Raw genomic sequence first — 57,671 nt, 5'->3', positions numbered from 1 at the left:
ATTTCGTATTATTTTCCGCTCACAGATCCGTCCGGCAAATTCTTAACTACAATGTTCATCGGAAAGCCAATTTCTGCGATGCAAGTGATTTCTTCTGCAATTTTTAAGCCATTGCTCTTTATGATTGTAATTTCGATTGTGCTTTTTGCGGTTTTTGTTCTTGTTCTTTTCTTCTATCTTCTTGTAAGAAAATTGCAGATGATTAACAGTGCCGTTGATAATTTGAACTCTGGTAATGCTGATTTGACGTATGTTCTTCCTGTAAAAGGCAATGATGAGTTTGCAAGAATTGCGTCTGGATTCAATAGTTTTATAACGCTTCTTCGAAATACGATTATTGAAGTTAAGACGAATGCTTCGCAAGTTCTTGCTGGCAGTGAGCAGATTAGTGCGTCGAGCCAGTCAATTTCTACGGGGGCTGCGGAGCAAGCTGCCTCTAGCGAGGAAATGTCTGCGACCATGGAAGAAATGGCGTCTAACATTCGGCAGAATGCTTCTAATGCACAGCGTACTGGAGAAATTGCAGTTCAGACTGCTCTTGAAGGTGAGGCTGGCGGTTCTGCTGTAAATGATGCCGTTGAGGCTGTAAAAGTTATTGTTGAAAAAATCAATGTGATTGGTGATATTGCAAAGCAGACCAATATGCTTGCGCTGAATGCCGCGATTGAGGCTGCGAGAGCTGGTGAGGCTGGAAAAGGTTTCGCTGTTGTTGCTAGTGAAGTTCGGAAGCTTGCGGAGCGAAGTCAGGAGGCTTCGGGCGAGATTATTGAACTTTCCGAAAAAACATTGGTTTCTACCGAGGAGGCAGGAAATAAAATTGGCACGGTTGTTCCTGACATTAAGCACACGGCGGAATTAATCGAAGAAATTACTTCTGCATGTGCTGAGCAAGATAAGGGGGCCCAGCAAGTTAGTATGGCTATCGTTCAGCTTGATTCTGTCGTTCAGCAAAATGCGAGTGCTTCAGAAGAGCTTGCTGCAATGAGCGAGGAGCTTTCCGCAAATGCGAAAAACCTCGTAAAGGCAATAAGTATGTTTAAGACTGAATAGGTGTGCAAGGATTTGTTTTGAAACTTGAGTTGTGCTTGTGCGCACCCCTCAAATTTTAAGAAAATTCGCGCTGCACTTTGAGAGCGGATGAAAAAAAGGACTTTCCATCGTTGGAAAGTCCTTTTTGTTTGCGTAAAGTACTGTCTAATTTTTACAAATTACTTACTTATCTGCCGTGGCAGTTTTTGTATTTTTTACCTGAGCCACATGGACAAGGATCGTTGCGACCGATTTTTGGGGCTATCCTTGTTACAGTAACGTTATGTCCTGTGGAAGCTCCCGCCATCGTTCTTGACGCCTGCTGCTGCGCTTGCTGAGCCATTCGGTTTGAAGCGGCTTGCTGGCTCATTGACTGTGCTTCTTCGTGCTGCGCCGTTCCTTGAACCTGACGCTGTGGCATTGGAGCAGGTGCAATCTGAATTCTTACTTTGAAGATTCTTCCTGCAGTATCAATACGAATTTGCTCAATCATTTCGTCGAAGCGGTTAAAACCGTCGATTTTGTATTCGGTGAGAGGGTTCTTGCTTCCGTATGAGCGGAGGTGAACTGCTTCTCGGAGACCGTCAAGGTACTCAAGCTGGTCGAGCCACTTTCGGTCGATTTGCTGAATGTACTGATAACGGATGAACATATTGAACTGTTCTTTTCCGATGAGAGTAAGCTTTTCGGTCAAATCGTTCTGCAGGATTGAGATTACCTTGTCTTTTTCAAGATAATCTGGGCTGAGCTGCAACCCAAAAGTGTTCCTGATGTTGTCAATGAGTGTTTTCTGACCGCCAGCATTCTTTTTACCGTGCTCGTACTGATAGAACCAATCATTAAGATATTCTTTTGCAGTATCCATTACGCGGTCTGTAAGATTCTCATCAACGAGAATATCATCGCGCTGTTGGTAGATGTACTCGCGCTGCTCGTTAAGAACGTCGTCATAGTCGATGAGGTTCTTTCGGATTTCAAAGTTGCGTTCCTCAACCTTTTTCTGAGCCTTTTCAATACCCTTGTTGAGCCACGGGTGGTCAATTGGCTCTCCTGGCTGCATACCGATTCTCTTCATTATGTTCTTCATTCGGTCACCGCCGAAGAGACGCATAAGGTCATCGTCCATAGAAATGAAGAATTTTGAACGTCCTGGATCTCCCTGTCGTCCTGAACGACCGCGGAGCTGATTGTCGATACGTCGGCTTTCGTGGCGTTCAGAACCGATAACGTAAAGTCCGCCAAGGGATTTTACTTCTTCATAATCCTTGAGCCATTTTTCTTTTTCGATTTTGTAAGCTGCCTCGTACTGCTCTGGCGTGGCCTCTGTTCCGCAGCGTTTTAAAGCTCTCGACTCTGGGTTTCCGCCAAGCTTAATATCTGTACCACGACCAGCCATGTTTGTTGCGACCGTTACTGCGCCCTTTGCGCCAGCTTCTGCAATAATCATAGCTTCGCGAGCATGGTTCTTTGCGTTAAGAACTTCGTGCGGAATTCCGAGACGTGTAAGAAGGTTTGAAAGGTGCTCTGATTTTTCTACAGAAACTGTACCGACGAGAACCGGCTGCCCTTTTTTGTGTGCCTCAGAAATCTCTTTGGCGATTGCGTTCCATTTATCTTCTTCATTGAGGTAAACTTCATCGTTTTCGTCTTTTCTGGCAACTGGCCGGTTTGTTGGAATAACGACTACATCGAGTTTGTAAATCTTGTTGAACTCAACTGCTTCTGTGGCTGCCGTACCGGTCATTCCCGAAAGTTTTTCGTACATTCGGAAGAAGTTCTGGAATGTTACCGTTGCCATTGTACGGTTTCGCTGTGCAATCTTTACGTGCTCTTTTGCTTCGATTGCCTGATGCAATCCATCTGAATATCGTCTTCCTTCAAGAATTCGCCCTGTGAATTCGTCTACGATTTCAACTTTGCCGTCACGAACGACGTACTCAACATCTTTTTCGTAGAGAATGTGTGCGCGTAGAGCCTGTGTAAAGTAATGAACGTACTCGAAGTTCTGCTCGTCGAATACTGTTGTGCCTGGCTCAATAAGGTTGTGCTGATGAAGAATATCATCAATTTTGTTCATACCTTTATTCGTGAAAGATACGCGTTTTGATTTTTCATCTATTTTATAATCACCTTTGAGGGCGGCGCGCTGCTCTGGGGTGAGTTCTGTTTCTTCCGGGTAATCGTTGGTTTTCGGGTCTTTTTCCATTTCCTCGAAAAGGTCAACGTATTTGTCAACTTCGTAGAACTTGAACGTGTCATCTTCGCCCGCTCCGGAAATAATAAGAGGAGTTCGTGCTTCATCGATGAGGATTGAGTCAATTTCATCGACAATACAGTAATTGAATCCACGCTGAACTTTGCGGTCAATGTCTACCTGCATGTTGTCGCGGAGGTAGTCAAAACCAAATTCGTTGTTCGTTCCGTAGGTGATGTCGCAATTGTAATTTTCTTTTCGGGTTGCATTATCCATGCTCGAAAGAATTGTTCCGACTGTAACGCCGAGGTACGAGAAAACCGGGCGCATTGTGGAAGCGTCTCGTTCTGCAAGGTAATCGTTTACAGTTACAACGTGAACGCCTTTGCCTGTGAGACTGTTCAAATACGAAGGTGCTACAGCGACAAGCGTTTTACCTTCACCAGTCTTCATTTCTGTGATTCGTCCCGAATGGAGGACTATAGAACCCATGAGCTGAACATCATAAGCTCTTTCACCGCGAACTCGCCGAGCTGCTTCTCTCGCAAGTGCGAAAGCTTCTGGAAGAATGTCATCGAGCGTTTCACCTTTTGCGAGTCTTTCCTTAAAAATCTGAGTTTGTTTAGGAAAATCTTCTGCTGCAAGGGATTGCGCCCAAGATTCTTTTGCATTTATCGCTTCGACGATTGGTTTTAATTTTTTTACATCTCTTTCATTTTGAGAGCCAAAAATAACGGACAGTACTTTATCAACTAACATAACCTAATAAATATAAAGTAAAAGTGGAAACGCTACAAGTGTAACTTTCTGTCCAAAAGATTTGTTTTAGCGTTTCCCACGAGTTTTCTTGCGAAAACTGGCGTTCTGGTGGGTACACTTGCAGGGGTCACAAAACGCGGCGGCAAGCAAGGCCTCGTTTTGCGGGTGCAGTTTTATTTCGAGCGAGTCGCTCGAAATTATTGAGGGAGTCGAGTCAACTTGCACATTCGCAGACCACCTCACGTATTTGGCTTTGCGTCATGCTAGGCAGCTTTCAAACATCTTCGGTGGACGGAAACCCTGCCCGATACGGTGGTTGAGCGGAGTCGAAACCACCTGAAAACGTCATTCTCGTTCTAAAATTGTCACACGGATTTCGAAAAATCTAACGATTTTTCATTTGCAGTGGTTTCGACAAGCTCAACCACCGAAGGTTTTCAGCTTATCTGTGTTCCATCTGTGTTTATCACCGTTCATCTGTGTCAAATCCGAAAAGTCAACTTCCCGTGCATTTGTGGCTTTGATACGCTTCGCTACTCAACCTCCGGGCATCTTTCATCTTTCCCTTTTCCGTTTATCTGTTTGACTAATTCGCCTTATGCTAATATTCTGAGAGAATGAGATTTAAAAGTGGAATATTGCTGATTTTCTGTATTGCATCGTTGGCTCTTGTTGGATGTGCTCGTTCTGGAGTTGTTGCTACACTTAACGAAAATGAGCTTTTTAATTTGAATTACGGAAGTTTTGAAGATGAACTGAATCTTTTTGATTTGTCGAAACATGAGCAAGTTAATACGTATATGACCATGCGCGACGGTTTTTTCTACATTGCGAATGGCGAAGCAAAAAAAATCCTTGAGTTCAATTCTTACGGAGATCTGCTGACCGTAATTTATAACGAAGATTCTAACATAATGCCTCCAGCTTTTAAGCCGGACTCCAACAAAGTCTCAATGAAAAAATCCGTGAGCTATCCTTTTAATACTCTTGGCCCGATTGTCGTTGACTCAAGAAAATACATTTACGTTGTTGACACGTTGACACCTGAGATGCAGGAACGTTTTGTTCAGAGCGAAGGAAAAAATTCTGAAACCGGAAACGACAAAAAAGACCTTCTTTTGAGTTCGGTGGTTCTTCGTTTTGACAGCGACGGAAATTTTATTGATTACGTTGGGCAGGACGGACCTGGCGGAACTCCTTTTCCGTTTATAAAAAACATTTACACGAATTCTAGAAATGAACTTATCGTAATCGGGGCTTCTGGCGGCGACGGATACGCGGTTTATTGGTTCAACACGAGCGGATTCCCGCTTTACAACATTCAGATTTCGAACAGTTCGATTCCGGTTCCAAAAAAAGACGTTGAGCAGAATCTTGTAAAATATCTTTCTATAGAAAATCTTGTGCCGGACTACACGGCAATGAAGCTTTATTTGAAAGTTGACTGTTACGGAACGTCCATTGACCCGAACCTAAAAATTGCGACCGGAGTTGAATTCAAAAAAACGATGCTTTATCCGTTCGTAGTTCGTTCGGGAACGTTTGAAGAGCCTTTGGAAATTCCTGTCTATCAATACACGGTTTCTGAGGACATGGCAAAGTCTGTTTATAATATTCCCTATGATTTTTTTGGCGTTTCAAAAAACGGCTGGCTCTTTTTTATGGTTCCGACCGAAAATGGGTATTTGACGCAAATGGTTCAGCCGGACGGCCAAAAAATCGTAAAACGTTCGCTTGACGTGAATCACGAAAAAAATCTTTATTTTAATTTGTCTCTGAGTGACGAAGGAATTATCAGCGGGCTTTTTGTGCAGAAAGAAAAGGCAAAAATCAGCTGGTGGCGCACTGACGCGCTTCTGGATGCTTATCTTGGAGAGTAAATATGGACTTTAACAATATTACCGAAGGTTATGCAGAGAACGAAGAGGGTCTGGTTTTTCGTTACAATCGAAAAGAGCGTTTGGCTCATGCCCCGCAGATTGTAAAAGATTATTACGACGGAAAAATTGTCGCGTTTAAGCCGGGGCTTTTTAAGGCTCTCGTTGCGACCCGCGGAAATCGTTTTATGCTTTTTGCGCTCGTTATTTGCTTTCTTATCGTTGTTTTTTACGGCTTTTTTGGTGCAAAAGAAAATGAAGATTCGAAATTCGGCGTGCATTTTTCGCTTTCTGCGTTCACGTATGAGCAGCTTGGCGAAAATATTTATGTGAATTTAAAAATCGACCCGCCCACAAAAAAATTCGTTGAAGATTATGATGGCGAAATTCCTGTAAAAATTGAATTCTTTACTGTAAATGCAGAAGGCGAGATTTCTGGAAAAAATACGGTTCTTGCAAAATACAATGGAAAAAAATTGTTTTTGGAAAAGCAGGAGGAAATACAAAAAATCAAAGAATTGAAGAAAAATGGAAAATCTGTGAAGGTTCCAGAGTTTGGGCTTGATGTAAAAACGTCTTTTTCGTCGCTTGAAGTTATTTCCGTAAAGGCGGACGTTGAGTTGCGCGGGGAAAAATTTTCTCTAAACGCACCTGTAAAAAACGTTACGGACTACCTTCGGTAAAATTTGAGGAGTTTTCTAAAAATTAGTTAAAAAATGAATAAGTTAAATTAATTTCAAATCGATAATATAAAAAGTGAACATTTTTAAAAGGTGGGGAAAATGCTTCAAATATATTTTTTGTCAGTTCTGCTGAATGTGATTGCAGGATTGATACTTGTTTATGCTTCTGTTGTTGGCGGTCAGTCTGCTAGTTCTTCAAGCGATGGTCTGGGGGATGATTTTGGCTTGGATGATGATACTTCTTTTGGTGACGGACCGCTTGCTTCTACAAAGAAAAATCTTGCGCTGACTTCTGCGGCGTTTTTGAGCGATTCAACGTTCCGTCTCGTGATTGCGGCCCTTTCTGGTCTTGTAGGTCTTATAAAACTTTTTTACACGACGGTTCCGGACGACATTCCGGTGCTCGGCGATTTCCTTCCTGCGATTGCGAGTCTTATGGCTTGTATCTGTCTTTTTGTGGAGTGGTTTGAATCGCAGGAATCTTACGAAGGAAATCTTCCGGGATTCGTAGACTTGGTTTTTATGGGCGGAAGAAAGATTTTTGGGCTTGCGTGCCTTGTTGCGGGTCTTCTTCATTTTATTTTCCCGCGTCTTTTGTTTTTGTAAGAAAAAACGATTCTGAGCGCGGCAAGAAAAGTTGAGCGCGTTTTTTCTCAGTCTTGCCACCTCACAAATTCTGTTACTGAAATGAATACCAAACGACGGAAATATATCAAAAGGGAAAAATCCAGGCCCAAGAAAAAACTTCCTCTTTATGAACGTTTTTGTGCCGCTCTGGTTTCCGTTTTGGCTGTGCTTGGAATCGGCTTCTATTATCTCTTTCTTGAAATTAAAGCCGGATGGCTTTGGCTTCTTCCGTTCGTGCTGTATTTTGTCTCTTCTGTAGGAAAAGGAAGTTTTGCTTGTTTTGACTCGTCCGTGCTTGCATTCAAAGAGTATGGCATTTTTCCGGTAATTTCAAAAATCACTCTCCTTGTTTTTTTGGCTATTCTTGTTGCCAGACGCTTTATCTCAAAAAAAAGAAAACGCACCAGCAAAAAAAGTCAGAAAGAAAAACTTAGGCTGGAACGATATTTTCTTGTCGCTTTTGCGGGAATCTCCTTTGTTGTGTCGTTGCTGGCATTTTTCCCGCGGCAAGTGCTTTATTCAGACCGCATTGAAAAATTCGGTGTTTTTAATCAGCGCGCGGAATCAATTTCTCTTTCACCGGCTCAGACATTTCACATTGCTTTTGAAAAACACTCTGGAAGGTCTACATATTACACGCTTTTGGTCACCGTAAAAGGCGATGATTTTAGGCGGACTTTTAAAATCAAACCCGACAAACTTCTTGTGTTGTATAATTCCATTTCTCCAAAAGAAAAACCTCGCGTTTTAGGCGCAGAATATTGTAAGCCATACCTGAACAGCCACAAGAACTTAAGCGAGCAGGAAAAAGAATTTCTTTTGCGATTGGCGGGAGAAGAGTAGGGGAGTTTTTGCAACGCATTGGCACTTAGGAAAATCGATTTTTCGTATTTGGCTTGAAGGTTTGCCTTACAAATCGCGTTTGATATGCCGTCAGAACATATAATTTTTCGCAGTCAGAATATATTCGTCTTCAAGAGAGCTAGTTTTGCCCGAAAAGCGTGACGCGAAATAATGGCTCACCGGAAAATCTGAACCGAAGAGGATTTTTGATTTGTCAGTAACTTTTTGGCGAAGCTTCGTTAGGTTTTCTTTTGAGAGGCAAGCCGTGTCGCAAAAGACGTTGGGATATTTGTTCACCATTTCGGCAGTTTCTTTTACAGGATTCGAGTGGGCAAGAATGACTTTTGCATTCGGGTATTCGGCGATTAAGATTTATTCTGAAGTAACCGTTCACAAGCTTCTACTTCAGTGTAGTCGGCATGATTGCACCGAAGCTCTTCAAGCAGCTCTTCTGACTCCTCACGACTGTAGTCTTACCATTTTTCCATATTACGTTTTATTTCTTCTTCCTCTTCGTCCCCTGCTATTTCGTCGTCCTGTACAGCTTCCTTTGAGCGATAATGGTCATCATCAAAAGAAAAGCCATTTTCATCATCATCATAGTCTAAGCAAGGAGCGTCGTATTTATAATACATGGAAATGAGATCATCTGCACTATATTCGTCTTTTGCAAAGCCGAAACCTTCTTGCAGTAACCAAGGTTCTCCAGCGCGAACAAACTCTTCAAATTCATCATTAAAACTCCCAATACATCCTTTAGAAGAGCATGCATCTGCATAGGTAATAGCTGCCTGTTCATCACCATAATGGGCTAGTCCCGCTTGAAAGGCATCCTCAAAAATATTTATGGAGTCAAATGAACTTTTTTCCCAATAAGGGAAATCATTACCTTGTGAAATAAAGAACTCTTTTGTTTGTTCAGAAACTCCCATAGAATCAAGTTGATAACAAAATTCCTCTTTAGCTTCGTCATCAGAAAGTTCGCTGAAAATATCGGTTGAGTCATCAGTTCCTAATTCGAGTGCTTTTTGAATATAAGCCTCGGTATGCCCCTCCAGTTCTAAGTCTTTTTTTAATGCAGACTTACTTTCTTCATCCCACTCATCATCGGCAGATTCGTTGTCTTCGGTATCATCGCAATCATCAAAGTCCTCGTCCTCCTCATCATAGTCATAATCATCAAATTCGTCATTTTCAGTCTCTGATTCAGACTCATCTTCGAGATTTCGCTTTTGAGCTTCCTCTTCTTCTTTTTCTGCGAGTTTCTGTTCTAAACGCTCTTTTTCCACCTCCATGGCTTCAATTTTATGACAGAATCGAGGATGCGTATTAGCAATCTTTTCTTCCAATTCTTCTATCTTTCTTCTGTAGGTTTCTGATTTCATAATTTCATTACCTCCTGTATTAATCAAGCACCTGTAAGTCCACATTGTGTACATGTACCGTTATAAATGGTCCATGTATGGCAAATAGGACACTTTTTACCTTTTCCAGGTTTAGGACCACCCCAATCAGGAATATGTCCTGAATAATTGCATTGGCTGCACCTAAGGATGTTTCCATCTTGATGAAGTGTCTGCCTGTAGAGAAAGACGTTCGATTAACTCGAACAGTTCAAGCGCGTCATAATAGATTTCGTTGAACTGTCCGATATGCACGTGGTGGTCGGTCATGGGAGTTTTCTAAAAATCTCTGATTTCCCACATGTGTAAACCATCGTCAGTCTCTTTGCAACCATGAGGATCAGGCATATCAACCGACATTTTTCTTTCTTTGCCATAAAATAGCCTCCTTGAATGATTTTTTATATTTTTATCTCAAAACCATTTTTGAGCTTTTTATCTATCGAATCTAACGTATTTCTGAATTTTTCTGTCTGTTCACAGTCCGAATCTTTGTTTTCATGTATAACTTTATTTCTAGCATTGACAGCCGCATTTATTTCATTACGCTGTTGCTCAGAAATAACTCCTAAATCAGCGAGGTCGTTTGTCATTTTTTTTATACCCCCATTTTTCGAGTAACCATTGCGCTTTGCCAAGTTAACAGCTTTCTGAACTTCTTTATTTAGGTTCATATTATCAGCCTGTGTAGCTATTTTTTCAAAATCATCACTAGGCAGAACTACGTTTAAATTTCCCATTTCAAACTCCATCAAACTAAAAATTAATTATCATTCCCCCGTCTTCTGTTTCTTCTGTAACCATATTGTTTCCAAAACCAATTGTAACAATGCGTTTCTCATCAACTCTCAATCCAGTACCAGAATCATCAACCAAAGGAATTAAATCAACTTCAGAATTTTTTCTTTTAACAGCGATGAAGTTTGACGTCACAGTAAGAACTTCATCACCTTTACGTAAAATCTCTATACGCATATCCACTCCAAAATACTTTTACCTACGATTATCACCAATTTGTTTGGAATCTCCAGTTTTACCAGATAGTCTTTTTGGCTTAGAAACGACAACTGAGCCAGTAGAACCAGGAACAGTTTTTTTTATCACGTCCACCATGGGCTTTATCTTCTTCAAAGGAACATTTTTCAAAGAAATATTCACATCACGCAAATCCTTGTTTGACATATCTTTCTCCTCAAAATTTTATAGGGGTGCTACAGAATATATGAAACGCACTATAAATTCCGTAGCACCATTTTAGTTTAAATTTTCTTTACTGCAGAACTTCCATCTTTTCTGACAATATCGATTGTTCCACCGCCAGCTTTTCGCAACAAATCCGATGCAATATGTTCTGCAGCAGTCAGTGTCGGTATATGATCAGCTGTTATTCGACATCCATCTCGTACCCTAACTGCGTAATCATCGCTACCAGGTTGATAAAAAACATCATACTTTTTTGCCATAAAGCAAACTCCTTTCAAAAGAAATTTTTATCTCTAACTCATTACGGAATAAGTTCCAACAGGTCCTGGTCACTGTATCCGATTACTTTTAGTATTGGTGCTATGTCAACATCCCAGTTAACGCCAAGCCCACCTTCGATTTGTCCTCGTGCTGTATCGAAGATGACATTTGGGTGAAGTCCGCTTCGGCTGAGTTCATTTACGGCGTTTTTGTACATTCTCATAATTATGTTTGCCAAATCCCTTGTGCTGGGATTGCTTGTTTTAAGAATACCAACCTGAACAAGACTTTTGATAATCTGCTGTTTTCCGTTCATTTAAACATGCCTCCTGTATTTTCTATATCAAATATTAATTCCACTTTCTCAAAACGAGAAATCTGTAGAAAATATTACATTTGCAAGCAATAAGACATAATATTTTCTAATATTTTACATATTAACATAAAATATTACGCTTTGCAAATTTTTGAGCGCCAGATATTACTACAATGTAAATATGGGATTTGGTGAAAACTTACACAATGAACTTGTGTTTCAAGATGTTCAGATTAAGGAACTCTCAGCACGAACAGGTATCAAAAAAAGTACTCTCGACAAATATCTTTCAGGAAACAAATCCCAGCCAAGCGTCGAAAATGCTGTTAAAATCGCTGACTCCCTCGGAGTAACGGTTGAATATCTAGTAAAGGGTGTCGCCCTTTCAGATATTAATTCAAACTTAACTCTATCAGGCGAATACAAACTTCTTATTGAACAATATCATCAACTTTCAGATTTTAACAAACAAACCGTACGGGATTTAACGCAATCATTACTAAAAAGGCAAAAACAATTCTCGCCGTCGTAAATGCCCTGAACGAAAAATATTAGGAAATTCTCGCCTTTGTAACTGCACTGAACGCCAATTTCCCATAATTCACTTTTACAAATTCTCCACGTTGTTTTTAAATCAAGAAATCCTAAATTCAGCAAAAACTGCAGAGTGTATCTGGTGGCTAGAACAAATCACTTTTGATGAATATGAATCAAGAATTAAAGATGCTTTTGATTGAGCTTTTGAAGTGCGAGGGCGAGATTTCAGATGATGAATTTTTTTTCGATGCGGAATACAACTCGCTCATAAAAATGCTCGCCGAAATTCTTGCGAACGATTTATAAAAAAAGCCCTGCCGGCGAAAAATCCGCTTGCAGGGCTTTTTAGTTTTTGGGAAACTCAAAAAACTCTGTTAGTCTTTCGAAGTTCCCTTTTACCAAAGTCGGTGTTCTTAAATCCTGTTTTTTGGAGGATGATTCAGAATCACGCTTTGAGGCAGTCTTTTATCCATTTGATTAAATTTTCAGTGGAGCTTCCAGACCGTTCTGCTTCGGTGTGATAAAGTCCCCAGACTTCTGTAAAATCAACTGATTTTACTTCGTTTCCATAGTTTTGAAGTGCGAGTGCATAATCTAGTTCCGTGCTTATGGCTGTATCCCCCTGGAAGATTCCTGCGTGAATTCTCCAGAATTTTGCGACTTTTGCAGTCTTGTAGCCTGAATAAGCCGGGCTTAGATAATACATTGGGTTGTACATATTGCTTCGCTCTTCCATAGAAGTTCCCAGAGAATCCTTTTTTGAAAGATCTTCTTTGTAGTTTGCTGCAATCTCTGGATTTATCGTTTCAAGAACTTTTGCCATAAACGAATCAAAATGTGCGCCATTTCCGTCTCCAAAACCAAAGAGTGTGTTTTCTGGCTGGCTTTTGCTCATATCATCAAAAGCTCCAACATTTTTTTGAAGCTGCTTCACATTTCGCATGAACGCTTCTACGCTTGTGATTTTTGTCGTATTAGATTTTTCATCATACAAAACCCACTCTTCATTGGCATTCAATGCGCTGATATATTCCTTTGCAGAATTGTAAGTTTTGCTCAAATCCACGTTGCCGCTTTTTGTTGATGAATTTCTGCTCACTCCGTCCAAATCTTCTGCAGAAAACTGTGGTCTTGCCATTCCGGCAGGTCCTCTTGGTTTCCAGTCTGGCGGGAGCATCATGTTTTGGCCAAGAGCTTCCTTCTGTTTGCTTGCGTTGTATGGAAACTTTGTGTCAGAAAGAAAGTTGTTGAGTGAAGTTTCGATTACTCCCTTTAGATAGTTGTAATAAGTTCCTGCGTGGTAAAGACCGTCTTCTGATTGCTCCAAAGTAAGAAGGTTTCCGTTTTCATCTTTTAGGCCGAGTGAATTTATGTAAAGCGCGAATTCTTTTGAAAGCCCTTCAGAAATCGTCTTGTTTTCTTTGCTGAGATTTGTGCGGGCAAGGCCCAGTTCCCATTCGTATGCGGCATCTGCCACGTTCAGGTTTGTAATCGGGCACCAATCCATGCTGCCGAGGATTGCGTCGCTTTCGCTCATTACAGCCCCGATTTCCTGCAAGTACGGCTCGTATTCAGGAGCGTCTCCTGTTGCACCCATGAGCGCACTCTGTGCTCCGCCACCTGACATTCCATAAGTAAAGTAATTTTGTGTGTTTCCAGGAAGATTTTCTTTGTTGTAGCGGACGTATCGGATTGCGGCCTTAAAGTCCGTTACGCCGGCAGGAACACCAGAATCGCGGCCTTTTGCACCTGCGTAAACGAATATAAAACCTTCGTCAGTGTATTGTTTTACATCGTGAGTGTAGCTTACCGGGGCTTCAAGAGCGGCATAACCCGGAGTCTGAATCGGCATTACAAAAGGTGCATTCTTTGAAGAAAAACCCTGCACGGTATTTTTGCTGTTGATTTTTACAGTAAAAGTTCCGTCGCCGTTATCGCTTCCGTCAAAATATGCGCCTGGCACAAACAGACCGAGGGTTTCGTATTTTGTGTCAGCAGGATTTGCTGCATATTCAAGTCCCAGCTGATAATAAACATCGTCATCGGCATTGTAGAGCCATTTTGACATATTGATTTTTGGAAGCGTGTTTTCAGAATTTGTGTTTTTTTGAGAAGAAGCACAGCTTGTAAAAGTTGACACAATGCCAAACGAAAGTGCAAGTGCCAAAGCCGAACTTGTTTTTTTGATAAAAGAATGTAAGTTCATATTGTTACCTCGCTAAAAATGATTTTCATTGCAATGTTCATAATGAAAGTATATTCAGCTCGAAAAAATAAGTACAATGCCAATTTTTAATCGGAGTATAACTTTTTTGCATACTGTGCTATAATAAAAACGCATGATTGCTCAAGGGGAAGTTTATGTTTGAATTACACCAGATAAAACAACTTGTAACCGTTGCTGATTGCGGAACGATTTCAAAAGCCGCTGAAAAACTTAATATAACGCAGCCCGCTTTGAGCCGTTCTTTGCAAAATCTTGAGTATGAATTAAAAACTCCGCTTTTTGCCCGCTCAAAAAATAAAGTTTCCCTTACCGAAACAGGAATCCATGCCGTTGAATTGTCAAAAGAACTTCTGAACCAAGCTGAACTTATGCTAGAAAAAATCCAGCAGTTTTATAAAATTCACACAAAAATGATTATTGCTTCTTGTGCACCCTGCGACATTCTTTTTCAGCTGCGCGATTTGGTTTGTGAATGTTTTTCAGGGATTGAATGTGAAACAATTGTTGATGATGAAAATGAAATTTTGACAAAACTTTCGCAAGGAATTTATCACATGGCGCTTTTTTCAGAATCCCAAAAAAACGATGATATTATTCAGATTCCTGTAATGAGCGAAAAATTGTTCGCTATGATTCCTGAAAAGCATTTTTTGGCGTCAAAAAAAGACGGGATTTTTTTTAGTGACATAAACGGAGACGCGGTTATTCCCTTTCCGTTAAAAGGGCACTGGAACGACCTGCTTGCGCAAAAACTTCCCGATTCTCAGCTTTTGTATCAGTCAAACGTTGAATCTTTTGATAAAGTTGTTCATGCCTCGAATTTGATAAGTTTTGAGTCTGACCTTCTTACAATTGATATTGCAAATCATGTTCGGATTCCGATTTTAGACCCGGAGGCTCAAATTACTTACCATTTTGCAATTCTAAAATCCAACAGAGAGCAATTTGCAAAGTTAATGCGGAAAATAAAAGAAAATGGGTGGAAGGGACAAAATCAAATTTTTAAGATGATAAATGAAAAGAATGATGCCCAAAAAGTCTGAAAATCGTATGCAATGAACTTTCTGGGCATCCGCTTGTTTTTCTTTACTTCAATTTTTTGTAGCCGTATACAGCTGTGTCTCCAAGCTCTTCCTCGATGCGGATAAGCTGGTTGTATTTTGCCATACGGTCTGTGCGGCTCATTGAACCTGTCTTAATCTGGCCTGAGTTTGTCGCAACTGCGATGTCGGCAATTGTTGTGTCCTCGGTTTCGCCTGAACGGTGGCTTGTGACTGTTGTGTAGCCGTGGCGGTGTGCCATTTCGATTGCTTCAAGAGTCTCTGTGAGCGAGCCAATCTGATTTACCTTGATGAGAATTGCGTTTCCGGCTCCCATTTTGATTCCTTTTTCGAGGAATTTAACATTTGTTACAAAAAGATCGTCGCCAACGAGTTGGCATCTTCCGCCGATTCGCTCTGTGAGCTTTTTCCAGCCTTCCCAGTCGTTTTCGTCAAGTCCGTCTTCGATTGAATCGATTGGGTATTTTGTAATCAGCTCTTCAAGGTAAGCAATCTGCTCGTCGTCAGAGAGGCACTTTCCGTTCGGGTCTTTTGGAGTTCCGTTTGAAAGCTCTTTGTAGTTGTAGAAGAATTTTCCGTCTTTTTCGACAGAGAACTCAGAAGCGGCACAGTCCATTGCGATTTTTACGTCTTCGCCAGGTTTGTAGCCTGCGTCTTTGATTGCCTGAACGATTGAATCGAGAGCGTCATTGATTCCGTCGAATTTTGGAGCGAATCCGCCTTCATCGCCAACGGCAGTTGAAAGTCCGCGGCCTTTGAGCAATTTTGCGAGTGCATGGAAAACTTCTGCTCCCATTCTGATTGCTTCTTTTTCTGATTTTGCACCGACCGGGCGAATCATGAATTCCTGGAACGCAATCGGAGCGTCTGAGTGAGCACCGCCGTTGATGATGTTCATCATCGGAACAGGAAGAACATGTGCGTTTGCGCCGCCGATGTAGCGGTAGAGAGGAATGTTCAGTGCTTTTGCGGCTGCCTGAGCTGTTGCCAAAGAAACACCAAGAATTGCGTTTGCGCCCAGTTTTGATTTTGTCGGAGTTCCGTCGAGGGCGAGCATTTTCATATCGATTGCGCGCTGCTCAAAAACGTTCTCGCCTTTGAGGGCTGGTGCGATGATTTTGTTTACATTTTCAACGGCTTTAAGAACGCCCTTTCCGCCGTAGCGGGATTTGTCACCGTCGCGAAGCTCAAGAGCCTCGTTTTCGCCTGTGCTGGCTCCCGAAGGAACTGCGGCACGGCCAAGAACGCCGTTTTCAAGAATTACGTCTACTTCAACAGTAGGATTTCCGCGCGAGTCAATGATTTCGCGACCGATTACATTGCTGATTGCAATTTTATTCAACATTTTGTAAAACCTCCAAAGAAAAATGAAAATTATGGCTAATGATTTTAGTTAGTATTTGCTAACAAAAGTTAGTGTATTACTTATTTGTTCTCGTGTCAATTTTGATTGAAAAATTTCGATAAAAGCTATAATCTTTAGTTATCGAGAATTGGTAAAACGATTTCTAAAAGGAAATGACTAATTATGGCTAATGAGTTCTAGCAGGTTTGCTGGCAGATAATTCTGCAATTTCCCTTCTGACACGTTTTCCATTCACATTACAATTTTTAGGAGAATCCTATGAAGTACACTGCAGAAGTGGAACACATGTGTCCACTAGCAAAGGGCGCTTATCACGGTCCAGCTCCAATTCCAGAAGAAGGTGAGTGGATCCAGGCAAAAAAGATTGAAGATATTTCTGGTTTTACACACGGTATTGGTTGGTGTGCACCACAGCAGGGAGCCTGCAAACTTTCTTTGAACGTAAAGAATGGTGTAATCGAAGAAGCTCTCGTTGAGACAATCGGATGTTCTGGTATGACTCACTCAGCTGCTATGGCATCTGAAATCCTCATCGGAAAAACTCTTATTGAAGCATTGAACACAGACCTTGTTTGTGATGCTATCAACACTGCAATGCGCGAGCTTTTCCTCCAGATTGTTTACGGACGCACACAGTCTGCTTATTCAAAAGACGGTCTTAAAGTTGGTGCTTCTCTCGAAGACCTCGGAAAGAACCTCCGCTCACAGGTTGGAACAATGTTCGCAACACGCAAGACTGGTCCTCGCTACCTCGAAATGACAGAGGGATACGTTGAGCAGATTGCATTGGACAAAGACAATCAGATTGTTGGATACAAGTGTATCAACTTCGGTAAACTTATGGATGCTCTTAAAGCTGGCGTAGATCCTAAAGAGGCAATCGAGAAGGCTAGAACACACTATGGTCGCGTTACAGAGGATCAGGGTGTTGTAAAATTCATTGACCCACGCAAAGAGTAACTTAACAGGAGAATACTATGGCTTTATTTGAAGATTATGAAGGAAGAATCCCTCAGGTTAACAAAGCTCTCAAAGAGTATGGTTTCTCTGAAGGTGAAAAAGGATTGAACGAAGCTCTTGAGCTTTGTAAAGCACGTGGATTTAATCCTTATGAAATTTGTCAGTCTACACAGCAGATTTGTTTTGAGGACGCTAAATGGGCTTATGTTCTCGGTTCTGCAATTGCTATTAAAGAAGCAGAGAAGACTGGAGACAAAACTGGTTCAGCAGCAGCTGCTAACATCGGTAAGGGACTTCAGGCATTCTGTTTGCCAGGTTCTGTAGCTGATGACCGCAAAGTTGGTCTCGGACACGGAAACCTCGGCGCTCGCCTCTTGAGCGAAGAGACACAGTGCTTCGCATTCTTGGCTGGTCACGAGTCATTCGCAGCTGCTGAAGGTGCTATCAAAATCGCAGCTAACGCTAACAAAGTTCGCAAGAACAAGCTCCGCGTTATCTTGAACGGTCTTGGAAAAGACGCTGCTCAGATTATCAGCCGAATCAACGGATTCACATACGTTCAGACTAAATTCGACTACTTCAACGGAAACGGAACAGACAAAGCTCTTACAGTTGTAAAAGAAGTTCCATACGGAAACAACCCAGACCGCCTTATCGTTAAGTGCTACGGTGCTGACGACGTTCGCGAAGGTGTTGCAATCATGTGGCACGAGGATGTTGATGTTTCTATCACTGGAAACTCTACAAACCCAACTCGCTTCCAGCACCCAGTTGCAGGAACTTACAAGAAAGAGCGCTTGCTCGCTGGTAAGAAATACTTCTCTGTAGCTTCAGGTGGCGGTACAGGACGCACTCTTCACCCAGATAACATGGCTGCAGGTCCAGCTTCATACGGCTTCACAGATACTCTCGGACGCATGCACTCAGACGCTCAGTTCGCTGGTAGCTCATCAGTTCCAGCACACGTTGAGATGATGGGCTTCATGGGAATGGGTAACAACCCAATGGTTGGTTGTACTGTTGCTTGCGCTGTTGCAGTTGCTGGCTCATTCTAGTTTTTATGAGGTAAGCCAAAATGAGTTCAAAACGGCTTTATAAGTCACAGAATAAAAAATTATGCGGTGTTTGTGCTGGATTTGCAGAGTATTTTGATGTGGATCCCACAGTCGTGCGTATAATTTGGCTTGTGTTTACATTGTGCGGTGGCTCAGGTGTAGTGGCTTATCTTATAGCGGCACTTCTAATGCCGGAACGATAATAAAAACAAAAAGGCACTTCAATTTGAGGTGCCTTTTTTTATGGATAATTTTAATCGTCGCACTACTCACCGTGCTTCGACTCCGCTCAACCACCGTGCATTTTTAATTTATCTGTGTCACATCCGTGTCCATCTCTGTTTATCTGTGTCAGTGGAAACGCCAGAAATTCAATTTGCAAATACAAGTCAATTTGTGCGTTTCCCGCAAGTTTTGACAAGCAAAACTCGCGCTTTGGTGTATGGGCTTTCAGTAGTTCACAAAACGCGGCGGCAAGGAGAGCCGTGTTTTGTGAGTATGGTCTTGTTGCTCGCGCACCGCTCGCAACTTTTGGCGGGATGATTTGTTCTCAATTTTCATCTTTCGCTCATCTGTGTCAAAACCAGCAAGTTTTCCGTTTCTGTGCTCGTGCGTTGACAATTAGGTAATAGTGGACTAGGATATAAGAAGAAAGGCAACCAAAGTTACGGTTGGTCTTCATACTAATTAGGATTTACCCTTACGGGTACAACCGCTTAGTGGATCAGACTAGGCGGTTTTTTATGCTCTTTCGCTTTTTTGAGTGCGAAGAGGCGGGGTTACCAAGCAGGATAACCGAGCACTAAAAGCACTGCGATTATCACTGAAATCATAAAGATTCGTTTCACCGCACGCCCTCCCAGCCTGTAGGATATGGCAATCTCCATACGGAAACGCCACTGGAGCCAGAAAGACCAACCGCCAACTTTGTCGGAACTCGAAAAAGTTCCTATGGTTGCGTAATTTTTATATCGGCACGGTATAGGCGATTCTTGAAATGCCGGTGTTTTAGCCGTGTCGAAACCGTGGAGCGACAGCAGTTACTTTGTGCTTCGTTAAAGCAGTTTTTGTTGCTCGCGCAACGCCCGCAACTTTTAGTGGGGAATTTGTTCTCAATTTTCATCTTTCAGTTTTCCATGAGATTACGTGGTTGTGGTTTCGATACGCTTCGCTACTCAACCACCGTGCTTCGACTACGCTCAACCACCGGACGTTTCAATTTATCTGTGTCCCATCTGTGTTTATCATCGTTCATCTGTGTCAAAAAATAACAGCCCACTTTTCAATTTTCCGCTTTCCATTAAAACGGCACGATTATTGTTACTTGCGTTCCTTCGTCTTTTTCGGAATTAAAAGAGATTTCGCCTTGGATGTTTTCAACACGGGTTATAATGTTTTTTAATCCAAAATGATTTTTCTTTTTTAGGGCGGATTTTAAATCAAATCCTTTTCCGTCATCAGAAACAATAATTTTAAAGTTTTTTTCATCAAAAGTTCTTATTAGCACCGTTATGCTTTCTGCCTCGGCGTGCTTTATTGCATTCGTAAGAATTTCCTGCACAATGCGGTAGAGATTCAGATTCTTGTCCTTTGCGAAAGTTTTAAAAGTTCTGTCATTTTTAAGTTCTTCCTGAATACTCAGGATAATTTTTATGCCGCTTTGCTTTTTTAAAAGTGCGCACAGAGAAATCAACGCTTCAAAAATTCCCTCGTTCAAATCGGAAGGGGTGAGGGCGTAACAAGTATTTCGCACGTCGCTCGCAATTTTTTTGCAAATCGTAATTGATTCTTCATCTTCTAGACGAAATTGCAGCACTCGTAAATCCTGGCAAACCGTATCGTGAAGCTCATTTGAAATTCGTTCGCGTTCCGATTCCTGAGTTTTTATCATCTGCGTGGCGAATGCCCTGCTTTCTTTGCGGCTTTTTGACGTAAAAAGATACAGAATAAAAAACACGAGAGACGTGCTGACTGTAAAAATGATTACAAACAGCAAGAGTCTGTAGGAATAATAAAACTGTTCGAGCTGAAATTTTACAAGATTCTTTTGCAAGATTTCCCAGCGGTGAACGTTTTCTGAAATTTTTTGACGGTCTCGTTCATCAATTCCAGAACGAATATTTTGATAAATTTCTTTTGCCTCTGGAAAATAATAAACTACAGTATCGGTTGGCTCAGCCTTTTTTACTTCCTCGTAAAAGTCTTCAAAACGTGACTCAAAATCACTCTCTGCTGCCGATTCGCATTCCTGCCATTTCTGAGTGAGTTCTTCTGGCAGAATTTTTTCTGTCTGTTTTTGAGCCGTATGGCAGAATCCGGAAAAAGTGAGTGCTGCAAATAAAAGAAATGTCGAAAATTTTTTCATCTCTAAAAAGATAACACATTATTCTATAAATGTGGTATATTCACAGAATGAGTTTCCAATTTGATTTAGCAAATCGGAAGAGTGCTATTTTTTTTGTTTTAAGCATCCTGTGCGGGTTTTTAGATTACATTATTTGTGACTTTGTGGCATGGGTGAATCATCTGCCTCTTTTTTGTGACACGATTTTTATAATGGCTTTGAGTTTTTTTGCGGGACCGTGGTGGGGAGTTCTTGCGGGTTTTTTCTATCATCTGATTGATTTTTTATTGAACTGGACGCTGGAACTTGGGCATTTGTTCATGCTTTGTCATTTTCTTGCGGCTCTTACGGCCGGTTATTATTACCGCTACTTCATAAAAAAAACTGATACGAGCCTTGCGATTTTTGTAAAGCTGATAGTTTTGAGCCTCGTACTCTGTTTTGTAATGAGCATTTCCGGCGGAATTATAAGCTACATTTTGAGTTTTATAGAAGCGTACAATGAAGCGAGCAGCCAGACTGACTTTCTTGCATTCTTGTGGCAGAACAGCATTCATTCAAGGTTGATTCTTTTGATGGCAGTTCGCATTCCTGTGAACATTGCAGACCGATTCATCTGCACGTTTGCCGCCTGGGGCGTGTTTTTGGTTGCGCACCGGATTCCGTTTTACAAAAGCTGGCTGAGTTCATAGCGGTTTTTTACATTGAATTTGTCAAAAATGCGCGAAACGTAGTTTTCAACGCTGCGTTTTGAAAGATTCATACGTTCGGCGATTACCTCGTTTGGAAGATGTTCGGCAATCAAATCCAGAAGTTCCCGTTCCTTTTTGGTGAGCGTTACAAGAATGCCGCTTACAGACATCATGTCGGGAATCAAATCTTTTTGAATGTAGGTTTCGCCGCGGGAAACGGCACGAATCGCGTCCAAGATTTCTGATTTGTCGGCATTTTTAGAAAGAAAGCCTTTGATTTTGTGTTCCATTGTTTTTACGATAAAGCCCGCGTTTGAATACGAAGAATACATGAGGCACTTTACGCCACGCGCCACAAGAAAATCTGCCGCGTCAAAGCCGCTGTCGCTTTCAAGTTTTATATCAATCATGCAGACAAGGTTTTCTGCTTCAAAACTGCCCGGATTTTCAAAAACTTTTTCAAGTTCAGCCTTGCTCTTGCAGGAAGTCGCAATTCGAATATCGTCAGTTTCAGAAAAAACTTTCTCCAGTCCAAAACTAATCATTTCATGGTCGTCAACACTGATTACGTCAATCATAGTTTTATTGTATTTAATCGCCTGGTAGAAATCTATAGAGAAAACTCACAAGTTTAAAGTGAGTTTTTACTGACTACAGAAAAAATCCTGAATGATAGAATCTTTCAAAAAAAAGTCGGCGGACGAAAAACGCGGAGGACATTTTAAATGAAAAAGATTATTTTGACAGTCGGCGCGATGCTGGCTATGGCTTTTACTTGTTTTGCGGCAACGCCTGAAAAGTATTTTAAATACGATTTGGCCGGCAAAGCAATTTTGAACACGACCGGACTTAAAGGTGATTATATCTGCATTACTGATGTTTATGATGATAAACTTGCGGAAGACGGCATTACAGAAATTGAATTTCCAAAGGAAATTGAAGGTTTGAAAGTTATTGCAATCTGCGGAAAAGTAGATGATTTTGGAAATGTTTATGATCTGTCTATTGGTGGCAGTATCAAAGCTGTAATAATTCCTGAAACATACGAAATTGTAAATTGCAACTTAGATGAGAGTACGACAACTCAGTTTACAGGAACAACAACAAGGCCTCTTTATTTTGGTGTAAGGCCTTATTCTGATCCAAAATATACTGATGTAAAAGGACATGCTGTAATAAACGGCGGTCTTCCGCAGGCGGGCAGAAAAGTTTATTTCCCTCAAAGCACGACTTTTTATGACGCAAACATAAAAATCAACGGAATTGAAACATTGACAGTAAGAAAAAACTGGATTTTTGACTGTAGGGTTCAGCAATCAAACGGTTATTCTTATGTAAAATCTGACAGCATTACGGAGCTGAAATTTGAAGAGGGCTGCGTGAATGTATGCAGATGGAAATCGCCAAAACTTGCAAAAGTGACTCTTGCAAAATCCATAAAAGAAATTGTTGCAGATGCTTTCAGCGGAAACAGTAATCTTTCAGAAGTAGTGGTTCCTGCAGGTGCAAAATATAGCTATCCTAATGCATTGATGATGGGCATTATTGAAAGCAAAGCGTTTTCTGGATGCTCGCTCGGCATCAAAGCAAAATCTGCAATCAAAGCAACTGGTTATACTGGCGAATTTTAATCATTTATCGTTTTTGTTAAAAAATAGTGGTGATTTTTAAAATTCTGTTGTAGTATAATCAGAGAAGTCATTTGGTTAATGGAATTCCATGAACTCGATTGATTGTGTTTGAGACTGTCGAAGTGCAAGTTGTGTTTCGTCAGTCTCTTTTTTGCGTTAGGCTTGTTGGGAAAATAAAACTGTAATGGTTTCCTAAAAACTTTGGCGGACTTTATGGCAATAGATATTGATGCAATACAGGAAGTTTTTGATAAGCAGGTAAAGAAATCGGCTAGCTCTCATGCGGAAATTATGACACAGGAAAAGCCGAAAAATGGAGTGGCTTCGTTTAAAATCAACGGATGGACTCTCTATTCTTATGAAAAACTTCCCGCAGAACTTGACTCGTATGCAAAAACAGCCCGGTCAAACGGAATTGACGCTCTCGGTGAAAAAACTGACGCTGAACTAATAAAAGAAAAAAATCCGCTTCTTCGGGTGATTGCAGAAAAGCAGATGGAAAATCACATCTACCGAATTTATCTTGATTACAGGTTCGGTTCAATCAATCGGCAGATTCTTATGTGCGATGAAAAATGGATTTGTGTTTCAGAAGGCAACGTAGGCGAGCTTATGGCCTATGCAGAATACCTAAACACCAACGAAAAATTCGGCGCTTTTGAAAAACTTGAAAAAATCGGGCCTCTTGGAATTAATTTTGTGTCGGAGAAATGCATTATCTGTCCGCTGGTGTAAATATCTGAAATAAATTCAGCATGACCGTCTTTCTTGTACTTGAAAGTTTGTCATTCCGAACGCGTTTCGGAATCTTTTTAATAGTACAAAAGCAGATGCTGAAACTCGTTCAGCATGACGCAAGTTTTTTAGATAATCTTTCCTGCAAGTTTTCCCGCCAAAGCACGAGTTTTTCCGTGAAAATTCTTGGAAGAGCAAAAACTAACCCGTATACAAAGATTTTTTGCGGGAGCAAAAAATAAGGTTGACTTACAAAATGAGGCTCTCCTTGCCGCCGCATTTTGTGAACCCTTGCAAGTTTTCCCGCCAAAGCACGAGTTTTTCTCTGAAAAACTCGTGGGAACCGCAAAAACTAACTAAAACTCCAAAAGTAAACTTCTGCGGTTCCTTCTTTCCTTTTTTTAAATTTATGTTAAAAATCCATGCAGTTGGATTTCAAAACTTATCAATTTTTTAAATTGATTATTTCATAAAAAATTGCCGAAGATTATCAGAGAAATATTTATGGAAACAAAATTTTTATCTAGATCCTATTTAGAGACCCTTTCTTCTGCCGATTTAATTTCGCTTGCAGATGATTATGGAATTGATATACCGGATGACTTGAACCGCCGTTTTATTATTGGTGAGCTTCTTGAAGTTGCTGAGGAACTTAAAATGGACGAAGAAGGTTCTTCTGCAGAAAACGAGATGATTGAAGCTGATTCTTCTGTGACGGAAGAAAATATAGAACTGCCAAAGTCGTATAACGAAAGCCGAATCTCCGTCGTTCTCAGAAATCCTGCGTGGGCATTTGTTTATTGGGATATAAAAGAGACCGACAGACATGATATTTTAGGTTCTGAAAAATTCAAGCATCTTCTTTTGAGGGTTTCATATTTTGAATCGGAAGAAGCTTTGATGCCTGTTGAATCGTTTGACATAAAAATTGATAACGAAGACAGAGAGCAGTACGTTCTTCTTTCAACGTCAATGCTTTCTGATAAAAAAAATAGCTCTCTTAAAAAGTTTGTTCGAATGGATATTGTTGCGGTTTTTTCTGACAAAACTACGGACAACCTTGCAGTTTCTCGAAAAGTCGAACTCCCAGAAATCCCGGAAATGCTTTCGATGGCATTGCCGGGACGCGACCTTGACGTCCCTCCTATTTTGGAGCTTTCTGGAATTAAGGAACTACCTAAAAAAACACTATGAAACTTACAGACTCTCTTTTTAACCTGAAAGTTAGTGTTTAAGGTGATGCGCTAAAGTTGGATTCAACTTTAAAAATTGCAATCAATTTGATTTTTATTTTTAGGGCTGCCCTAAAATCATTTAAATATAAATTATAAAAAAACGGCAGTAAAACGGAGATGAAACATGGCTGATAAAAATTTGGCTTTTTTGGTTATTGGACATCAGGGATATATCAGACACATAGAGGATGAGAATGCCTATGGTCTTGAAAATGACATTCTTTTTAGTTCAATTTCACAGACCTATCTTCCTCTTCTTGATATGCTTCATCGGCTTGAATCAGAAAAACTTTCTTTTAGAATATCGCTTGTTCTTTCTCCGACATTGTGCGAGCTACTTGCGGATCCAATCGTGCAGCAGCAGTATATCGAATGGCTTGATAGAAAAATTTCTCTTGGCGAAAAAGAGCTTGTTCGTTGTGCAGACAATCCTGAACTTTTAAAAAACGTAAAAAATTGCCTTTTAAAAGCTAAAAAAAACAAGGAAGATTTTACAGAAAAATACAATCAGAATCTTTTAAAAGAATTTTCAGATTTTGCCCAAAAAGGATTCCTTGAACTTTTGGCGACTTGCGGAACTTATACGTTCTTGCCTCATTACTGTGATATGCGGGAAGTTCTTAACGCTCAGGTTGAGGCCGGACTTTATTCCCACCGAAGATTTTTTGGCACGGCGCCGGACGGATTTTGGCTTCCGTTTATGGGATACGCAAAGGGAATTGAGGAAGTTCTTGCGGCATACGGATTAGGCTACACGATTATTGATTCAAACGGATTTTTCCTTGGAAAGCCAGTTCCTAAAAAGGGAATTTTTGCGCCGGTTCGCTTTGAGGGCACTTCTTCGTTGGTTCTTTTTACGCAGGACGCAGAGACTCCGGAAGATATTATTGGCGAAAACGGATTTATGAGAAATCCGGTTTATCTTGACGGAAAAAAAGATATTGGTTTTGAACTTTCTGCCAACGAGTTGACCGATTTTATTGCCGAGGGTGCCGCTCGTATTCCTACCGGATTCTGTTATTGGGCAAAAAAAGATGATTCTTGTGCGATTTATGATGCTGACGCGGCTATGGCGCAGGTAAAAGCAGACGCTGAAAAATTCGTAAAGTCAAAGAAAGAAAAACTTGCAAAAGCGCATGAGATTCTAAACGAGAATGTTTCGCTTGTTTGCACTGTTGACGCTGAGGTTCTTGGCCGCGAATGGGTGGAAGGAATCGATTGGCTTGAAAACGTAATCAGAGGGGCGATTTCTGGTGATGACAAAATCGAATTGACCGGTTGTGGCTCACTTTTGGGCGACCGCTATTCCCTTGAAAAGGTGTCTCCGTATCCTTCTGCGGCATTCGGCGGTGCTTACGGTGAAGATTTGCTCGACAGCACGAACAACTGGATGCTCCGATACACAAGAAAGATGAGCGAGCGAATGATAGATTTGTCTGACAGGTTCCCTACGGATACAGGGCTTAAAATCAGGCTTTTGAATCTTGGTGCAAAGGAACTCATGCTCGCTCAGAGCTGTGAGTGGGCAATGATGATTCACAGGGGCGTTTTCCCTGAGTATGCGGCTGAGCGCTTTAAGGAAAGCATAAAGTCGTTCATGATTGTTTTTGATGCTCTTGGTTCAAATACAGTAAGCACAGAGTGGCTTACCAAGCTTGAAAAGAAGCATGTGCTTTTCCCATGGATGAATTTTAGGATTTTCTCTAAGAAACGCTAAGTTTTTAGAGGCTCTCTTTTAGTTACTTTGATATAGATTCCCGCGTTAAGCGCGGGAATTTTCAATAATCTTGATTTGCTATCAATCCGAACTTATTTTGGAATCCCCGTACTAGTCAACGAATAATAATTAACCGTCATTCTGAACCCCACGCAGCATAGTTGATACGGAATCTTTGTTCTGTTTAGAGTTTTATTTGTAAACCGCACCGTAGTTCTGAATTTCGTCTAGGGCATTCCTTGCGTCCAAAAAGTTTTGCGCAGCTTCAAGGGCTTTCTTTGCCGGGTCAAATCTTTTGTCTATGGAAAGGGCTTTGTTAAAATATTCAATAGATTCTTCCAATTTTCCCTCAGAATACAAAAATAAGCCTTGTGTGTAGTAGCTATCAACTTCGTCTTGAAGTTTTTTTCTTCCCTTGTCGCCGAATTTTATTTTTGCGGAAAAGCTTATGTGATTCACTGGATTTACGGATGAAGTTAAGTCAAAAGTGTAATTTACGTTCATCTGGATTTTTTTGACTTCAAATTCACTTCCAAGGCTGATTCTCGGATTTCCTCCCTGCAGCAAGAATCCGCTTTCGAAGGCAAAGAATTTTGTTATGCTGATTTCGAGGCCTGTGCAAGCGGACCATTTTCCGCTGGAAGAGAAGTCTTGAAGGTTTACAGGCTGCCTGAATTCCGCGCTGAGCAAAATCGGGCTTGCTGGCTTGTATGAAAATCCCACGCTGACTCTTGTGGGCAAGGCATCGTCCAAGGTGAGTGAATTTCCGAATCCTGTGATTCCCGCTCCGATATTGTTGAGCGAGATTCCGAACTTTAAGTTGGGTTCTCTGTCGCTGTAGAATTTTCCTAGGTTGAATCTTAAAAGAAGACCTGCATCAATCATAAAGGCTAGGGCAGATTGTTCAAGGCCTGAGCCTGAGATTATTTCGTCGGTCTGGTCATTTGCGTAGTCCGGCATATTTCGGAATGAAAGTCGTTCGTTCACGCCGATTGCGATTCCCTTAAAATCGTATCCTGCAAGAAAGTTGTAGGATTGGTTCAGTGTTAGCGAGGTTTCGCTGTAGTAGCTTCCGGCGACTTTTTCGCCAAAAAGGTTGTATTCCGTGAATGGCACGTAAAAGCATTTTAGTTGCGCTCCGTAGCCAAAGTGTCCGTTTCGTGACGTTATGGCGAGCGTTTCCATTGCGGAATCGGCTATCCATGAGTTATGGAAGGCTGCGGCTTCGGATTCTAAAAGCACGGAACTTGCGGCTGCGTTGTAGTCAAAAAAAGTGATGTCGTCCGCGAGGGCTGTGCATGCGCTTCCTAGGCTTTCAGCCCTGCCTCCTGCTGGAATGTTGAGCGAGCGGAAGGTGGTTAAGCCTTCGTTGTCGTCGGTAAAGGACGAAAAAACGTCGCTAAGCTCGTCCTCAAGGCTTGTAAGGTCAAGCGAAAAAAGTTGAGCGGCGCTGAATGAGAAAAAAATGATTGCGGAAAATAAAATCGATTTTTTCATTCTAATTAGAATTTAAATTATCGGTCTGAATTTGTTAAGTGGTAAACAATATTTTTTTTGCATTACGAATTCTTTATCAACTTGCACCAAAAAGATTCATCATTCATCATTCACAATTCATAATTAGTCATTCTTTATTCTTCCTTAACGCGAGTGCATAAAACGCCGATAATCGAGGGGAAGGACTCTGTTGGAAAATTTTTATGGTATGAAGGTTTGCTGTAATTTTATAATGCAGTTGTCCTAAAGTCCTTTGTTTGATGTATTCTATTTGTGACTTCCAGAATGAGATTTAAGAAAATTCTGTTGGCTTTGTTGATTCTCTTTTTTTGCGCTTTGAAAATTTCTTCTCAAAGCGACGGGCGAGTCATGTCCTTGCGGGAAATTGACGCTCTAATCGAGGCTAAAGAATACAATCAGGCTTTGCGTGAACTTTCTGGATATATGGCTGTGCATCCCGGAGATTTTGACAGGGCGCAGAAACGGGTCGAGATTATTTTAAAAGCCAGACGTGAATTTAACAAAAAGGCTAAGAATCTTGTTGATACGATGGTCGTTGACAGCGAAGACGAAATGCAGACTGACATTGAAAAAATGGAAATCATTGCGGAGCTTGAGAAATCTGAAAAGCATCAGAGTGAAGAAGCTGTTGAATTTACGAACAAAGCTCGCCGAACTGTTGCGGACGCGTATTACATCAATATTTACAACATAATTATGAACGATGGTAAAAAACTCGTTGACGATGAAAAGTACGTTGAGGCTGTTGAACGATTCGCAGAGGGAACGAGAAAAAAACGAAACGACACGGACAAATTCTTTGCGGGTGACCAAGAAATTCCGGTCACCTATGCCGATGACATTACGATTCCGGTGGACGAAACTCTTGATGAAATGGACGGGCTTCTTGAATCTTACGAAAGGCTTTTAAGAAATGCTCGTGCGGACTACGAACGTTTTATGGAAGCCCTTGAAACGAGTGATTTTGATGAAGTCAGTCTTGCACTGCAGAATGTAAAGGAATCGTTTTTGGATTACGCGACTCTCAGAAATTCCTTAATTGATGATGTTAGAAAACTCCGCTCCCTTGGCGAAAAGGCAAACGAACGGAATCCGGAGCTGCACGGTTCGAACTATATTACGTTTGCGCTGGGATTTGTAGTCGGAAGCAAAAACTCTCCTGAACTTGGAATCATTGGTGCAATGGACACTGGTTTTTGCAAAATGGTCGAATCCATGAAAGACGGAATATATGAGGTGGTGCGCAATAATTTATCATCATATCCTCAGAAGAATTCTATTGATAATATTTTTGACAGCGATGACAAGGCTTTTGAAAACGAAAAGGCGGATGTGATCGAAAAAGTAAAAATTGCTCCGTTCGGAAAGGACGTTCATGCGCTTTACGGGCTTCTCGAAAAAGAAGACCATTCGACTCAAAATGGCAAAACGAAAAATTACGGTGAGTCCCTTGATTTTGCCGTCAAGTTTGCTGAAACTCTGGGGAATGCAGTTTCAAACGCGAAGAAACTTGCGGATTCATCACTTAAAAAATACGATTCAAAAGATTCTTGGGCAGTTTCGGAGATTGAATCGAATCCTTCGAGCATTGACGAGCATATTGTTATGGCTCAGCGTTACGAAAAAATTCTTGAGAACGCAAAAAACGAGGAATTTATTTTAAAAGAAAAAAATCGGGAAGACTCGTATTTTTTGGCGGACCACAAAAATGACGAAGCTTTGGAAGGTCTTGCCGCCAAGGATTCAGTTCTTGATTTTAGAAATTTGATTGATTATTACGCTTCTGTGAACGAAATCGCCGACGAGGTTGCGAGAAAAAATTCCCAGGGACTTTGGGGCGGTCTTGCCCAGGGGTTTGGAATAAAATCTGATGAAGTTTACGAAAAATTTGAAAAAAAATATTCTGAGACAGAAAGACTTTTAAACGGTTCTGACTCGGCAAAAGAATCTGGCGCGAACGCAGAAAAAGATTCTGAAACTGAGGAAGAAGAAAACGATGCTGTTGAGATTGTCAAAAAATATCCGCAAGAAGCGAAAGAGTCCGCTGAATCGATTCTTCAAGAAATTTCCTCCCAGCAGACGACTTTGCGCAGTTGGAAAAACACGCTTGCTTACGGCGAGAATTACCGCGGAGAAATTCCTGAATACGCTTTGGGCAGCGACAAACTTGACGAGAACATAAAAAAAATTGCAGGCGTTGAAAGTCGGCTAAAATCTTTGATTTCAACTGCAAACGCTCAGATTGTGCTTGCAAAGAACAGCGAAAACGAGGGCCGTCGTTATTACGAGAGCGCTCTGGCGGCTCTGAAAAACAAGGAATTTGAGCAGGCTGACGACTTTTTGCAAAGCGCGCAGGCAAGTTACACGAGTTCTCTCGACATTCAGTATTCGGATGAACTTAAAAAGTCCAGCGACGAAATGCTTGCTTCGTTGAGCGAGAGAATTATGAGTGAATGGAACGATGAAATCTTGCGGCAGGTTCGTTCGCTTATGAACGATGCTCAGGATAAATATTATGATGGAAATTTTTCTCTTGCAAAAAATTCCCTGGTCCGCGCGCAAAATCTTTGGGGAAAGACGCAGAGCGAGCCTAACCGCGAAATTGAGGATATGCTTGATTTGGTGAACACGGCTCTTACCGCGAAAACTGGTCGGCAGCTTTCTGTTTCTGACCCGCTTTACTCGGACATGTCCCAGCTTCTGACGCTTGCAAATCAGTATTACGAAGAAGGTAAAAAACTTATTGCGCAAGGAAAACGCGACGAGGCTCTTTTGATTCTTGAGCAGGCGGTTTTAAAAATCAATGCGTTAAAGCAGATTTATCCGCTTAACGAAGAAGCCGGTATTCTTTCGCTAAAAATCGAGCAGCTTACCGACCCGGAAAAATTCGAACGCAGTTTTGGGGACAAAGTTCGGGCGGCAAATGCAATTCCTTCGCGCAGTGCTAAGCTTGCCGAATTGCAGAACTTGTACGCGATAAATCCGAATTATGCCGGTTTGCAAAAATCGATTTACGACCTTGAAATCGAGCTTGGAATCAGGAGTAAGCCTGTGGACAATTCGGCTCGCGACCGTTCGCAGCAGCTTTATCAGCAGGCATTGAGCATTTATAACTCGGCTAACGGAAATCAGGCTCAGCTTAATCGGGCGGTAAGCCTTCTTGATCAGGCACTGTCGATTTATAACCGAAATTCCCAGGCTCAAAACCTAAAAGATACGATTAACCGAAGACGCGGTGCTACGGCGGTTGCAGTTGTTTCGGTAGATTACGAGCAACTTTACCAGCGGGCAATGAGTTACGCCGCAAACGGAAAATATCGTCTTGCAAAAAAATATATGGATAAACTTTGGGCTTACCCTGTGGCTCAGCGGGTAAAAAAGTACAGAGACTTAAAAACCTACATTGACAACAGACAGTAGTTAGGAAGAATTGAGGAAAAATTGAAATGAAAAAATTAATCATAAAACTTAGCTTTGTGTTCTCGATTCTCGCAACGGTTTTTCTGGTTACGGCTCAAAGCGCAAATTCTGTTTACTGGGATGTTCCGAGCGCCGTTACCGAAGTAAATTCCTGGTTTCCGCAGGCAGTGAGCAACGGTGATTCTTCGTTCGTATTTTTTGAGGAAGTGAACACCAGCACTCATCAAATTTGGATTTCGATGGTTAGCCGGCAAAAAGGTTCTTTTGATTGGACGGCCCCAAAAAGAATTCACTCCGAGGCGATAAAATATTCTGGCGAAGTTCCGGACATTTTTTCGGTGGCGATGAATAAAAAAGGCACGATTGCCGTGGCGGTTCTTGCGGCATCCAATGCGTCAAGATTTTATTCTGTCGGCGTGTACTCTTCAAAGGACATGGGAAAAACTTTTGAGTACAGCCAGCTTCCTCGCCAAGAAAAAGCCGTAGTCGGTCCGAGAGTTTTTGCGGCTTCTACCGGCGGATTTATGCTTTTTGCTTCTCTCGGTGAAAGTTATGCAAGTTCTGACGCGACGATTGCACAGCGCGGATACTTTACGCTTCTTTCTGCCCGCTCGTCAAACGGAGTAAAATGGTCAGCTCTTTCGCCGTTCGCGCCGTCTGTTAATCTTACGAATCCTTTTGTTCCGTATCTTGTGCCGGTTAATGGCGGCGACCTTGTTGTGATGCAGGGAAAAAATACCGTAAGCGAAAAATTCCAGCTTTATTCCACGGTGAGCCGGGACGGGCTTTCTTCCTGGACGGAACCTAAACTTGTGACCGGAGAGAACTCTTTTCCTTTCGGGACTACGGCGGATTACACGGCTTTTCAAAATCAGCGTCCAGCTCTTTTTACGAGCGGAACTCAGACTTACATTGCGTGGGAACGCTCTGACGAAAATTCAGAAAACTCAAAAATCGTCGTTGCGAACATAGATTCTTCTGGCGAACTTTCAAACGTTGAGAACGTAACTTCAATCGGAAATGCCCGAAGGCCAACTTTTTACAGGCACGGCGGGAACGTCCATGTTTTGTGGTTCGATAATCGCAATGGCACCGACGGAATTTTTACGGCACACAAAACGAGCTACAGGTGGTCAACACAAACGCTGGTTTCCCGAAAATTCAATTCACGATTCGCTTTTCCGCTGTTTTTTCAAGACCAAAAAGAAATCGGTTATGTTTGGCAGCAGAGTTTGAGTAACGGTCAGCAGAGAATCTACGTTCTTGAGCGGGACCACAAAGTTTCTGCACCAAAACTTACGGCGGTAAGCTACACAGAAGGCAAAAAAAGTTCTTCGCAAAAGGCAAGCGCGAAAGTCACTTTGCCGGAAGACCCAAGCGGAATTGCGGGATTTTCGTGGATTTTTACGAAAGATTTGGATGAGAATCCTGAAAAATCAACGAGCCCGTCAAAAGGTTATTATAATTCGGCAAAAGAACTTACGATTACGGACAGCACGCCCGTTTACGACGACGGAACTTTCTATTTTAAGGTGCGCGCGCTCGACAACGCTGGAAACTGGTCTAACCCCGCAACTATTTCGTATTTGCGAGACATAACTCCGCCTTCCGCTCCAAAAATCGACGAGATTCAGACCGATAAATTTGGCTTTGCCGCGTCAAACGATTTGACTTTTTCATGGGAGCCTTCTGAAGACGATGACGACGTTGCTGGCTATTCGTGGTCGCTTACACCGGTTGCGGGCCTTCAAAAAAATCTTGCGGTGAACAGAACGCACAGAATCAGAATGTCGGACTCTCAGGTTGAAAACATTGTTGGTGACTTGATTACGAAAAATATTCCAAAAATCGACAGCGTAAAAGAGCCTCCCGCAAAAATTATGACGAGCAAACAGAGCGTAAAAATCTCGAACTACGAGAACGGCCTTTACGTTCTTTCCGTGAGCGCGATTGACGGCGTTGGAAACCGTGGACAAGCAAAAAAGACTCTCGTGCTTTTGAACAAATATCGTCCTTCAACAAAAATTCACAGCGTTACGAGCCGAAAAGACGAAATCGGGCGGCTGTACGTTTCGATTACGGGCGAGAGTTTTTTGTACGACGGAACGATTTCGGAAGTGATTCTTACGGGGCTTGACAGCGGCGCAAGGTTTGTTTTTACCCAAAAAAGCGGTGAATTCAAGGTTCTGAGCGACGAACGGCTTTCCGAAATAAAAATCGATGACATTAAGGCCGGGCGGTATTCCGTTTCTGTTCGCCACACCGACCGCGGGCTTACAAAGTGGAACCGAAATCTTACGGTGAACGTTAGCGGCACTGTAAAATATGAGCCTACTTACGAATTTGAACATGAATGGCGGGTTATTCCGCACACGGACTATAAATATCTTTTGGAGCTTGAATACGTTCCTCTGTGGATTTTGATGGCGCTTTCTATTTTTGGTGTGATTGCCGCCGTAAAGGGACTTTCTAGCACGGCGAGGGAATCGCTAATCATCAAAAAAGAAGTGCGCGCGCTTTTTACAGGAGATTTAATGCCTATGGAAAAGAAAGAATTGCAGCTTGCCCTTAAAAAACGAGGAATGGGCTTAAAGCTAAAACTTATGACCTTCACCACGATTCTGGTTCTTGCGATCGTCTTTATGGTTTCTGTTCCACTCGGTTATACGATGATTCAGACGCAGGAACGCTCTCTTGCAAAAGGGCTTAAAGACCGAATCGACATTATGCTCGAAAGTATGTCTTCTGAGACCCGAAATTATCTTCCTGACGCGATTTCTGGAGACGGAAGTGACATGGCTCTCCTTCGTTTGCAAGAAATTCCTACTCAGACCGAAAAAGTGAGCGAATTCAATTACGCAACTATTGTCGGTCTTCCTAAAGACGAAAAAATGACCGGAATTGATTTTGTGTGGGCTTCGAACGATGCGGACATTGCCTCAAAAATCGACACTCCGATGCTGGAAGCCGGAAAGTCAAAATACAAGCTTTTTAGCGACGACTTGAATTCAAAAATCGACTCGCTCAACAAAGAATCAAAATTGCAGGTGAATGAACTTGCAAAAAAAATCAATTTGCTGAATGCCGAGGCTGAAACTGCAAATGACGAGCGGCTTGAAGAAATTGAAGGATTTATAAATAAATATAATACCGAGATTTCGGTGATTCTTAACGGAATTGCGAGCAATGGCGGCGGAAGTTACCCAATTTACGGTACCGAGCATCTTGACCGCTCGAACAGAAATTATTTTTTCTACAAACCTGTCATTTATCGTCAGGGCGCGGACACCGAAACTTATGTTCGTGGCCTTGCGATTATGAACGTTTCTACCGACGAGCTTATTGATTCTGTCGAGCTTGCCGCAAGAAGAATCATGTATATTTCCGGCGCTGTTGCGGGGCTTGCAATCATAATCGGAATCATCGGTGCGCTCATAGTTTCTTCGATTATCGTAAACCCAATAAAAAGGCTTGCCGTTCACGTGCGAAAAATCGGCGACGTTCAAGACAAAGAGGAACTTGAAGGCTATGAAATAAAAATCAAGAGCCGCGACGAAATCCGCACACTCGGCGACACCGTAAACGATATGACGCGCGGACTTGTAAAAGCTGCGAAAGACGAGAAAATTGCGGCAAAAATCCGAGAGGAAAACATTAAGACTCGCGAAGCCGCGGCAAAAGCTCAGGCAGATGCGGCTCAGGCACGCGCGCACGCGGCAGAGATTTTGGAGCAGCAACTTGAATCTCAAAAAATGGAGCTTGACGGAAAAGCCGTTCAGCAGGCTTTGATTCCGCTTGACGCTGGCGATATGGAAAAAAAGACCACTGCGAGCTACACGGACAAAGAAATCGACCTTTTCTGCTACTATGAAGGCTCTGACAGCGTTTCTGGCGACTTTTTTGACTATAAGAAACTTGACGAGCGTTGGTACGCTGTAATTAAATGCGACGTTTCTGGCCACGGAATTCCTGCGGCGCTTTTGGTTGCCGTAATCGCCACAATCTTCCGCGAATATTTTAACGACTGGAGCTACAAGAAAAACGGAACGCGAATCAATGAACTTGCCGCAAAACTCAACGAGTTCATCGGCGACTTGGGCTTGCGGGGCAAATTCGCAACCCTTCTTATCGGTCTTTTCGACTCCAAAAACGACGAAGTTTATCTTTGCCATGCGGGAGACCGAATCGTTCATCTTTACGACTCTCAAAAAAATGAGCAGCTTACGATTGAACTTGACACAAAAGAGTCTGGAATGCCTGCGGCCGGTCAGATTGACCAGTTCATGGTTGATATGAAGGGTGGCTACAAAGTCAAAAAATTAAAATTGAAGAAAAACGATATTCTCTTTTTGTACACTGACGGCATTGAGGAGGCTCAGAGTTATTTTAAGGACGAAAACTTTCAGAACCGAAAGTGCGGTGAAACTAAAAATCTGAACAAAGACGGACTGCACATAAATCATAATCCTGATGAAGAATACGAAGAATTCGGAAATGACCGAATTAAGGCGATTGTTGAGTCCGTGTTCAACAAAAAAGGCTACAGACTTGTTCGCTGCCATCCTCAGAATCCGAACGAGAATCTTTATTTTGATTTTTCAAAGCTTTCGGGCAACGTTGACGACATGATTATGGCACTCGCTTCGGTTGAAAAAGTGTTTAGAATGTACAAGCGTCCCGATGCCCACGGAACGGTTACAAAAGATGATAAAGGAACCGTGCGCATTGACGGCGATGGTATAAAAGTTGACCGAAAAATCGACGAGTTCCTTAAAAAAACGTTCAACGGCTACGATTTTTATTGCAGCGAAAAGAGCGACATTGGCGACCCGAACTACATTTACTACACTGGCATAAACGAGGACAAACAGGCCGACGACCTTACGATTTTTGCGGTAAAGAATTTGTAGCCGGCAAAACTTTGTACAGCCGGCGTGGCTTTTCCTGCACTGTATCAAGAATTCCCATGCGGGTAAAAAGCCAGATTAAAAGAGGCGCGTATTTTGCGTCTGTTTTTCTGCCGGTAAAATCATAAATCGCGTTTATCAAATCAAGCTGCCTGAAAGGTGATTCTTGAATCTGGATTTCTTTCGGAATCAGATTTTTATAATCATCTTTCGTTCGGTAGAATTCTTTGCGCAGTATTTTTTCGAGTTTTTTTTCCATGGGAAACCAGTTTTTCAAGTGCCGTCTGCTGCAATTTGTAAGTTGCACCGGCTCCGCCGTAATTCGTCTTTCTTCCGAAACCTCAACGTAAAGAATTTCAAGCGTAAAATTCTCGTGGGTAAGATACGGATAGATTTTTGTGAGCCCCCGAAGAATCGAATAAATCGACTTGTGCTGCGGACTTTTTTTTCGCGATTTTAACGTTCCGTCTGGAAGATACATTTCGATGAATTTATTTTCCACAATTGGATGCACTACTGTAACTTTCTTGCCTTTCTCCAGCAAAAAAGCAACCTTTTGCGTCAGCGCGGAAATGTTGGAAGTCTGAATTTCAATCACATCTCCGGCCTCGGTCATAATGTCTGCAATCCATTTTGTTCCTTCGATTTTAACCTCGGTCCGTGCTTCAGATTCCAGCGCATATATTTTTTTGAGCGAAAGATGCAAATCTGTTTCGTTGTAAGTATTAATCATATTTCTCCCACCAGCAAACTTAAAAAGCCGAGTGCATGACCATCAATAATATTGCAAGTTGATTAAAAAGTTCAATTTTGAGTTTTGACAAAGCCTGCCTTTTTTTTAAACGTTGCAACGAACGAACAAAAACGGATTTTGCGGTAGTTCCGATATTTTTTGCAGAAATTCTACAATGGATACTTCGAAAAACTTCAGTTTTTCAAGGCGCCCACAATATTATTATCCCGTGTGCTCGCTTGATTCAGCATATACAATAAATGTAAAATTGAGAATCAAAAAAAGGAGGCAAAATGATTTCCTCACGAATGAAAAACCTGCACCCCTATGTTCCGGGCGAGCAGCCAAAAGACCGAGCGTACATAAAACTCAACGCGAACGAGAATCCTTACCCGCCGTCACCAAAAGTCGTGGACGCGGTGGTGAATGCCGTAAAAAATCATCCTGAAAAACTGGGCCTTTATCCAGACCCTGATTCAAACGAACTCAAAAAAGCGATTGCAAAAATGCTCAACGAGACTGGCGGCGTTCTTTGCCGGGCCAGCGTGAACGGCGAGAGCGTTTCTCCGTTCGAGAGCGACAAGATTCCTTTTGAAGTAACACCGGAAATGATTTATTGCGGTAACGGAAGCGATGAAGTTTTGTCTTTCGTTTTTTACGCTTTTTTTGACGGTGACAGGGAACTTGTTCTTCCTGAGCACACTTACAGCTTCTATCCAGTTTACGCCGGATTTTACGAGATTCCGCTCGACAAAATTCCGCTCAATTCAGACTGGACTTTGAACGTTCCAAAAATGCTTTCCGACGCGAACGAAAAAAATACGAGCATAATTTTCGCGAACCCGAACGCGCCGACAGGCTTGGGCCTTACCAGAAATCAGGTGCGCGAAATGATTTTAAAGGCTCCTAAAGACCGCGTGTTCGTGGTTGACGAAGCTTACGTTGATTTTGGCGGTGAAAGCTGCATTCCGCTCATCAACGAATTTAAAAATCTCGTGATTGTTAGAACGTTTTCAAAATCACTTTGCGGTGCAGGGCAGCGATTGGGCTATCTCGTTTCAAATCCTGAACTTGTGAAGAACGTTACGACCGTAAAAAATTCTCTCAATCACTTTCCGATTGATTTTGTTGCTCAAACGGCAGGAATTGCGGCTTGTTCCGATTCAAAATATTACGTTGACTGTGCAAAAAAAGTCGTTCGCGAGCGTGAGGATTTTATAAAATTCTTGCGCGAGCGAAATTGGTTCGTAATCGACAGCCAAACGAATTTTATTTTTATAAAAAAAGACGGCGTTCCAGCGGAAGAAACTTACAAAGCTATAAAACAGGCCGGAATCCTGGTCCGCCACTTTTCGACACCTGGCATTGAAGACTTTTTAAGAATCACAATCGGCACAAAAGAACAAATGGAAGCCCTAAAATCCGTTATGGACAAAATTTAGGCAGTTTGTAATTTTCTGACACAGATGCACACAGGTATGCACAGCTGGAACACGGTGTTTTTTGCTTTATCTGTGCCTTATCACCGTTCATCTGTGTTAATCTGTGTCAAAATTTCAGAATGACACTTTTTTTTACACTTGCAAGTTTATAATGCGGAAGCCGTGAGGAGGTTAAATATGAAGTTTTTGGTAATTTCTGATATTCATGGAAATCTTGAGAAGCTCGACAAACTTGACGAAAAATTCCAGCTTGCCGACGCAGTTCTTTTTGGCGGAGATTTTGCACTTTTTGAACACGAGGAAACTGGCAAGCCTGTACTCGAAAAACTTACAAAAAAGCACGAAAAAATATTTGCAGTCCTCGGAAACTGCGACAATCCAGATTTCCTCGAAGAAATTGAGAATGCCGACGTGAGCGTTCAGGGAACCGTCACATACGATGAAGGAATTGCGATTGCAGGTTCTGGAGGCGGCTCAAAATTTACAGGCTCAACACCGTTTGAGCGTTCAGAAGAGGAACTTGTTTCTGATTTTGATGTAATTGAAAATTCCAGCGAAGAGTGCGCAGACGAAAACGGTCATTGGTCAAATTTGATTCTGATTATGCACAATCCGCCAAAAGACACTGAATGCGACAAAATTCCGAACGGAGTTCATGTGGGAAGTCAGCTTTTGCGCGATTTTATTGAAAAACGCACCCCGTTTTTGGTCGTGACAGGCCACATTCACGAGAGCGCGGGCATCAGTAAAATCGGAGACACGACAGTAATCAATCCGGGTAGCCTCGGTGAAGAAGGCAAATACGGCTGGGTAACTGCTGCCAAAGATTCTGAAGGCAAATGGAAAGTTGACTCAGCCGAGCTTTGCTCATTGTAATGATTGCCTTAAAATCTATTTTTCCGCCTTTACGGTCTGAACAAATCTAAAGCCCATAAAATCATAGCTTTCGTTCGGATCGTAACTGTAGCGGTCTCCTGCGGCACTCAGCATCGTAACAGGGCTCCAGCTTCCGCCGCGGCAGACTCGCTCGCTTCCAAATTCCAGTCCTGTTGCACGCTTTCCAGGTTCAACGTCCTCGTAGCGGGTAAAAAACCAGTCCCAGCAGAATTCGATTACGTTTCCGCTCATGTCAAAAATATCGGCGGCATTTGCGTTTCCTGAGCCAGGCTCCGGAAACGCCGATTCTTTGAACACGGTTCCCGCAGTTCCCACGACGTGCGTTTCTTCAGAGTTCATCGGCGTCCAAGCCACTTCATCCTCTGAATATTTTTCATTTCCGTTCTTGTCGAACTGACCGCTAACGTATCCTCCGTCCATGTAGCCGTTCGGGAGCTTTCGTGCGGCAAATTCCCATTCCGCTTCGGTGGGCAGTCTAAATCCGTCCGCTTCAAAATTGCATTGGGCAAGGTCGCAAGAAGCCGTGTCAGTCGCATCTTTAAGGACTTTCTTGTTATTCGTGTAGCATGGCGTCAATCCGTGAATTTCGCTCAAAGCGTTGCACCAGACGATTGCGTCGTACCAAGAAATCAGCGTAACTGGCTGGTGGCGAGTTTCGTCGGTTGGGGCCGCTCCCGTTTTTCCTTTTGAGCCGCCTTCGCCCTTGCTTTTGAACGTGTAGCCAAGTTGTTCGGCAATGTCGCGGACTTCGTACCAAAGTTCGTAAGTCGTTTCGTATTGATTCATCAAAAATGGCGTAATCCATCTCGTGGCTGTGTAAGACTGCGTTCCGTCCCCGATTACGTACCTTTCGTAGAGCACGTTTTTTTGCGTCGGGCCAAGCCGAACCATTGAAATCGAATCAAAATGCGTATGTTTTTTTTGGGCAAATATGATTGGTGAATAAAATATTGAAGAAAAAATGAATGCACAAACCAGACTAAAAAAATATTTTGCTCGATGCATAACTTGCTCCTAAAATCATAAAAAATACGGTGTTTTAACAGGTGATATTTTAAACATTCGGGCAATTAAAAAGCAAACCTTAAAAAATTAAAAACGAATTAAAAAATTTTATAAAAAAAATAATCGGTCCGAATCCCTTTATTTATTAGCTTCCCGGATTTTTAGAGCTAAAAATAAATTTTTATCGGTAAAAAATGACGTTGACTTTATAAGTTTTGTGGTTAAAATAGAAACTGTGGTGGGAAAAAGTGGGTGTAAGTGGTGAATAGTGGATGGAACTGCTGACAGGTGAATATCACAACACTATGGACGAGAAAGGGAGAATTTTATTCCCCGCTCATCTCAGAAGTGAACTATCAGGTAATAATATTCTCATAGTCACGCAGTCTCTTGACCGCTGTTTATGGCTTTATACCCCAGAAGAATGGAAAAATCTTTCGTCAAAAATCATGGAGTCGGCTTCTCCGTTCAATACGCAGAACCGCTTGGTTTTGAGACGATTGATTGCTCCGGCTCAGGAAGTTGAATTCGACAAGTCAGGTCGAATTTCAATTCCTCAGAGCTTACGTGATTACGCTGGACTTTCAGGTTCTTGTGAATGTGTTATTTTGGGGATTAACAAATACATGGAACTCTGGAATTCCGAGACTTACGCAAATTATTTGAAAGAAACGGAAGATTCTTTTTTGCAGGCTGCAGAGGGACTTGGTTCTATAAGTTTCTGATTTTTTTCTAATAATTGCGAGCTTGCGCGGCAATCTTTTACACTACAAGGTGAATCAGAGTGCCGCGCTTATTTTTTATCTTCTTGTCACCATCTAAAAAAATAGCTTTGGGGTAAAAAAGTTGGAAATCGTTCATACGCCAGTCCTTTTAAATGAGTGTCTTGAATATTTGTCTCCTGTCGGAGAGCCTTTTGAAAATCATGCTTTTATGATTGATTCGACATTGGGTGAGGGCGGACATTCAAACGCGTTTCTTTCAAAATTCCAAAATCTTCATATTTTAGGTCTTGATGCGGACAAGACGATTCAGGCACGCGCCCGTGAACGGTTAAGTCCTTTTGGCGAAAGAATGCAGTTTTACAACGGCTGGTTCAATAATTTTTACAAGAATTTTGATTTTGAGAGCCAGGAAAGACCTAATATCATTCTTTTTGACCTGGGAATCAGCGTTTATCATTACGAAAAATCCGGGCGAGGATTCTCTTTCCGTTACGACGAACCGCTCGATATGCGTTTGAATTCCGATGAAGGCGAGAGCGCCGCCGACATTGTGAACACGATGCGGGAAGAAGAACTTGCAAATCTTATCTATTTATATAGCGACGAAAAAATGAGCAGGAGAATTGCGAAAGCCATTGTTTCGGCAAGAAGCACGGGAAAGATAATGTCTTCAAAAGCTTTAGCCGAAATTATATATGACGCAGTTCCTGCAAATTATCGTCATGGTCCGATTCATCCGGCAACGAGAACTTTTCAGGCGTTGAGAATCGCTGTGAACAGCGAGCTTCGACGTCTTCCAGAAGCTCTTCATGCCGCGTTCAACGTTCTTCAGACGGGCGGAAAAATGGGTGTAATCACTTTCCATTCGTTAGAGGACAGAATCGTAAAGAATTACTTTAGGAATCTCGGAAAACAGTGCGTTTGTCCTCCTGAGCAACCAAAATGTACATGTGGCGGAACGCCTTGTGCAGAGATTTTGACCAGAAAACCAATTGAGCCTACGACCGAAGAAGTAAAAGTGAATTCTCCGAGCCGCAGCGCGAAGTTGCGTGTTGTACGAAAACTTCGGGATGCGTCAGAAATTCATTTGTTACAAATCGAGTCGGAGGCTATTTAATGACGCTTCGTCATCCAAAGCGAGGCTCTCTTGTAATCTATCTTATTGCCATTTGCATACCCGCTTTGCTTTTAGTGAACGTGTATCAGGCGAATAGATTCAAGAACCTCAAACACGAGCTTAACAGCCTTGAAAACAGGCAGGTGGAGCTTGTGGAAAAAAATAGGGAGCTTATTTCTGACATCAGCGTGCTTTCCAGTTCAGACCGAATCGAAAAGCTTGCTGAGAACGAACTTGGAATGCATAAAGCAAATAAAGAAGATATCGTTCGTGTCGAAATAAAGTCAAAGTAAAAACTCGCGTTCACCGGTAGCCCTAAAACTCAGGATGTTTTTAGGCTTTCCGGCGAGTTTTTTCGCGATGTTTTCTTGAGGATAGTGAGTCTTAAAACATCGCATTTTTAGGTTGACTCAAAAAAACGAAGTTTTTGGGCTTCCGCCAAATAAAAAAATTATGTCAAAAATCTGGGTGGGTATTTTATGACAGATGTAAAAAACGTCTCTTTTCTTTCTTTAAAAGAGTTTCTGAATGCTCTAAAGAGCATTGATGGCGAACTTTTGAACAAAGATTTTGACGAGAAAAATTTCTATTTTGATTCAGTGGCTACAGACAGCCGTTCCGTAAAGAAAAACACTCTTTTTGTGCCTTTAATCGGCGAAAAGCAGGACGGGCACATATACATTCCTAAGGCTCTCGAAAGCGGGGCTAGCGTCGTTCTTGTTTCAAAGAAAGATGATGAAATTATCGAACTTTCAAAAAAGAATCCTTGCGTTGCTTTTGTGTATGTCTCAAACACTTTGCACGGTCTTCAAAAAGCCGCTGGTGCGTATGTGCAGAAATTCCCGAATCTTATCCGTTGCTCCGTGACTGGTTCGAGCGGAAAAACGACCACAAAAGAAATTGCGGCTTCAGTTCTGAGTCAAAAATACAAGGTCGTTTGCAACGTTGGCAATTTGAATTCCGAGACGGGCTTGCCGCTTTCAGTGTTCAGCATTCGTTCTGATCATGAACTTGGACTTTTTGAGATGGGCATGAACCGCCAGAATGAAATAGGGGAGATTGCCGAAGTTTTTAAGCCGAATTTTGGAATCATAACGAATATTGGCACAGCGCACATAGGACTTTTGGGGTCTCGTGAGGCAATCGCACAAGAAAAAAAGAAGATTTTTAATTTTGTTGACTCAAACGGTGCTGCCGTAATTCCTGACGAAGATGATTTTGCAGATTTTCTTTGCGAGGGCGTAAAAGGAAAAATTATCCGCTACGGAAAGAACGTTAAAGATTCTGGAGTAGTTTTTATTAGCGACGACGGTCTTGAAGGCACGACTTTTTCTGTTGACGGCGTAAAAATGCGTCTTTCTCTTCCAGGAAAATATAACTTTACGAACGCTTTGGGCGCGGTTGCCCTTGCACGTGAACTTGGGCTTTCTCCAGAGCAGATTAAAGCCGGAATTGAGAGCTTAAAGCCGCTTAGCGGACGAAGCCAACTCGTAAAAGGTCGGCTGAACGTTCTTGAAGATTGCTACAACGCAAATCCGGATTCAATGGAAAAGGCGATTGAATTCTGTGCGTCAGTAAATATTCCTTCAAAAAAGATTTTTGTTCTCGGCGATATGCTGGAACTTGGTGATGAGTCTAAAAAGGCACATGCCAACGCCGGAAAACTCGCCATTGAAAGCAAGCCGGACATGATTGTTTTTGTGGGAACAGAAATGGCCTCTGGTTTTGACGAGGCAAAAAAACTTTCTGGCAACGGACAAAACACAAAATTGATTCATGTTGACGATTATTCACTCCAATCGATTGAAAAAGCCGCGTCCGAAATAAATTCATTTGCGTCGGACGGGGATTTTGTTTTGCTCAAAGGTTCCCGTGGAGTGGGGCTTGAGAGACTTATGCCTCTTCTTGAATCTAATTATAAAAAGTAGATTAGCGAAAAAAAGAGAATTGATAGTATAAAATGAGCCGTTTTAACTTTTTTACGAACAGACCGCTTGAAAAATACAGAAAATGTGACTCTTCAATAATTCTCCTTATAATTCTTTTGTGGGGAATCGGAATCGTCGCGCTGTATTTTTGTTCGAGCAGTTACGGTCAGCGGATTTTTGGAAGTCCGTTCCATTTTGTAAAAAGACAGCTCATAAGCTCTGCAATCGGTTTTTTTGGTTTTTTGTTTTTTGTGATTGTTGACATGAACAAAATCCGAAAGCTTTTGCCGATTATGGTTTTTGCCTCAGTTCTTTTATGTTTTTTGATTTTCGTTCCGGGATTAGGGAAAACCATAAACGGAGCTAGACGCTGGCTTAAAGTTCCTTTTCTTTCGACTTTTCAGCCATCTGAGCTTATTAAAATGGTCATGGTTCTTTATCTTGCGAACTTTTTTGACAAACAGAATAAGCTTTTAAAACAGGAAGACAAAACTGTCTGGCCTGCCGTTTGCTTTTTGCTGATGTTCTGCGGTTGCGTTCTGATGCACAAGGATTTTTCGACAACGTGTTTTATTTTTATGGTCGGCGTGCTTGTTTTTCTTGCATCGGGGGCAAAAATTCTCTGGCTTTTTCCACTTCTTTTGATTGTGGTTCCGCTCGCAGTTCTTTCGGTAACTTTGAATGAGTACCGTCTTAACCGAATTGTCGGTTATCTTGACCAGACGAACTATGCTCAGGATTACAATTATCAGCCGATGGCGGCAAAAAGGGCGATTATTTCCGGCGGATTTTGGGGGCAAGGGTTCGGTTCCGGGCTGATAAAAACCGGTCACGTTCCAGAAGTTCAGTCGGATTATATTTTTGCTGGCTGGGTCGAAGGAACTGGATTCTTCGGAGTGATTATTTACTTTATTCTTTTAGGCTGCTTTGCCTGGCGCGTCATGGTGACTGTCCTTACGACTTCTGACCGTTTCGCCTCCCTTGCTTCGTTCGGGCTTTTGGCGGTAATCGTCGGTCAGTCACTCATGAATGTGGCCGTTGTGGTTGGCGTAATTCCTTCAACTGGCGTGCCTTTGCCATTCTTTTCTTCGGGCGGAACGTCGATAATAATAACGTTAGCGATGTGCGGATTTATAGTTAACACTTCCCGCATCGATAAAATAGATGAGCAAGATACTTCTGTAGGAGATGTGATTTATGAGTGATTATGTTTTTCAGGCTTTCGACAATGTGTCACAGGTCTCAAAATCAAAAAGCGGGGGGACGTCAAAAATGAATACCCTAAAGCTTTTTATAATCGTTTTCTGTTTTCTTCTCGTTGTTGAAATGCTCGTTTATTTTCTTGTAATTCCGTGTTTGCAGACCGTTAATGTTGCCTGGAGCGGTTCGTCCAGTTATTCTGAACAGGAACTGAATCATTCTATAAGTCCTATGCTCTCAAAAAATTTTTTCAGTTTTGATTCTGATGAAGCGGTTGAGCTTATTTCGTCTATCGCAGGAATCGAGAGTGTTCAGATTGTAAAAAGTTTTCCCGATAAAATTTATATAAACGTAATTGAAAGAGAGCCGGTCGCAATGACTTTTGTCAATTCGAACGGACGGACGGTTCCCGTTCAGATTGACAAGAGCGGCGTTCTTTTTACTTCTCCTTCAAATATCGCTCATTCAGACCGTTCGATTCCATTGATTTCAGGAATTCCTTTGGAAAATATTCCTGAGGGCATGAGAATTCCTATGAAGTATCGTGGTCTTATGGATCAGATTGCTTCGATTAGAAAGCTTTCGCAGAATTATTTTGCGGCGGTTTCGGAAATCCACGTCGTTCCAAAGGAATATGGTAACTACGAGCTTGTTCTTTATCCTGTTCACTCAAAGACAAGGATTCTTACTGGTCGCCAATTGAATGAGGAAGCTTTGCAATATATGATGGTTGCGTTGGACGTAGTTAATACATTGGAGCCTGATGTTGAGGAAATTGACCTTCGTTATGGCTCGGTTGCATTCAGAACCCGTAATCAATAGCAGGAGTTTTTTTGACAGATAATGTTGTTATAGGTCTAGACATTGGCACTTGTTATGTCAGGGCTGTAATTGGTGTAATTAATGAAGATAATTCTGTGGAGATTCTCGGTGTTGCAAAAAGGGCTTCTCCCGGATTTTTGCGCAATGGCGTAATCGTAAATATTGAGTCTGCAAAAGAGGTGGTAAAAGATACCATTGAAGATGCAGAAATGAATGCTGGAATTGAGGCTGTGGGATGTGTCGCTGGAATTGGCGGTGCGCAGATTGAGTCTCATCAGTCGCAGGGGCAAGTTGCCATAAATACGGTAGGAAAGCGTGAGCGTTCGATTACAGAGGAAGACAGACAGCGAGTCTTGCAGAATGCGAATGCGTTCAGTATTCCTATGACTCGTGAAATTCTTCATCTTATTCCGCAAGATTATATTGTAAACGGTGTTCCGGGCTACAAAGATCCTCTGAACAATTTTGCTGTTCGTCTCGAAGTTGACGTTTGTATCATTACCGCATCGACAACTCAAATTAAAAACATAAAAGATTGTGTTGCCCGCACGAATTATGATTTGGACAAAGTTTTCTTAAAAACGCTTGCTTGTACGGAAGCCGTAATGGGAAAGGACGAGCGTGAACTTGGCTCGATTCTGATTGATTTGGGCGGCGGTTCGACCGATGCTGTCGTTATTTATGACGACGCGCCTATTTGCACGATTTCGATTCCTGCCGGCGGAAAACTTGTTACGAACGATATTGTAAAGGTTTGGGGAATTTCTCCAGAAAATGCTGAAAAAATAAAAATCGAAAACGGTTGTGCCTGGGCAGAGCTTGTTGGCATGAATGAAGAAGTTCTTGTTCCTGGAATTGGCGGAAAGGCTCCTGAACTAAAAAAGCGAATTGAATTGAGTCAGATTATTCAGGCCCGAATAATTCAGATTTTCCAGCTGTGCTTTGAAGAAATAAAGAAGAAATGTTTTACAGGCCCTGAGCGGCGTTATAAGATAAACAGTCTGGACGGAAATATTATTCTTACTGGTGGCGGCGCCCTTATGAACGGTGTCGTTGAGGCTGCAAAGTACGTTTTCCAGACTTCTGCCGTAAGAATTGGCGTTCCGGGAAATTTTGGTGGAATCGAAGAGTCTTACCGAACTTCCGAGTGGGCTACAGCCGTCGGTCTCATTATTGCGGACAAGGGAAGCTCTTCCGTAAAGCACGGTAAGAAACAGAAAGTTGTTGAATCAACTGACGAAGAAAATTTTTTGACAAAAGGTGTAAAAAAATTCATAAATATGTTTTTCTAAAATCTTTTTTTTGGTATAAAGAATAAATCAAAAAATTAGGCTTAAATAAATTTCGTCTCATATGGAATGGGGATTCCTTTTTATGGGTGGGAGGCAAGCAGATTGATGGATGTGCAAGTTGTAAATAACAATGGAAAGACGTTGAATGTTACGAGTCCGACTGTAATCAAAGTCGTTGGTTGTGGCGGCGGTGGCGGTAACGCTGTTGACTGCATGATTGACGCAAATATCCAAAATGTTGAATTTATCGCATTGAATACCGACCTTCAGGTTTTGAGCGAATCAAAAGCTGATGAAAAAATACAAATCGGAAAAAAATAGTGCCGGCGGTCTTGGTGCCGGTGGTCGTCCTGAGGTTGGTGAAGAAGCTGCAAAAGAAGACGAAGAAGTTATAAAAGGTCTTCTAAAAGATGCCGACATGGTTTTTGTAACCGCAGGTATGGGCGGTGGAACGGGAACAGGTTCGGCTCCTGTCGTTGCAAGAATTGCGCGTGAACTTGGTGCGTTGACTGTTGCTGTTGTAACAAAACCGTTTAAGTTTGAAGGACCTGTCCGAATGTCTCAGGCTGAGGCCGGCATTAAAAAACTTCACGAAGAGGTTGATTCTCTTATCGTAATTCCGAATCAGCATGTTCTTGATGAAACTGGAAAGCGAATTTCGATTCCTGAGGCGTTCCGAAAAGTTGATGATATTCTTCGCCAGGGCGTTCAGGGAATTTCTGATATTATCACTAAAAAAGGACTTATTAACCTTGACTTCCGAGATGTAAGTTCTGCGATGAAGGGGCAGGGAGACGCTATCTTCGGCATTGGTATTGGCGAAGGCGAAAATCGTGCGACTGATGCTGCTACTGCCGCAATCGGAAACAAACTCCTTGAAAACACGAACATTGACGGTGCAAAAAATATCCTTATTAATATTTGCGGAAACGATCAGTTCTCTCTTAACGAGTGTGAAGAGATTGTTCGAATTGTTACTGCAAGCGCAGATTCAGAGGCAAGAGTTATTTGGGGTCAGGTGATTGATAACAATATGGGCGAAAGCGTAAGCGTAACTGTTATCGCTACAGGATTCCATTCAAACAAGAAACCTGACAGTTCCGTTTCAAAACCTGTCGTAAAAAAGCCTATCGATTCTACAAACGAACTTGGTTACGGCGATTTCCAGGACTTGGTAAATCCAAAAACTCCTGTAGTTCCTCCGGTTCCACAGCCAGAGGCACCTGCAAAGGTTTCAGCTTCTGTTGCTTCAGAAAGAGCTTTCTCTTCTATACCTGACGGAATGTCTGGTCTTTTTGACACTCCGGTTTACGAAGACCCTGTAAAAAAATCTCCGATTCCTGAACCAACTCCTATGCCGGCTGCAAAATCTGCCCCTGTTGATATGGACTATTTGAGAAATCCTTCTGCTGTTGCAATGGGAAAAACTGCGGCTCCGCAAATGCAGCCTGCAAGGTCTGTTCCTCCGGTGTCTCGACCTGTTCAGCCTGTAAAGCCCGTTTCGTCATCTTTGCAGCCACCAAAAGACTTTGAATCTAATCCAAATGATTTGAGTCAGCCTGCAATTTGGCATTTGGACGTGAGCAAGCTTTCTAAAAATATTGGTTTTGGTAAGGAATAATGACTATAGAACTTCTGCTCTCCAGATTCTACAACGACTTAGCGTCTGTAGAGCGGGTTTCTGAGCTTACGGCCCAGACTTATTGCGAGTCATGCGAAATATTTTTGAATTGGCTAGTACAAGAACAAATCAAACTTGCATCGGTCACGATTCAGAACCTTTTGTATTTTCTTACATGGCGAAAAACCGAGAAGTCTTGTGACGAACTTACGATTGCAAAAGATATTTCAGGTCTTCGTGCGTTCGGTTCGTATCTCGTGCGAGCTGGCATGTGGAAAGAAAATATCGCAAAACTTCTTGACCGGCCAAAAGCTTCCCGTTCGCTTCCGCGGGTGCTTTCTGTGGAACAGGTTGATTCTCTTCTTGATTCAATAGATGTTTCGAAACCGCTTGGAATCAGGGATCGTGCGCTTTTTGAGCTTGTTTATTCTTGCGGACTTCGTATTAGCGAGGTTTGCTCACTGAAAATCGAAAATCTTCATTTGAACGAGCAGATGATAATCGTGCATGGAAAAGGCGACAAGGAACGAATGGTGCCGTTTGGCGAATCTGCCAAAAAACGCCTTGAAGCGTATTTGAATGACGTGCGCCCTAATCTTGTAAAAGGCAAGGTTGTTTCTCAGGTTTTCGTAAATTACAAGGGCGAGCCTATAAGCCGAAAAGGGGTCTGGAAGAATTTTCAGACGTTTGAGGCAAAAAGCGGTGTTACCGCAAAAGTTCATACTCTTCGGCATTCGTTTGCGACTCATTTGCTTGCCGGGGGAATGGATTTAAGGTCCGTTCAGGAACTTTTGGGGCATTCTGATTTGTCTACGACTACAATTTATACCCATGTCGAAGACAAGCAGCTTAGGGAAGGACATAATACTTATTTTCCTGGTCATAATTCCGAAAAAATACAGGAAAATATTAATGAAACTGATGATAATAAATTAATCAGCCGATAGAAAAAAAGAGGAAAAAATGGATAGAGATATTACAAAACGTAAAATACTAGGCATTTTGATTGCCGTTTTATTGCTTTCTGGATGTTCTAAATCTTCAAAATCGGTCATAAGACTTCAGAAACTTGAGGAAGGCGTTGTTAATCCTACGACTGTTGAAGAACTGCAAGTTGCAATCAAAAAATATCAGGATCGCGTAATGGACATTCAGCTTGCGAACGGTCAGGTTGCGATTTGGTACAAAATGCTTGGAGTCCGCTATCTTGACGCAAAAATGTATGGCGAGGCACTTAAGAGTTTTGAGGCTGCTTTGCAATTCTATCCTGACAACGAAAATCTCTACTATTATGTAGGTTTGTGTGCTGGCTATATGTCTCATGCAGCTCTTGATTTTGGCGGAACTGGAAGCAATGACCGAAAAAAATAATTATTTGAGGCTTGCAGAAGAAGCTTACAGTCGTGCGATTCAAATAAATCCCCGCTACACGCGTGCTCTGTATGCGCTCGGTGTTCTTTATGTTTTTGAATTCAAAGATTCGGAGGACAAAGCTATAACTCCGCTAGAAACACTCCTTACAATCGATACAAAAAATACTGATGCCATGTTTATTTTGGCCCGCGCGTATTCTTCAACCGGCTTGTATGACAAGGCAATTACACTTTACGACGAAATTATAAGACTTTCAAAATACCGAGAAAAAACGAAACGAGGCTCTTGCCAACAAGAAATTCGTTATGGATGCTCAGCATGAAAATTGATGAAGGTGAGCTTTTAAAGCGTCTGATTCTTGCAGACGCTTCTTTTTTGACTACAAAAGAAAAATAGCACGCTGGCTTCGACGGTGGATTCTGCCGAATGTCTTGCAAAAATGACTCTTGATGATCTTCAATTTTCTCTCAAACGTGTATTTTCACGTTGTTCTTGGAACGGGAGTTTGTCTCTAAAGAATGCTTTTCAGTCACTTCATATTTTAAAAGCCTTTGGAATCGGTTTTACTTGCATCGACGGAGCGGATTTTCCTGCGATGCTCAGGGAAATGAAAGATCCGCCGTACATGCTTTTTTATCGTGGAAATTTGGAAATCCTAAAGAAACAATGTGTTTCTGTCGTCGGGACAAGGCACTGTACCGTAAGCGCAAAAGAGGCTGCCGAGAGTTTTTCAATGGAAGCCGCTAATGACGATTGCGTTGTTGTGAGCGGGCTTGCCTTTGGAATAGATGCTTGCGCCCACAAAGGTGCGCTGAGCGCTGATTTGGGCGGAACGGCAGCTGTTTTGCCGGGCGGAATCGATAACATTGCTCCAAAATCGAACACACGATTGGCCGCAAGAATTCTTGAGAGTGGTGGTGTGATTTTAAGCGAATATATTCCAGGAACACCTGCAATGAATTTTCGTTTTGTACAGAGGAACAGAATTGTGGCAGCCCTTTCTCCTGCCACGGTGGTGATTCAGGCTCCGCCGGGAAGCGGTGCTATGCTCACGGCCGGTCTTGCTTTGGATTATAACCGTGAACTCTATTTTCATGCCGAGTGCTTTTCAAAGGAATCTGAAATCCTTACGCAGAGCGTGATTCAAAAAATAAAATCAGATTTAAGTAATTTTAAATCTGCCGAAAATAAACTTAATAATTCGCCAGCAGCTTTTGTAAAAGATGGTGCGCAAATTATAAAAGATTATTCTGATTACAAAAAATGTAGAAAATTTCAATAGGGTATGTCTATAAACTAAAAATTTTCTTCTATCTATACGATAGTTTATATAATGGATACCTCAATTTAAGAAAAATGGAGAAATCTATGGCGACTAAGAAGAAACCTGCTGAATCAACACTAGTAATAGTTGAGTCTCCTGCAAAAGCAACGACAATTGAAAAATATTTGGGTGCGGGCTATACGGTAAAAGCTTCTATGGGACATCTTATCGATTTGCCCAAATCAAGAATGGCTGTAAATATTGAAGACAACTTTCAGCCAGAATACATAACAGTTCGTGGACGCGCGAGTCTATTAAAAGAATTGCAGCGTGACGCAAAAAAATCTGACCACGTTCTGCTCGCATCCGATAACGACCGTGAAGGAGAGGCCATCGCCTGGCATTTGAACAATGCCCTAAAAGATAAAACCAAAGCGGATATAAAACGAATCGTTTTTAACGAAATCACTCCGCTTGCAATCAAAGAGGCTGTAAAACATCCTGGCGAAATCGTGGAGAGCAAGGTGAATGCACAAAAAGCCCGCCGCGTTCTTGACAGACTTGTTGGCTACAATTTGAGCCCGCTTTTGTGGGAAAAAGTGAAGAACGGCCTTAGCGCGGGGCGAGTTCAGTCCGTAGCCCTTCGTTTGATTTGTGAGCGCGAAAAAGAAGTTGAAGATTTTATTCCGGAAGAATATTGGACTCTCGAAGCTGATTTTGCAAAAGGAAAATCTAAATTTACGGCTCAGCTTGTTCAGTACAAAGGCGAAAAACCTGAATTAAAAAACGAAGAGTCTGTAAATAAAATTATTGATGAAATAAAGAATTCTCAGTGCAAAGTGAGCGATGTAAAAGTCACCGAAAAAAGCGTAAAGCCGAAGCCTCCGTTCACTACGAGTAAACTTCAGCAATCAGCCGCAAACCGACTCGGATTCACTTCCCGAAAAACGATGCAGATTGCTCAGCAACTTTACGAAGGAATCCAGATTGGCGCAAACCGTGTGGGTCTTATTACTTACATGCGAACCGACTCTGTTCGCATTGCAAAGACTGCCCTTGACGAAGTTCGCGAATGGATTGGAAAGAATTTTGCCGACGAACTTCCGGCAGAGCCGATTCACTATGCCGTAGGAAAGAGCGCCCAGGATGCCCATGAATGTATCCGTCCGACGTACACAAAATACACGCCAGACGAAATGAAAGAATATCTTTCCCGTGACCAGTTGCGTCTTTACACAATCATTTGGGAGCGTTTTGTTTCGAGCCAGATGAACAATGCAAAAACTGCCACGATGAGCGTTGACATTCAGGCGGGAGATGCTCTTTTTAGGGTTAGCGCGAGCAAATTAATCGAAAAGGGATTTTATAAAGTCATCAAACTTCTTTCTTCAAAAGAGGAAATTACAGGAAGTTTGCCTTCTCTCAAAAAAGACGAGGTTCTTGAAGCCAGTCACGAATTCTATCCAGAGCAGCATTTTACTCAAGGTCCTGCCCGATACACTGACGCTTCGGTTGTAAAAGTTCTTGAAGAAAAAGGAATCGGACGACCTTCAACTTACGCGCCGATTATTTCCACGCTTCTTGACCGATATTATGTTACTCGGAGCAATAAACAGCTTGTTCCTACGATTTTGGGACGAATGATTTGCAAGATTCTGGTCGAAGCATTCCCGGACGTAATCAACGAACATTTTACGGCCGACATCGAAAACAAACTTGATGAAGTTGAGCAGGACAAAATTGTTTGGAACAACATGATTGCAGACTTTTATGGTCCGTTCAAAAAACGTGTTGATGAAGTTGAGCATACTCAAAAAAGCGTAAAGGGATTCCTTGACGAAACCACTGACAAAATTTGCGAAAAATGCGGAAAACCGTTCGTTAAAAAACTCGGCAGGTTTGGTTACTTTCTCGCTTGTTCAGGATTCCCGGAATGCCACAACACTCGCTCTATTCCGCTTGCAAAATGTCCTGTAAAAGGCTGCGACGGTGAAATTGTTGCAAGAAAAACTCGTGGCCGCGGAAAGGAGTTTTTTGGTTGTTCAAATTATCCTAAGTGCAATTTTATTTCGCATTTCAAGCCGATTGACCAATATTGTCCAAAGTGCGGCTGGTTCCTCGTTGAAAAAATTCGACAAAAAAAACGGAAACTACAAGTCTTGCATAAATCCTGACTGCGACTACTTGCACTCTGCGGATGAAGAAAAGTCTGAAGACATTAAAAAGTTGATGTCCAATATTGAGCTAAAATAACTTGCAATGGAATCAAAAACTTCAGTTTGGAGTTTATACAGGGAAACTTCGAAAAATTTCAATCTTTCGGGGTTTCCGTATAGATTGTTTTTATGAACGAAAAAAAAGAAAATCATTCTCTTGAAGACTGCATAGATGAATTTTTGCTCTATCTTGATTCGGTGCGAGGTCTTTCCCCAAATACTGTAAAGGCGTATCGTTTGGATTTGGACCGCTTTAAAACGATTCTTCGCGAAAACGGAATTCCTTCCGATTCTGAAATTTCAGTTGTGCGCGAAGAGAATATCCGTGCATGCATTGGATTCCTTTCAAAAAATAAAAGTGCCGCCGCATCGATTAACAGATTTTTGTCTTCCGTAAAAACTTTATTTGCCTACTGCAGAAAAATTGATTATATTCAAATGAATCCGACTTTTGAAATCAAATCGGTAAAGATTCCTAAAAGGCTTCCCCGTTTTATGACGAATTCCGAAGTTGACAAACTTTGTGCGCAACCAGAAAAAAACGAACTGCTCTGGTCGTCTCGAGACTGTGCGATTTTGGAAATGTTGTATTCGAGCGGATGCCGTGTTAGCGAACTTGCCTCGCTTTTAATTTCGGATTTGGAAGCTGATTTTTCATCGGCGATTGTGACAGGAAAAGGCCGGAAGGACAGACGGGTTTATTTTGAAAAAGATGCCGTTGAAGCATTAAAAAAATACCTTGATGACCGTTCGCAAAGATTTCCTGCTGATGACGAGCAGGCTCTTTTTGTGAACCAACGCGGAAAGCCGCTTACAACACGCGGAATTGCTTATATCCTTACAAGATATTCTGGAAGCGAGGGAACGAAAATTCATGTTTCACCCCATGCGTTCAGGCATACTTTTGCGACCGCAATGTTGACTAATGGCGCGGATGTGCGTCTTGTTCAGGAACTTTTGGGCCATTCAAGCATATCGACGACGCAGCGTTACACGCACATCAACACGAATCAGCTTATAGCCATGTATAACAAGGCTCACCCTCATGGCGGTGACAAAGAAAAATAGACGTGCTCGGAAAACTGAAGTTGTCGAACACGTTCAATAGGATTCTTATTTTAGGAGAATTTATGGAACAGGAAAAAATCAGAAGCACGACCGTAATTGCCGTAAAACGAAATGGTCAGGTTGCGATGGCCGGAGATGGCCAGGTTACGCTTGGAAATACAGTTTGTAAAGGTAATGCAAGAAAGGTTCGAAAAATTTATAACGGCAAGATTCTTACGGGCTTTGCAGGAAGCGTTGCGGACGCGTTCACCCTTCTTGAAAAATTCGAAGAAAAAGTTAAGGAATTCAACGGAGACATTCTTCGTTCTGCCGTGGAGCTTGCAAAAATGTGGAGAACTGAGCGTTCTTTACAAAAACTTGAGGCAATGCTCATTGTTGCGGATTTGAACAGAATCCTTTTGATTTCTGGTGACGGAAACGTTATTGAGCCAGAGAACGATGTTCTTGCAATTGGTTCCGGCGGAAATTACGCGTATTCTGCGGCACTCGCATACTTGGATTCGAGCGATTTGAGCGCGAAAGAGATTGCCGAGAGAAGCCTTAGAATTGCGGGAAATATTTGCATTTACACTAACGGCAACGTGATTTGCGAGACTCTCGAAAAATAATTGGGAAACTCCCGAAAAAAATAAAATAACCGTGGCAGAATTTATTTTGCCCGACAGGAAATTTATATGGCAGAAAATGCAATTGAATCGAAAATCGACGGCTTAACGCCAAAAGAGATTGTAAATCGGCTTGACCAATACATTATCGGTCAAGAAAAAGCAAAAAAGGCTGTGGCTGTCGCCCTCAGAAACAGAATCCGAAGAATTCATTTGTCGGCAGAAATCCGTGACGAGGTTGCTCCAAAAAACATTCTGATGATTGGACCGACCGGAGTTGGAAAAACGGAAATTGCCCGCCGGCTTGCAAAACTCGTGAACGCACCGTTTATTAAGGTTGAGGCTACAAAATACACCGAAGTCGGTTATGTTGGCCGTGACGTTGAGAGCATGGTGCGTGATTTGATGGCAGTTGGTTACAACAATGTAAAGCACGAGATGGAAGAGCAGCTTCGCGAGGCAAGCTGGCCAAAGGTTGAGGAGCGGCTTTTGGATTTGCTTCTTCCTGGTACTGGCAAAAAAGATAATTCTGCCGAGCAGGAATCTGTGCAAACTTTCTCGTCACTCGGAGAGCTTTTTGAATCTTCTGCTGACGCAATGAAGACTCTTGAAGAGCAGAATAAAAAACTTGCAGAAAAGCAGGCTGAAGATGAATCTAAAAAAACTGCTGCAAATCCAACACGCGAGAAATTTAGACAGATGCTCCGTGAAGGAAAACTTGATGACCGCGAGGTTGAAGTGACTGTAAAGAGACAGCGAAGCGTTCCGAGCATGGAAATTATTGCTGGCGGAAGTCTTGACGACTTGCAGAGCGGAATGCAGGATTTGTCGAATCTTTTGAGCGGACGGAACATGAAGAAAAAGACTGTTTCTGTTCGTGAGGCAAAAAAGATTTTGCAGGAAGACGTTCTTGATTCGATGATTGATCCGGACAAAGTTGCGGACATTGCAAAAAATCGGGTTGAGCAGAGCGGAATCATTTTTATTGACGAAATTGACAAAATTGCTACGAAGGGCGGGGCTGCTAGCGGTCGAGACGTTAGCCGCGAAGGTGTTCAGCGAGACATTCTTCCGATTGTTGAAGGCTCAAAAGTCAACACAAAATTCGGTGTTGTTGACACGACTCATATTCTTTTTGTGGCCGCAGGCGCATTTAGTCTTTCGGCTCCGAGCGATTTGATTCCTGAGCTTCAGGGACGATTTCCGCTTCGAGTTGAGCTTGAATCTCTTACCAAGGAAGATTTTAGAAAAATCCTTCTTGAACCAAAAAATGCCCTTACCAAGCAGTATTCGGCTTTGCTTGCAACAGAAGGACTCAAAATCGTGTTTACAGACGACGCGATTGACCGCATGAGCGTTCTTGCCGAGGAAGTAAACTCGAAGAGCGAGAACATCGGTGCAAGACGACTTCACACAATTATGGAAAAGGTTCTTGAAGAAATCAGTTTTGATGCTGACGAGCATGCTGGCGAGACTTTGACGATTGACAGTTCGTATGTTGATGAGAAACTCAACGGAGTAATCAAAGATCAAGATCTTTCAAGATATATTTTGTAGATTTTTTTTCGGCTGCTTTTTTTGGGGCAGCCGTTATTTTTTTAATGCAAAAAAAAATTGAATAAAATACAAAGAAAAACTATTGACTTGATTATCAAAAATCTATAATCTATTTTCATCGCTTTTGCGGCAGTCATATAACGGCTATTATCTCAGCCTTCCAAGCTGAAGACGAGGGTTCGACTCCCTTCTGCCGCTCTTACAA

General features: G+C 42.0%; 51 protein-coding genes, 1 tRNA gene and 1 pseudogene (1 of these 53 running past the window's edge). 38 read left to right on the top strand and 15 right to left on the bottom strand.

Going from position 1 to position 57,671, the window contains the following annotated elements:
* Positions 1–1,050, top strand: the 3' portion of a protein-coding gene (locus tag JI65_RS03585; protein WP_191014010.1) for a methyl-accepting chemotaxis protein. It extends 729 nt beyond the left edge of the window; only the last 1,050 of its 1,779 coding nucleotides appear in the window; the start codon falls outside the window, past its left edge; the stop codon is at positions 1,048–1,050.
* 166 nt (positions 1,051–1,216) lie between these two features.
* Here JI65_RS03585 and secA read toward each other — a convergent pair whose 3' ends face one another.
* Positions 1,217–3,982, bottom strand: a complete 2,766-nt coding sequence (gene secA / locus JI65_RS03580) for a preprotein translocase subunit SecA (protein WP_191014009.1) — start codon at positions 3,980–3,982, stop codon at positions 1,217–1,219.
* 617 nt (positions 3,983–4,599) lie between these two features.
* On the opposite strand from secA, the gene JI65_RS03575 reads away from it, so the two are divergent.
* The 4 genes from JI65_RS03575 to JI65_RS03560 all read left to right on the top strand — a co-directional run bounded on the left by JI65_RS03575 (position 4,600) and on the right by JI65_RS03560 (position 8,012).
* Positions 4,600–5,862, top strand: coding sequence for an LIC_12708 family protein (locus JI65_RS03575; RefSeq protein WP_191014008.1), 1,263 nt, complete (start codon positions 4,600–4,602; stop codon positions 5,860–5,862).
* Between the two features lie 2 nt (positions 5,863–5,864).
* Complete coding sequence (locus tag JI65_RS03570) at positions 5,865–6,542, top strand: hypothetical protein (RefSeq protein WP_191014007.1); 678 nt, start codon at positions 5,865–5,867, stop codon at positions 6,540–6,542.
* A 99-nt stretch (positions 6,543–6,641) separates the two neighbouring features.
* Positions 6,642–7,148 (top strand): hypothetical protein, encoded by a 507-nt coding sequence (locus tag JI65_RS03565; RefSeq protein ID WP_191014006.1) that lies wholly within the window; start codon positions 6,642–6,644, stop codon positions 7,146–7,148.
* Positions 7,149–7,328: 180 nt separating this feature from the next.
* The gene (locus JI65_RS03560; RefSeq protein WP_191014005.1) at positions 7,329–8,012 is read left to right on the top strand and encodes a hypothetical protein; all 684 of its coding nucleotides are present in this window, start codon (positions 7,329–7,331) and stop codon (positions 8,010–8,012) included.
* Between the two features lie 90 nt (positions 8,013–8,102).
* Here the strand turns inward: JI65_RS03560 and JI65_RS17735 are convergent, their stop codons facing one another.
* The 7 genes from JI65_RS17735 to JI65_RS03525 all read right to left on the bottom strand — a co-directional run bounded on the left by JI65_RS17735 (position 8,103) and on the right by JI65_RS03525 (position 11,195).
* A complete protein-coding gene (locus JI65_RS17735) occupies positions 8,103–8,378 on the bottom strand; it encodes an amidohydrolase family protein (RefSeq protein ID WP_422822274.1) in 276 nt (91 codons plus the stop codon).
* Positions 8,379–8,485: 107 nt separating this feature from the next.
* Positions 8,486–9,397 carry a hypothetical protein gene (locus tag JI65_RS03550; RefSeq protein ID WP_191014004.1) on the bottom strand — a complete coding sequence of 304 codons (912 nt, stop codon included), beginning with the start codon at positions 9,395–9,397 and terminating at the stop codon, positions 8,486–8,488.
* A gap of 419 nt (positions 9,398–9,816) precedes the next feature.
* Positions 9,817–10,155: a hypothetical protein gene (locus tag JI65_RS03545; protein WP_191014003.1), complete on the bottom strand. Its 339-nt coding sequence runs from the start codon at positions 10,153–10,155 to the stop codon at positions 9,817–9,819.
* A gap of 16 nt (positions 10,156–10,171) precedes the next feature.
* Entirely contained in the window at positions 10,172–10,390 is a 219-nt protein-coding gene (locus JI65_RS03540) for a hypothetical protein (protein WP_191014002.1), read from the bottom strand.
* Between the two features lie 18 nt (positions 10,391–10,408).
* Entirely contained in the window at positions 10,409–10,597 is a 189-nt protein-coding gene (locus tag JI65_RS03535; protein WP_191014001.1) for a hypothetical protein, read from the bottom strand.
* Positions 10,598–10,674: 77 nt separating this feature from the next.
* Positions 10,675–10,878 (bottom strand): hypothetical protein, encoded by a 204-nt coding sequence (locus JI65_RS03530; RefSeq protein ID WP_191014000.1) that lies wholly within the window; start codon positions 10,876–10,878, stop codon positions 10,675–10,677.
* Positions 10,879–10,919: 41 nt separating this feature from the next.
* Entirely contained in the window at positions 10,920–11,195 is a 276-nt protein-coding gene (locus JI65_RS03525; RefSeq protein ID WP_191013999.1) for a hypothetical protein, read from the bottom strand.
* 181 nt (positions 11,196–11,376) lie between these two features.
* On the opposite strand from JI65_RS03525, the gene JI65_RS03520 reads away from it, so the two are divergent.
* Both JI65_RS03520 and JI65_RS03515 read left to right on the top strand, forming a co-directional pair.
* The gene (locus JI65_RS03520; RefSeq protein WP_191013998.1) at positions 11,377–11,727 is read left to right on the top strand and encodes a helix-turn-helix domain-containing protein; all 351 of its coding nucleotides are present in this window, start codon (positions 11,377–11,379) and stop codon (positions 11,725–11,727) included.
* A 173-nt stretch (positions 11,728–11,900) separates the two neighbouring features.
* Positions 11,901–12,038, top strand: coding sequence for a hypothetical protein (locus tag JI65_RS03515; protein WP_191013997.1), 138 nt, complete (start codon positions 11,901–11,903; stop codon positions 12,036–12,038).
* Positions 12,039–12,177: 139 nt separating this feature from the next.
* Here JI65_RS03515 and JI65_RS03510 read toward each other — a convergent pair whose 3' ends face one another.
* Positions 12,178–13,938 carry a subtype A tannase gene (locus JI65_RS03510; protein WP_191013996.1) on the bottom strand — a complete coding sequence of 587 codons (1,761 nt, stop codon included), beginning with the start codon at positions 13,936–13,938 and terminating at the stop codon, positions 12,178–12,180.
* A 155-nt stretch (positions 13,939–14,093) separates the two neighbouring features.
* On the opposite strand from JI65_RS03510, the gene JI65_RS03505 reads away from it, so the two are divergent.
* Complete coding sequence (locus JI65_RS03505; protein ID WP_191013995.1) at positions 14,094–15,002, top strand: LysR family transcriptional regulator; 909 nt, start codon at positions 14,094–14,096, stop codon at positions 15,000–15,002.
* 43 nt (positions 15,003–15,045) lie between these two features.
* Here the strand turns inward: JI65_RS03505 and eno are convergent, their stop codons facing one another.
* Positions 15,046–16,365, bottom strand: a complete 1,320-nt coding sequence (gene eno / locus JI65_RS03500) for a phosphopyruvate hydratase (protein WP_191013994.1) — start codon at positions 16,363–16,365, stop codon at positions 15,046–15,048.
* A 279-nt stretch (positions 16,366–16,644) separates the two neighbouring features.
* On the opposite strand from eno, the gene JI65_RS03495 reads away from it, so the two are divergent.
* From JI65_RS03495 to JI65_RS03485, 3 genes are read left to right on the top strand one after another with little or no spacing between them, the layout of a single operon-like run.
* Entirely contained in the window at positions 16,645–17,346 is a 702-nt protein-coding gene (locus JI65_RS03495; RefSeq protein WP_191013993.1) for an iron-sulfur cluster assembly scaffold protein, read from the top strand.
* A 17-nt stretch (positions 17,347–17,363) separates the two neighbouring features.
* On the top strand, positions 17,364–18,401 hold the full coding sequence (locus JI65_RS03490; protein WP_191013992.1) for a GGGtGRT protein: 1,038 nt from the start codon (positions 17,364–17,366) through the stop codon (positions 18,399–18,401).
* A 20-nt stretch (positions 18,402–18,421) separates the two neighbouring features.
* Positions 18,422–18,604 (top strand): PspC domain-containing protein, encoded by a 183-nt coding sequence (locus tag JI65_RS03485; RefSeq protein WP_191013991.1) that lies wholly within the window; start codon positions 18,422–18,424, stop codon positions 18,602–18,604.
* 1,097 nt (positions 18,605–19,701) lie between these two features.
* On the opposite strand, the gene JI65_RS03480 is transcribed toward JI65_RS03485, so the two are convergent.
* Entirely contained in the window at positions 19,702–20,766 is a 1,065-nt protein-coding gene (locus JI65_RS03480; RefSeq protein ID WP_191013990.1) for a sensor histidine kinase, read from the bottom strand.
* A 29-nt stretch (positions 20,767–20,795) separates the two neighbouring features.
* Here JI65_RS03480 and JI65_RS03475 point away from each other — a divergent pair, with 29 nt between their 5' ends.
* Entirely contained in the window at positions 20,796–21,437 is a 642-nt protein-coding gene (locus JI65_RS03475; RefSeq protein WP_340138426.1) for an ECF transporter S component, read from the top strand.
* Here JI65_RS03475 and JI65_RS03470 read toward each other — a convergent pair.
* Entirely contained in the window at positions 21,413–22,015 is a 603-nt protein-coding gene (locus JI65_RS03470) for a response regulator transcription factor (RefSeq protein ID WP_191013988.1), read from the bottom strand. The genes JI65_RS03475 and JI65_RS03470 overlap by 25 nt on opposite strands.
* 147 nt (positions 22,016–22,162) lie before the next feature.
* On the opposite strand from JI65_RS03470, the gene JI65_RS03465 reads away from it, so the two are divergent.
* The 4 genes from JI65_RS03465 (at position 22,163) to JI65_RS03450 (ending at position 26,755) form a co-directional block, all read left to right on the top strand.
* The gene (locus JI65_RS03465) at positions 22,163–23,068 is read left to right on the top strand and encodes a leucine-rich repeat domain-containing protein (protein WP_191013987.1); all 906 of its coding nucleotides are present in this window, start codon (positions 22,163–22,165) and stop codon (positions 23,066–23,068) included.
* 213 nt (positions 23,069–23,281) lie between these two features.
* The gene (locus JI65_RS03460; RefSeq protein ID WP_191013986.1) at positions 23,282–23,803 is read left to right on the top strand and encodes a hypothetical protein; all 522 of its coding nucleotides are present in this window, start codon (positions 23,282–23,284) and stop codon (positions 23,801–23,803) included.
* 504 nt (positions 23,804–24,307) lie between these two features.
* The gene (locus JI65_RS03455) at positions 24,308–24,997 is read left to right on the top strand and encodes a DUF4912 domain-containing protein (protein ID WP_191013985.1); all 690 of its coding nucleotides are present in this window, start codon (positions 24,308–24,310) and stop codon (positions 24,995–24,997) included.
* A gap of 165 nt (positions 24,998–25,162) precedes the next feature.
* Positions 25,163–26,755, top strand: coding sequence for a 1,4-alpha-glucan branching protein domain-containing protein (locus JI65_RS03450; RefSeq protein ID WP_191013984.1), 1,593 nt, complete (start codon positions 25,163–25,165; stop codon positions 26,753–26,755).
* A gap of 192 nt (positions 26,756–26,947) precedes the next feature.
* Here the strand turns inward: JI65_RS03450 and JI65_RS03445 are convergent, their stop codons facing one another.
* Complete coding sequence (locus JI65_RS03445) at positions 26,948–28,252, bottom strand: UPF0164 family protein (RefSeq protein ID WP_191013983.1); 1,305 nt, start codon at positions 28,250–28,252, stop codon at positions 26,948–26,950.
* A 285-nt stretch (positions 28,253–28,537) separates the two neighbouring features.
* On the opposite strand from JI65_RS03445, the gene JI65_RS03440 reads away from it, so the two are divergent.
* Together JI65_RS03440 and JI65_RS03435 are read left to right on the top strand one after the other, a co-directional pair.
* Entirely contained in the window at positions 28,538–31,693 is a 3,156-nt protein-coding gene (locus JI65_RS03440; RefSeq protein ID WP_191013982.1) for a hypothetical protein, read from the top strand.
* Between the two features lie 26 nt (positions 31,694–31,719).
* The gene (locus JI65_RS03435; RefSeq protein WP_191013981.1) at positions 31,720–36,603 is read left to right on the top strand and encodes a SpoIIE family protein phosphatase; all 4,884 of its coding nucleotides are present in this window, start codon (positions 31,720–31,722) and stop codon (positions 36,601–36,603) included.
* On the opposite strand, the gene JI65_RS03430 is transcribed toward JI65_RS03435, so the two are convergent.
* Entirely contained in the window at positions 36,575–37,333 is a 759-nt protein-coding gene (locus tag JI65_RS03430) for a DUF8091 domain-containing protein (protein ID WP_191013980.1), read from the bottom strand. The genes JI65_RS03435 and JI65_RS03430 overlap by 29 nt on opposite strands.
* Positions 37,334–37,626: 293 nt before the next feature.
* Here JI65_RS03430 and hisC point away from each other — a divergent pair, with 293 nt between their 5' ends.
* Both hisC and JI65_RS03420 read left to right on the top strand, forming a co-directional pair.
* The gene (hisC, locus tag JI65_RS03425; protein WP_191013979.1) at positions 37,627–38,775 is read left to right on the top strand and encodes a histidinol-phosphate transaminase; all 1,149 of its coding nucleotides are present in this window, start codon (positions 37,627–37,629) and stop codon (positions 38,773–38,775) included.
* 177 nt (positions 38,776–38,952) lie between these two features.
* On the top strand, positions 38,953–39,651 hold the full coding sequence (locus tag JI65_RS03420; RefSeq protein WP_191013978.1) for a metallophosphoesterase family protein: 699 nt from the start codon (positions 38,953–38,955) through the stop codon (positions 39,649–39,651).
* Positions 39,652–39,666: 15 nt separating this feature from the next.
* Here the strand turns inward: JI65_RS03420 and JI65_RS03415 are convergent, their stop codons facing one another.
* On the bottom strand, positions 39,667–40,677 hold the full coding sequence (locus tag JI65_RS03415) for a formylglycine-generating enzyme family protein (RefSeq protein WP_191013977.1): 1,011 nt from the start codon (positions 40,675–40,677) through the stop codon (positions 39,667–39,669).
* A 272-nt stretch (positions 40,678–40,949) separates the two neighbouring features.
* Here JI65_RS03415 and mraZ point away from each other — a divergent pair, with 272 nt between their 5' ends.
* From mraZ to JI65_RS03335, 18 genes and pseudogenes are all read left to right on the top strand, one after another.
* Positions 40,950–41,402, top strand: a complete 453-nt coding sequence (mraZ, locus tag JI65_RS03410) for a division/cell wall cluster transcriptional repressor MraZ (RefSeq protein WP_191013976.1) — start codon at positions 40,950–40,952, stop codon at positions 41,400–41,402.
* A 121-nt stretch (positions 41,403–41,523) separates the two neighbouring features.
* Positions 41,524–42,519, top strand: a complete 996-nt coding sequence (rsmH, locus tag JI65_RS03405) for a 16S rRNA (cytosine(1402)-N(4))-methyltransferase RsmH (protein WP_191013975.1) — start codon at positions 41,524–41,526, stop codon at positions 42,517–42,519.
* Positions 42,519–42,812, top strand: coding sequence for a cell division protein FtsL (ftsL, locus tag JI65_RS03400; RefSeq protein ID WP_191013974.1), 294 nt, complete (start codon positions 42,519–42,521; stop codon positions 42,810–42,812). The genes rsmH and ftsL overlap by 1 nt, the downstream gene beginning before the upstream one ends.
* A 186-nt stretch (positions 42,813–42,998) precedes the next feature.
* Positions 42,999–44,447: a UDP-N-acetylmuramoyl-tripeptide--D-alanyl-D-alanine ligase gene (locus tag JI65_RS03395; protein WP_191013973.1), complete on the top strand. Its 1,449-nt coding sequence runs from the start codon at positions 42,999–43,001 to the stop codon at positions 44,445–44,447.
* 32 nt (positions 44,448–44,479) lie between these two features.
* Entirely contained in the window at positions 44,480–45,652 is a 1,173-nt protein-coding gene (locus JI65_RS03390) for an FtsW/RodA/SpoVE family cell cycle protein (RefSeq protein WP_191013972.1), read from the top strand.
* A complete protein-coding gene (locus JI65_RS03385; RefSeq protein WP_191013971.1) occupies positions 45,645–46,469 on the top strand; it encodes a cell division protein FtsQ/DivIB in 825 nt (274 codons plus the stop codon). Before JI65_RS03390 ends, JI65_RS03385 begins: the two co-directional genes overlap by 8 nt.
* An 11-nt stretch (positions 46,470–46,480) precedes the next feature.
* Positions 46,481–47,761, top strand: coding sequence for a cell division protein FtsA (ftsA, locus tag JI65_RS03380; RefSeq protein ID WP_191013970.1), 1,281 nt, complete (start codon positions 46,481–46,483; stop codon positions 47,759–47,761).
* Between the two features lie 105 nt (positions 47,762–47,866).
* Entirely contained in the window at positions 47,867–48,082 is a 216-nt protein-coding gene (locus tag JI65_RS17300) for a hypothetical protein (RefSeq protein WP_340138427.1), read from the top strand.
* Positions 48,054–49,382 (top strand): cell division protein FtsZ, encoded by a 1,329-nt coding sequence (ftsZ, locus tag JI65_RS03375; RefSeq protein ID WP_242457150.1) that lies wholly within the window; start codon positions 48,054–48,056, stop codon positions 49,380–49,382. Before JI65_RS17300 ends, ftsZ begins: the two co-directional genes overlap by 29 nt.
* Entirely contained in the window at positions 49,382–50,329 is a 948-nt protein-coding gene (locus JI65_RS03370) for a tyrosine recombinase (RefSeq protein ID WP_191013969.1), read from the top strand. Before ftsZ ends, JI65_RS03370 begins: the two co-directional genes overlap by 1 nt.
* A gap of 16 nt (positions 50,330–50,345) precedes the next feature.
* Entirely contained in the window at positions 50,346–50,753 is a 408-nt protein-coding gene (locus JI65_RS17295; RefSeq protein WP_242457149.1) for a tetratricopeptide repeat protein, read from the top strand.
* Positions 50,737–51,078: a tetratricopeptide repeat protein gene (locus JI65_RS17290; RefSeq protein WP_242457148.1), complete on the top strand. Its 342-nt coding sequence runs from the start codon at positions 50,737–50,739 to the stop codon at positions 51,076–51,078. Before JI65_RS17295 ends, JI65_RS17290 begins: the two co-directional genes overlap by 17 nt.
* A 183-nt stretch (positions 51,079–51,261) precedes the next feature.
* Entirely contained in the window at positions 51,262–52,038 is a 777-nt protein-coding gene (dprA, locus tag JI65_RS03360; RefSeq protein ID WP_191013968.1) for a DNA-processing protein DprA, read from the top strand.
* Between the two features lie 86 nt (positions 52,039–52,124).
* Positions 52,125–54,273, top strand: a pseudogene (gene topA, locus JI65_RS03355) (type I DNA topoisomerase).
* A gap of 92 nt (positions 54,274–54,365) precedes the next feature.
* A complete protein-coding gene (locus tag JI65_RS03350) occupies positions 54,366–55,304 on the top strand; it encodes a tyrosine-type recombinase/integrase (RefSeq protein ID WP_191013967.1) in 939 nt (312 codons plus the stop codon).
* A gap of 62 nt (positions 55,305–55,366) precedes the next feature.
* Positions 55,367–55,912, top strand: a complete 546-nt coding sequence (hslV, locus tag JI65_RS03345) for an ATP-dependent protease subunit HslV (protein WP_191013966.1) — start codon at positions 55,367–55,369, stop codon at positions 55,910–55,912.
* An 81-nt stretch (positions 55,913–55,993) separates the two neighbouring features.
* Positions 55,994–57,466: an ATP-dependent protease ATPase subunit HslU gene (gene hslU, locus JI65_RS03340; protein WP_277950582.1), complete on the top strand. Its 1,473-nt coding sequence runs from the start codon at positions 55,994–55,996 to the stop codon at positions 57,464–57,466.
* A 126-nt stretch (positions 57,467–57,592) separates the two neighbouring features.
* A tRNA-Gly gene (locus tag JI65_RS03335) sits at positions 57,593–57,664 on the top strand.
* Positions 57,665–57,671 lie beyond the last annotated feature (7 nt).

This window comes from Treponema zioleckii, assembly GCF_014737315.1.
Lineage (GTDB): Bacteria > Spirochaetota > Spirochaetia > Treponematales > Treponemataceae > Treponema_D > Treponema_D zioleckii.
Note: the sequence above shows the minus strand (reverse complement) of the source record. Positions and strands in the feature narration are given on the sequence as shown.

What these genes read in the sequence shown, in the direction of transcription:
- secA (WP_191014009.1), bottom strand. Translation starts at nt 3,982, where the DNA reads ATGTTAGTTGATAAAGTACTGTCCGTTATTTTTGGCTCTCAAAATGAA.
- JI65_RS03575 (WP_191014008.1), top strand. Translation starts at nt 4,600, where the DNA reads ATGAGATTTAAAAGTGGAATATTGCTGATTTTCTGTATTGCATCGTTG.
- JI65_RS03570 (WP_191014007.1), top strand. Translation starts at nt 5,865, where the DNA reads ATGGACTTTAACAATATTACCGAAGGTTATGCAGAGAACGAAGAGGGT.
- JI65_RS03565 (WP_191014006.1), top strand. Translation starts at nt 6,642, where the DNA reads ATGCTTCAAATATATTTTTTGTCAGTTCTGCTGAATGTGATTGCAGGA.
- JI65_RS03550 (WP_191014004.1), bottom strand. Translation starts at nt 9,397, where the DNA reads ATGAAATCAGAAACCTACAGAAGAAAGATAGAAGAATTGGAAGAAAAG.
- JI65_RS03545 (WP_191014003.1), bottom strand. Translation starts at nt 10,155, where the DNA reads ATGGGAAATTTAAACGTAGTTCTGCCTAGTGATGATTTTGAAAAAATA.
- JI65_RS03540 (WP_191014002.1), bottom strand. Translation starts at nt 10,390, where the DNA reads ATGCGTATAGAGATTTTACGTAAAGGTGATGAAGTTCTTACTGTGACG.
- JI65_RS03535 (WP_191014001.1), bottom strand. Translation starts at nt 10,597, where the DNA reads ATGTCAAACAAGGATTTGCGTGATGTGAATATTTCTTTGAAAAATGTT.
- JI65_RS03530 (WP_191014000.1), bottom strand. Translation starts at nt 10,878, where the DNA reads ATGGCAAAAAAGTATGATGTTTTTTATCAACCTGGTAGCGATGATTAC.
- JI65_RS03525 (WP_191013999.1), bottom strand. Translation starts at nt 11,195, where the DNA reads ATGAACGGAAAACAGCAGATTATCAAAAGTCTTGTTCAGGTTGGTATT.
- JI65_RS03520 (WP_191013998.1), top strand. Translation starts at nt 11,377, where the DNA reads ATGGGATTTGGTGAAAACTTACACAATGAACTTGTGTTTCAAGATGTT.
- JI65_RS03515 (WP_191013997.1), top strand. Translation starts at nt 11,901, where the DNA reads ATGAATCAAGAATTAAAGATGCTTTTGATTGAGCTTTTGAAGTGCGAG.
- JI65_RS03510 (WP_191013996.1), bottom strand. Translation starts at nt 13,938, where the DNA reads ATGAACTTACATTCTTTTATCAAAAAAACAAGTTCGGCTTTGGCACTT.
- JI65_RS03505 (WP_191013995.1), top strand. Translation starts at nt 14,094, where the DNA reads ATGTTTGAATTACACCAGATAAAACAACTTGTAACCGTTGCTGATTGC.
- eno (WP_191013994.1), bottom strand. Translation starts at nt 16,365, where the DNA reads ATGTTGAATAAAATTGCAATCAGCAATGTAATCGGTCGCGAAATCATT.
- JI65_RS03495 (WP_191013993.1), top strand. Translation starts at nt 16,645, where the DNA reads ATGAAGTACACTGCAGAAGTGGAACACATGTGTCCACTAGCAAAGGGC.
- JI65_RS03490 (WP_191013992.1), top strand. Translation starts at nt 17,364, where the DNA reads ATGGCTTTATTTGAAGATTATGAAGGAAGAATCCCTCAGGTTAACAAA.
- JI65_RS03485 (WP_191013991.1), top strand. Translation starts at nt 18,422, where the DNA reads ATGAGTTCAAAACGGCTTTATAAGTCACAGAATAAAAAATTATGCGGT.
- JI65_RS03480 (WP_191013990.1), bottom strand. Translation starts at nt 20,766, where the DNA reads ATGAAAAAATTTTCGACATTTCTTTTATTTGCAGCACTCACTTTTTCC.
- JI65_RS03475 (WP_340138426.1), top strand. Translation starts at nt 20,796, where the DNA reads ATGTGGTATATTCACAGAATGAGTTTCCAATTTGATTTAGCAAATCGG.
- JI65_RS03470 (WP_191013988.1), bottom strand. Translation starts at nt 22,015, where the DNA reads ATGATTGACGTAATCAGTGTTGACGACCATGAAATGATTAGTTTTGGA.
- JI65_RS03465 (WP_191013987.1), top strand. Translation starts at nt 22,163, where the DNA reads ATGAAAAAGATTATTTTGACAGTCGGCGCGATGCTGGCTATGGCTTTT.
- JI65_RS03460 (WP_191013986.1), top strand. Translation starts at nt 23,282, where the DNA reads ATGGCAATAGATATTGATGCAATACAGGAAGTTTTTGATAAGCAGGTA.
- JI65_RS03455 (WP_191013985.1), top strand. Translation starts at nt 24,308, where the DNA reads ATGGAAACAAAATTTTTATCTAGATCCTATTTAGAGACCCTTTCTTCT.
- JI65_RS03450 (WP_191013984.1), top strand. Translation starts at nt 25,163, where the DNA reads ATGGCTGATAAAAATTTGGCTTTTTTGGTTATTGGACATCAGGGATAT.
- JI65_RS03445 (WP_191013983.1), bottom strand. Translation starts at nt 28,252, where the DNA reads ATGAAAAAATCGATTTTATTTTCCGCAATCATTTTTTTCTCATTCAGC.
- JI65_RS03440 (WP_191013982.1), top strand. Translation starts at nt 28,538, where the DNA reads ATGAGATTTAAGAAAATTCTGTTGGCTTTGTTGATTCTCTTTTTTTGC.
- JI65_RS03435 (WP_191013981.1), top strand. Translation starts at nt 31,720, where the DNA reads ATGAAAAAATTAATCATAAAACTTAGCTTTGTGTTCTCGATTCTCGCA.
- JI65_RS03430 (WP_191013980.1), bottom strand. Translation starts at nt 37,333, where the DNA reads ATGATTAATACTTACAACGAAACAGATTTGCATCTTTCGCTCAAAAAA.
- hisC (WP_191013979.1), top strand. Translation starts at nt 37,627, where the DNA reads ATGATTTCCTCACGAATGAAAAACCTGCACCCCTATGTTCCGGGCGAG.
- JI65_RS03420 (WP_191013978.1), top strand. Translation starts at nt 38,953, where the DNA reads ATGAAGTTTTTGGTAATTTCTGATATTCATGGAAATCTTGAGAAGCTC.
- JI65_RS03415 (WP_191013977.1), bottom strand. Translation starts at nt 40,677, where the DNA reads ATGCATCGAGCAAAATATTTTTTTAGTCTGGTTTGTGCATTCATTTTT.
- mraZ (WP_191013976.1), top strand. Translation starts at nt 40,950, where the DNA reads ATGGAACTGCTGACAGGTGAATATCACAACACTATGGACGAGAAAGGG.
- ftsL (WP_191013974.1), top strand. Translation starts at nt 42,519, where the DNA reads ATGACGCTTCGTCATCCAAAGCGAGGCTCTCTTGTAATCTATCTTATT.
- JI65_RS03395 (WP_191013973.1), top strand. Translation starts at nt 42,999, where the DNA reads ATGACAGATGTAAAAAACGTCTCTTTTCTTTCTTTAAAAGAGTTTCTG.
- JI65_RS03390 (WP_191013972.1), top strand. Translation starts at nt 44,480, where the DNA reads ATGAGCCGTTTTAACTTTTTTACGAACAGACCGCTTGAAAAATACAGA.
- JI65_RS03385 (WP_191013971.1), top strand. Translation starts at nt 45,645, where the DNA reads ATGAGTGATTATGTTTTTCAGGCTTTCGACAATGTGTCACAGGTCTCA.
- JI65_RS17300 (WP_340138427.1), top strand. Translation starts at nt 47,867, where the DNA reads ATGGATGTGCAAGTTGTAAATAACAATGGAAAGACGTTGAATGTTACG.
- ftsZ (WP_242457150.1), top strand. Translation starts at nt 48,054, where the DNA reads ATGAAAAAATACAAATCGGAAAAAAATAGTGCCGGCGGTCTTGGTGCC.
- JI65_RS03370 (WP_191013969.1), top strand. Translation starts at nt 49,382, where the DNA reads ATGACTATAGAACTTCTGCTCTCCAGATTCTACAACGACTTAGCGTCT.
- JI65_RS17295 (WP_242457149.1), top strand. Translation starts at nt 50,346, where the DNA reads ATGGATAGAGATATTACAAAACGTAAAATACTAGGCATTTTGATTGCC.
- JI65_RS17290 (WP_242457148.1), top strand. Translation starts at nt 50,737, where the DNA reads ATGACCGAAAAAAATAATTATTTGAGGCTTGCAGAAGAAGCTTACAGT.
- JI65_RS03350 (WP_191013967.1), top strand. Translation starts at nt 54,366, where the DNA reads ATGAACGAAAAAAAAGAAAATCATTCTCTTGAAGACTGCATAGATGAA.
- hslV (WP_191013966.1), top strand. Translation starts at nt 55,367, where the DNA reads ATGGAACAGGAAAAAATCAGAAGCACGACCGTAATTGCCGTAAAACGA.